This window comes from Chryseobacterium oryctis, assembly GCF_025971925.1.
Classification (GTDB): Bacteria; Bacteroidota; Bacteroidia; order Flavobacteriales; family Weeksellaceae; genus Chryseobacterium; species Chryseobacterium oryctis.
The window spans coordinates 57672-115342 of sequence record NZ_JAPDHV010000001.1 but is presented as its reverse complement, the minus strand read 5'-3'; the positions used below and the strand labels follow the sequence as shown (position 1 = coordinate 115342).

Sequence of the window (57671 nt, the reverse complement as noted above, 5' to 3'; positions counted from 1 at the left end):
AATATGATTATAAAGATGATATTTTAAAAATTACTTTAGATAAAACATATCAAAAAAATCAGGATTATACGGTTTATATCAAATATACTGCTCGTCCGAATGAAGTAAAACAACAGGGAAGTGCAGCGATTAATGATGCCAAAGGTTTGTATTTCATTAATGCTCAAGGAAAAGATCCAGATATGCCAACACAGCTATGGACGCAGGGAGAAACTGAATCTTCTTCGGCTTGGTTTCCTACAATTGATAAACCGAACCAAAAAACAACTCAGGAAATATATATGACGGTTCCTGATAAATATGTGACGCTTTCAAATGGTGTTTTAAAAAATTCACAAAAAGAAGCAAACGGGCTAAGAACAGATCATTGGGTGATGGATAAGAGACATTCTACTTATCTGTTTTTCATGGGAGTTGGTGAATATGCTATTGTTAAAGATAAATGGAAAAATATCCCAGTTGATTATTATATAGAAAAAGAATACGAACCGTATGCAAAGCAGATTTATGGAAATACTCCTGAAATGATTGAGTTTTTCTCAAAAAAACTTGGGTATGACTATCCTTGGGCAAAATATGCGCAGATCTCAGGAAGAGATTATGTGAGTGGAGCAATGGAAAATACTACGGCAACGCTTCACGGAAGTGATATTTTGCAAAAATCAGGACAATTAATCGACGAAAATAAATGGGAAGATACCATCGCACACGAATTGTTCCACCATTGGTTTGGAGATTTGGTAACTGCTGAAAGCTGGAGTAACCTTACTGTTAACGAATCTTTTGCTAACTATTCAGAATACCTTTGGAACGAATACAAATACGGAAAAGATCAGGCAGATTATCATCAAATGGAAGATGTGAATATGTATATTCACAACCCTTCTGATTTTAAGAAAAATTTGGTGAGATTTGGGTATGATTCTCGTGAAGATGTTTTTGATTTGGTAACCTATCAAAAAGGAGGAGGAATTCTTCATATGTTAAGAAATTATTTGGGAGATGATGCCTTTTTCGCGGGAATGAATGATTATTTAAAAACGTACGAGTATCAAAATGCTGAAGCTCATCAATTGAGATTATCATTTGAAAAAGTTTCAGGGAAAGATTTAAACTGGTTTTTTAATCAATGGTTCTTTGGAAGCGGAAATCCTAAAATCAATTATTCATATACTTTTGAGCCGGTAAAAAAACAGGTAAGTGTTACCATCAACCAGACTCAAGAGTTACCATTTGAATTTCCTTTGGCAATTGATGTTTACGAAAACGGAAAACCTAAAAGATATAATGTTTGGGTAAATGCTCAAACTGCGAATACGTTTAATTTTGATGTTTCCAAAAATGCAGATTTGGTAAATATTAATTCAGATGGGGTACTATTAGCTGATATTACAGATTCTAAGACTCCAGAGCAATATTTGATGCAATTTACAGGGTCAAAAGAGTTTAAGAGCAGATATAATGCATTAAAAGGAATAAAAGAACAGGTGGGTAAAAATCCAGCAACAACTAAATTATTGGCTGCTGCACTAAAAGATCCTTTCTTCAGAGTAAGAATGAAAGCTCTAGAACTAATGGATTTATCAAATGCAGAACAGCTTAAAACATTAGGTTCGGAGGTTGAAAAATTGGCTTCCAATGACCCTAAAACATTGGTTCAGGCTGCTGCAATTTCTGCTTTAGCCAAAACTAAGGATAAAAAATACCTTCCTATTTTTGAAAAAGGAGTAAACGCTGTTTCAAATTCTGTAAAAGGAAATTCAGTAGGTGCAATTTTGGCAATTGACCCGTCAAAAGCAAATTCTTTAGGTGATAAAATAGATTTAGAAGGAGCTTCAGAATCTTTGGTAGAGCAAATGTTACCAATTGTTGTAAAAAATAAAGTAACTTCTCAGATGCCTCATATTGCTCAGTTTGCAGCTTTCTATCCATTTATTAAATTCCAAAACCCTGAATTGGGTAAAGTTTCTGAGGAAGGGTATAACTGGATAATGTCTTCAGACAATTTAAAGGCAACGGAAAGTGTTACAAAAATTTTAGGTCATGCAAAAGGACAAATGGGAGACAATCCTCAAGTTAAAATGATGATTTCTCAAATGTTGAAAGACGGTTTAAGCAAAAAAATGAACCTATTGAAACAGAATCCTCAAAATGCAGAAAGCATCAATAAGCAAGTTGACTTAATCAACAAAGCAATTGAAAATTTTAAATAAATCTCAAAAAAGCACTTCAAAAAGAGGTGCTTTTTTGCTTTCATAAATTAAATCCCCAATTTTTTTGAAAATTAAGTAATATTCATATATGATTAAATGGTTACATTTTTTAAATTCGTATAAAAATTAGAATATTATGACTTTTGGAATTGAGGCGGCGAGTTATTATGTACCTTCATTGTATTTGGAAATAAAAGATTTGGCAGAAAAAAGAGGAATTGAACCTGCAAAACTGGAGAAAGGATTAGGACTACATAAAATGGCGTTGGCTGATGTGCATGAAGATGCTGCTACATTTGCTGCAGAGGCTTTATTAAAACTGATTAAAGACTATAATCTCAACCCAAAAGAAATTTCAAGGATATATCTGGGAACCGAAAGTGCTTTGGATGCAGCAAAACCTACAGCTTCGTATGCGATGCAAATGGTTGAAACTGTCTTGGAGGAAGAATTTGGAGAAAGATGTTTCAGAAATTGTGATGTTGTTGACATTACTTTCGCTTGTGTGGGAGCGGTTGATGCTTTGCATAATTCTTTAGATTTTGTAAGAGTAAATCCCGATAAAAAAGCAGTGGTAATTGCAAGTGATTATGCAAAATATGAATTGGCTTCCTCGGGAGAATATACACAAGGCGGAGGTGCAGTTGCTGTTTTAGTTTCTTCAAAACCTGATTTAATTGAGATTGAAAATAACTGGGGTGTTGCTACAGAAAGTGTTTTCGATTTCTTTAAGCCAAGAAGAAATTATAAAAAAGAAGATTTGGCAAATGCTCCTGAAACGTATCCAGAAAAAATTGAAGTTTTCACAGATGAGCCTGTTTTCGATGGGCAGTATTCCAATCAATGTTATCAGAATAGAATCAAAGAAGCGTACATTCATTATAAAGAAATTACGGGACAGAATAAACCTTATGAATGTTGGAAATACCTTATTTTCCATCTTCCTTATGCTTTCCATGGGAAAAGAGTTTTTACGGAGATTTATAGTTTAGAAAACAGCCTTTCGTACGAAACTCCTGAGGAACAAAAAGCGGTTGCAAAATCTGAGGAATATATTCAGTTTATTAATGAAAAAATTGAAAAATCTCAGAGAGCATCTTCTGAAATAGGAAATATGTACACAGCTTCTATTTTTATGGCTTTGCTTTCGGCGTTGCAGACTTCTTTTAATGAAAATGAAGAATTGAAAGGTCAGGAAATCGGATTTTTAGGATATGGAAGTGGTTCAAAATCGAAAGTTTTTGCAGGGAAAGTTTCAGAAAACTGGAAAAATGTAGTTTCAAAATGGAATTTTTTTGAAAGTTTAAAAAATAGAAAAGCCATTGATTTTGATACTTACGAAAAACTTCACAGAAAACAATTGGAAAACTCTGTTAATGAAAATTACAAAGGTTTTGGTTTAAAATCTGTGGAATTAGAAAACCCTGTTTTGAAGGGAGCTAGGTATTATAGTTATTCAGATAAGCAATCATAATATTCCAAAAGTTTAGATAATGTAAAAAATAAATTAAGTGGTAAAGAATTTCTTTACCACTTAATTCTAGGAAGTACTTTTTTTATCTCTCTTTCAATATTTTGTCCTGCATTTTTTAGTTCATTTCCTGTATTACGTAAAATTTTTACAGCTTCATGGTTATATCCAGGACCATGGGTGATGTCATTAACAGCATTATTGAAATTCTTAACGATATCATTATTAGGTCCAAATTGTTTGTTAAGTTCATTGCCTAATGAATTTAATGTTTTTACAATAGTGTTATTTTTTCCAAAGCAGCCACTATCTCCACCGATGCCGTGTGTTAAGCATTTGTTTAATTCTAAAGCGGTTAACTGACCACCTGCACAACCTGCAAAAACGTAAGGCTGTCCGCCTGAAGTTGCAGCACATTGAACGGCTATAGTTGCTTCAGTATTAAGGTTGAATTTACTTGCTCCATAGCACATAGCCGTATTCATAAAATTAACCTGACCTGTTTGAGCTTGTTGTTTTACACATGAAACTAATTTTTGCAATTCTGGATCCGAAACTTCCCCAGCTAAACATAAAGGATATTTACTATAGTCAGCCCCAAATTCTTTATAACATTTCATTAATTTTTGAGAATACTGTTGTTCTTTATTACCTCCCATCACACTAACCATACATAATGTCTGTTCTTCTATAGTTGCAGAATTTTTAACACACTGGTAAACTGCATTCTCTTTTTTTCCTGACATATTTGTAACCATACAATCACCAAATTTATTTTGATCCAATTGTCCATTGAGTTGTAATGATTGATTGTAGCAATTTATAGCAACTTGTTCTGATGTTATCATCATATCACCAAATGGCTTATCTTGATTTACCAAACTTACAGGAATAGGGTTAATATTTCCATTAGCTGTCATTATACCAATGTTAGGATTGGTTTGAGGGATTTGGAAATTATTTATAGGAGCAGGAGGAGGTGCAAAATCATACCTTCCGATTATTCTGGTACCCAGAACATAATCTATCTCAATAAAGTTACCATAATAATCTAAAAAATAAGCATTTCTGTAGGGGTTTATCGCGGGTAATCTCATGAACATCAACCCAGAAGGATCTCTTTGGGCAAAACCTCTGTTCATAGGGTTCCCATCTTGAATAGCTAGACCATTATCAAAAAATGAAAAGCTTTGACCTCTCATCTGGTCATAAATTTTTCCGACAAAATTCTGTGAGAAAAAAGAACTCGTAGTTAATAAGAATATTAGAATTACTAAACTCCATTTTAAATTTTTAATTTTTGTTTTCATAATTAATTATTTAGTTTTAATAAAATTAAAGCTAAATGAGTTACTTAAGAATACCACAAAAGGGTGATTTTTACTGCTCCATTCAGGATGTTTTTTCTAGAGTCATGATATTATTTCAATAATCTGAAAACTTATTATAAAAAACTCCAGAGTAAAAAATTCTGGAGGTCAATGTATAAACAGTCTGGACTTTAAATTATGGCTTGAGAAATAAGATTAATCAAGAAATGCTACTTTATCCTGATACCTTTTTGGGGTAACACCTACAAGTTGTTTAAAAACTCGTGTAAAATAATTAGCATCCGAAAAACCTGTCTGATAAGCGGTTTCTTTAATGCTGTTTTGACTAGCGAGCAATTCTTTTGCTTTGCTAATTCTTTCTTGCAAGATAAATTCATTTGGGGAAGTACCCAATTCATCTTTGAACATTTTAAAGAAGTTCGATTTGCTTACATATGCCAATTTTGCAATATTTTCGATTGAAAGTTTCTGATGAAGATTTTTCTTGATATAATCTACCACAAAACCGATTCTTGATTTGTTTTTTGCGACGTTCTTTTCCACCATGCTTCTTGCCTGAGTCTGCATCAATCGTATTAAAAGTTCCTTTAATGCAAAATCTGCCATAATATCTTTTTGTGAATTGTCATCCATTGCAATTCTCATAATATTGTTGGTGGCAGAAGCAAGAGATTTGTTATTAAAAAGGAAATATTCGTCAAACTGAATGTTCCATTGAGAAGTTTCATCAACTTTAGGAAAACTGTAATTTAGATTATTTAAAGAATTTTCAATGAATTCTGGATTTAGGCTTAAAGAAATACATTGAGAGGGAGTTTCATTGGCTTCGGGGAAATCTATAATCATCGTTTCTCCAGGGGAAACCAAAACACTTTCTCCCGGGAAGTAATCAAAATAATTGGTTTTATTTTCCAGCTTCATGTGTTTTTTTCCACGTAGCATTGCGGTAAAAGCAATAGTGTCAAAATGTAGTTTTACGCCAAAAGCAGCTTTATGAGTCTCATATATACTAAATTCACAATTGTTTAGATTGAATTTTGTTTCATTTTCAATTAGATTAAATAGTTGATTTTCCTCTTTTAATTCAGGAGTTTCTAATAAAAATTTATTATTGTTCATATCTAAACATCTTTATTGTCTGTTTACTCAAATATAGAAAATAATCAACTTACGTCACTGTTAATGAAATTATAAAATTACTAATCTGTACGATTGTGAAGTTTTTTTGTACGATTGTGCTATGCAAATCATATAATCAGCTGTAATTTGGCAATAGAGAACAAATAAAATATAATAAAATGAGTACTACAGCACAGCAACAATCAGGGACATTATTACAATGGCCTGAATTCAAAAGCAGATATGATAATTATATTGACGGCAAGTTTACAGCTCCGGTAAACGGACAATATTTTGATGTGATTTCTCCTGTTGATGGTAAAATTTTTACTCAAGCAGCACATTCATCGAAAGAAGATTTGGAATTGGCTGTAAATGCAGCAGAAAAAGCATTTCAGACTTGGAAAGATACTTCATCTACGGAAAGAAGTAATATTTTAATCAAAATTGCAGACAGGATAGAACAAAATCTGGAATATTTGGCTACTGTTGAAACAATAGACAACGGTAAAGCAGTAAGAGAAACTTTAGCGGCGGATTTACCTTTGGCAATCGACCATTTCAGATATTTTGCTTCGGTAATCAGGGCAGAAGAAGGCTCTCATAATGAATTGGATAAAGATACAGTTTCATTAATCGTTCATGAGCCACTTGGTGTTATCGCTCAAATCATTCCATGGAATTTTCCTTTATTGATGGCAGTTTGGAAATTGGCTCCGGCTTTAGCAGCAGGAAATTGTGTGGTTTTGAAACCGGCAGAAAGTACACCGATTTCCATCATGGTTTTAATGGAAGTTATTGGAGATTTGCTTCCAAATGGAGTAGTGAACATCGTTAACGGTTTTGGTGCTGAATTAGGAAGAGCTTTAGTTACTAATCCGAAAGTTGCCAAAGCAGCATTTACGGGTTCTACAGCTACAGGTCGTTTGGTGATGCAGTATGCTACAGAAAATATCATTCCTGTTACGTTGGAATTGGGAGGAAAGTCTCCTAATGTTTTCTTTAGTTCGGTGATGGATGCAGATGACGAGTTTTTGGATAAAGCTATTGAAGGAGCAGTTCTTTTTGCTTTAAATCAGGGAGAAATTTGTACTTGTCCTTCAAGATTATTAGTTCAGGAAGATATAGCGGATGCTTTTATTGCGAAAGTGGTAGAAAGAGTAAAAGCAATTAAAGTAGGAAATCCATTAGATAAGACGGTGATGATGGGGGCTCAGGCATCTCAGATCCAGAAAGACAAAATTCTTTCTTATATCAAACTAGGAAAAGAAGAAGGAGCGGAAGTTCTTGTGGGTGGAGACATAAATAATGTTGGAGAAGGTTTGGAAGACGGTTATTATATCCAGCCAACAATTTTCAAGGGACACAACAAGATGAGAATCTTCCAAGAAGAAATTTTCGGACCTGTATTGGCGTTTACAACTTTTAAAGATGAAGAAGAGGCTATTAAAATAGCAAATGATACAATTTACGGATTAGGTGCTGGAGTTTGGACGAGAGACGCTCATCAATTATATAACGTACCACGTCAGATTCAGGCGGGTAGAGTATGGGTGAATCAATATCACTCTTATCCTGCTGGTGCGCCGTTTGGAGGCTACAAACAGTCAGGAATTGGTAGAGAAAATCACAAAATGATGCTTGACCATTACCGTCAAACAAAAAATATGTTGATTTCTTACAACAAAAACAAATTAGGTTTCTTTTAATTTTTAATGTTATGGCGTGTCCGTTTGCCTAGGCTTTGGTCTGGGCAAAACGGTCGGGCTATTCAGATCTTCACTTCGTTTCGGTACTCCGCTTTGCTACGTACTGGCTCGTTCCTCGCCACTCTTACTATCCCTCACGCGAAACAAATATCTATTCGTTTCTGAAAATTTTCGATTAATCAGAAGCTTTAGTTAATGCTCAATCAAAAACCAAAATAATTCAAAAAAACTAAATTATGATTCCAAAAACAATGAAAGCCGCAGTCGTTCAGGGCTACGGACAACCTTTAAAAATAGAAGAAGTTCCTGTAAGAGAACCGGGAAGATATGAAGTATTGGTAAAAGTTATCGCCTGTGGTGTTTGCCATACAGACTTACATGCTGTTGATGGTGATTGGCCGGCAAAACCTAAAATGCCGTTAATTCCCGGTCATGAAGGTGTAGGAATTGTTGTCGCCTGCGGACCAGAAGCGCAGGTAAAAGAAGGAGATGCTGTAGGAGTTCCTTGGTTGTATTCGGCTTGTGGTTGCTGCGATTACTGTATCACGGGTTGGGAAACGCTTTGTGAAGCTCAGAAAAATGGAGGATATAGTGTGGATGGAGGCTTTGCAGAATATGTAATTGCAGATTCTAGATATGTAGGACATTTAAAATCTAATGTTAACTTTTTAGAAATTGCCCCGATTCTTTGTGCGGGAGTAACCGTGTATAAAGGGTTGAAAGAAACTGAAACAAAACCAGGAGAATGGGTTGCCATTTCAGGAATTGGTGGATTGGGACACGTTGCTGTACAATATGCAAAAGCAATGGGAATGCATGTTGCTGCAATAGATGTTGCAGATGATAAATTGGAGTTGGCAAAAAAATTAGGTGCAGATTTGGTAGTAAATGCTAAAAATACAGACCCAGGAGAATATTTACATAAAGAAGTTGGTGGAATGCATGGCGCATTAATTACAGCAGTTTCTCCAATTGCTTTTAAACAAGGAATTGATGTTTTGAGAAGAAAAGGAACTATTGCATTAAACGGTCTTCCTCCTGGTTCTTTTGAACTGCCGATTTTTGAAACCGTTTTAAAAAGAATCACAGTAAGAGGTTCTATTGTAGGAACCAGAAAAGATCTTCAGGAAGCACTAGATTTTGCGAATGAAGGACTAGTGAAAGCAACAGTAACACCTGCAAAGCTGGAAGACATTAATGATGTTTTTGATAAAATGAAGAAAGGGCAAATTGATGGCAGAATTGTTCTTGACATTGCGGGTAATACAAACTAAATTATAATGAATTGTTGTAAGTTCGGCGAAATTTATTTCGCCGAACTTTTTTAACTTTATTAAAAAGTAATATAATGGAACCTAAAATATCCAGACTTTCAGCAACAGAAAAAGCTCTTGAAGTTATTTGGGAGCTGGAGAAGAAATATGGTGAACTTATGTTTTATCAGGCAGGAGGATGTTGTGAAGGAACTCAGCCTCAATGTTTTGAAAAAGGAGGTTTCTTTCCCAGAATGAACGATGTGATGATTGGAACCATCAACGGGCATGAATTCTGGATAGATCGTGACTTGTTTGAGTACTGGAAATATTCTCACTTTACGTTAGATGTTGTAGACGGTTTCGGACCTGGCGGTTTTTCCTTGGAAACTCCTTTGGGAAAAACTTTTAAAGTTCATTATAGGCTCTTCACTTCCGAAGAATATGAAAATCTTGAACCTGTAAAACGTAGTGAGTAAACATCTGCTTAATTAGCAAAATCTGCGAGATAAAAATTTAAGATAGATATTTTTAATCAAAATCAGACCTTCACAAACCGATTCACAAACATTGCAGCAACAATATCACCAACCGCATTTAAAACAGTGGCTAAAGGGTCAACCAATGTTCCGATAATAATTACAGCTGGAATGGCCTCTTGTGGAAGTTGATATACTGAAATCATCAACATTTCGCCAATATATCCGCCATTCGGAATTCCTCCTGCTACAATACTTACAAAAATGGTAATCCCTAAAGCTAAAAGAAGATTGGTTGGTTCAAAAAAATCTCTTCCGATAATCAGAAAAGCGACATATATTTTAATAATTGATGACATAGAAGAGCCGTTTTTGTGCAAAGTCGTTCCGATAGGAATCACAAGATTTGAAATCTGACTAGGGATACCGATTTTAGTTGCAGCTTGTAAATTGGCAGGCATGGTCGCAAAACTGCTACAAGTACTTAATGCTGTTAAAGTAGGATATATAGCATTTGTCCAGAAATTTTTAACTCCGTTTTGTCCGTTTGCCATAAATGCATACAATGAGAAAAATACCAGGAAATAGATGATTCCTGCAATATAATATAATCCTAAAGGTTTAGCATAAAATCCGAAAAGTTGAGGACCTAATGTAGCAACCTGATAAGCAAAATAAGCTCCTAAACCGATAGGTGCTATTTTCATGATTAATAAAAGTAATTCTTTCATCACTTCATATCCTGAAGCTATAAATAATCTGAATGCTTGTCCTTTTTCTCCCGCCTTTCTTGCTGAAAAACCGGTCATAAAAGAGAAAATTAAAAGAGCCAACATATTTTGTCTTGAAAAAAGATGAGTAAACTCTCCAACTGTAAAAAATCCTACAATTCTATTACCCCAACTATCATTATCTGCTGTTGCTTCTACAATTTCTTTACTACCCAAAACTCCTGAAACAGGAAATAGATAAACTGCACAAATAGTAAAAATGGCCGCCGTTAAAATGAAAAATAAGAAAGTGAAAACCATTGTTATCATTATTTTTCCAAATTTTGATTGCTGTTCCAATGAAGCAATTGAGTTGGAAACAGCAAAAAATACCAACGGAACTACACTTACAAAAAGAAGATTCAGGAAAATATCTCCTAAAGGTTTTATATAATTAACAACGTTTGGAGCAACAATTCCTATGATGCTTCCAACGGTGATTCCTAAAAGTAAAAGTAAAATTCCTGAATAGTTTTTTAACACTTCTTGCATTCGACGCTTTTTAATCAAAGATAGGCTTATTTTTAAGATTTTGTTGTGTTCTAATAAATATGAAGATGTTTTAGTGTTCAAAAAAATCAAATGTTTTGTGTTTTACTGTAGATATTGTTTTAAATTCAGACTATTTCGCTTAGTTTTGTTGATTATAGAGAATGAATTATTATGAGTGAAGAGAAAATCATTATTTTGAAACCCAAAAGACAAGATTTTGAGGAAATATATTTTAGCGGAAATCAAGGAAGTTTATTTTTCTCTTCCGGTACAAAAGGAAAGACAATTACTACTATTATTGTAGGAGTAATTTTGCTGATTTTATTCTGTTTTAAAAATGATTTATCAAAAGAGAAATTCGGGATTTTATATTTTGTAAGTTTTTTGTTTTTGCTTTGTGCGGTTTTTCTTTCGGTAAGTATCAACAAAGTTTCAAGATGGAAAAAACAGGTGAATAATTATCTGAGTAAACTTGAAAACTGCAAAATCTATGAAATCAGATTTGATAATCAGTTTTTTACTGTAAATATTGATGGTGAAAAAGAAACAAGCGAATGGAAAGATTTTGATTTTTATGACAGCGGTAACCAATTTATAACTCTTGAAGGTAAATACAGCTATATGTTTCCTAAGAAATCAATGAGTGAGAAAGACTATAATTTATTGATGAAAACATTAAAAGAAAATATTAAAATTAATTAGAATAGTTTATGAATGAGATAATCATTCCATTGATATTCAATAGAACTGACTTTGAGGAAATATATTTTAGAGATAATCAAGCGAGTTTGTTCTTTTCTCCCACAACAAAAAATAAAACATTTTTTATCATTATTTTAGGTCTTATTTTCGCGATTATATACTTTAATGATTTAGCTAGTTTAAATAGTTTAGGCTTTTACTATATTATAGGGTTAATATTCCTCTTTAGTGTTTTTAGGCTTTTTGTTTCTGTAATAACGACGGTACGGTGGAAGAATGGGATTGTAAAATATTTAAATTCTCTTGAAAATAATTCATTTTTTGAATTAGAATTAACAGATAATTTTTTAATCGTAAATATTGATTATCAAGAAGAGTATACTCAATGGAAGGATTTTACTAAAATTGAGATAAAGTATGATTATATATTTTTACAATCTGGGAGTTTAAATTATTTATTTCCTAAGAAATCAATGAGTGAGAAAGACTATAATTTGTTGACGAAAACATTAAAAGAAAATATTAAATAATAAAAAATCAGAGTAAAAAACTTACTCTGATTTTATTTTTATGATGAAAGTTGATTAATCTAACCAACCCATTTCTTTCATCCAATCATCATTGTAAATCTTACCAACATATCTTGAACCGTGGTCGTGAAGAAGTACAACAATTACGTCATCTTTCGTGAATTGGTCTTTCATTTGTACCAAAGATGCAATAGCACTTCCTGCAGAATATCCACAGAAAATCCCCTCTTCTTTAGCTAATTTTCTAGCGTAGATTGCTCCGTCTTTATCTGTTACTTTTTCGAAGTGGTCGATAACTGACATGTCATAGTTTTCAGGAATGATATCTTCTCCGATTCCTTCTGTAATGTAAGTATAAGCGTGGTCGTAATGAAGTTCACCCGTTTCATGGAATTCTTTCAAAATAGAACCATACGTATCAACTCCGATTACCTTAATATCAGCATTTTTTTCTTTGAAAAATTTTCCACAACCTGTAATAGTACCCCCTGTTCCTGCACCAACTACAAAATGAGTAAGTTTTCCTTCAGTTTGTTCCCAGATTTCAGGAGCTGTTGACTCATAGTGAGCTTGTCTGTTTGATAAATTATCGTACTGATTTACATACCAGCCATTTTCTGTTTCAGTTGCTAATCTTTTAGAAACCGAATAATAAGAACGAGGATCGGTTGGTTTTACATCTGTAGGACAAACAATTACTTCTGCACCTACAGCACGAAGTATATCACATTTTTCTTTTGATTGTTTAGAATTTGTTACGAAAATACATTTGTAACCTTTGATAATTGCTGCAAGAGCCAATCCCATTCCGGTATTTCCTGAAGTACCTTCAATAATAGTACCTCCTGGCTTTAATCTGCCATCTTTTTCGGCATCTTCAATCATTTTAAGAGCCATTCTGTCTTTTACGGAGTTTCCTGGATTGAAAGTTTCTACTTTTGCTAAAACTAATGCAGGAAAATCTTCTCCTAAAACTTTGTTAAGTTTTACCAATGGAGTATTTCCTATTGTTTCTAGGATGTTTTGTGCGTATTTCATAAACTTAAATAGAGTCTGCAAAGATAAGGAAATCATACAACTTGCAAATGTTTTATAATTATTTCTACATAATTTTTAAATTAAAATTTTATAAAACTAAAACTCCATTTTTTTCTGCAGATATAATTAAACTTTTTATTAAGCTTAAAAAGAATATGAAAAATCATATGATGAACATAGAAGATAAAATTTTACTTAGATAAGAGCAATTATAGAAACGGTTAAGAAAGTTATTACAACAAAAAAAGGTCGCATTTGCGACCATATAAATTAGTAAATTTATCACCTACACTTTATACCACAAGTAGTAGTGATACAAGTTTTACCTTCTGGACAAGAATCGAAAGTACATTGCACTGCCATACATCCACCATTTACAGATTTTAATTCATTTCTTGAAAGTTTTTTCAAATTTTTCATAATATAAATTGTTGATTTATTTTTCCTACTCTTTACGCTTTTCGGATTCCGCAATCTAAAGATAAGTAATCTAAAATAGAAATAATTCTTTTTTATTAATTAATTTATGGTGAACCTATTTAAATTTTATTTTTCTTAGAAACAAAATAGAGAAAGCTAAATAATGTAGATTTATTCAAACTACATTTAGTTTTCCGAACCTTATTAATAAAGTTTTGAAACTATCCAGCTATGCATTTGCTATTTCTATTTTGAATCTTCTTTTTTTCGACTTTAAGTTGCTAATTTTTAGTAAACTCTTTTTCTAAAAAATTTTAAACAAGCTTATTGTGAAATTTATATATTTGAATCTAAAACAATTTAAACAAGAAAAAATTAGTATCAATTTTAGCAATTAGTTTATTCGCTGTAAGTTATGCTCAGGAAGTTGCCTAAAGCAGATGGGTGTTCTGTAGGTAAGAACAATAAAGAATGTTCTTTAAAAGATAAGAAATCTTGTGGTGACAATCATAAAAACTGTAAAACCAAAACATCTGAAACAACTAAAGAAGCAAAGCCATAGAAAGCAACTTAGTTTTGTAAAAATCAAAAAACTGTAGAAAATTATTTTCCTATAGTTTTTTGATGTCAATTATAGCTTACTTAGTTATATTTAATCACCTTAACAGGCGATATTTTACTAATTAAATAACTTGGGATAATCAATGCAAAAGCAGAAATTAATAAAATCCCTACTGAAATTGAAATAATAGCAATAGGATTCAAATCAACAGGAACAGTACTTACGTAATAATTTTCAGGATTTAATTTGATAATTCCGAAAAATTTCTGAAGCAAAATCAATCCAAGACCAATGATGTTTCCATATAAGAGACCTGGAATCATAATAATTAAAGTGTAATTAATAAAAGTAGCTCTAATTTGAGAATTGGTAGCTCCCAAAGTTTTAAGCAAACCTATAGAATTTGTTCTTTCGATGATAAGAATTAAAAGAACCATAATAATGTTGATGACAACAACGATTAACATTATAATGATAATCAGTGCAATATTGGTGTCGAAAATACTTATCCAATCTGTGATTTGCGGGAATTTTTCAGTGGCTTTTTCTGCATAATTTTTATATCCAACAAGCTTTTCAATTTCCGGAAAATCTTTGTCGATGTCATTTACATTTTTCAGAAAAATATCAATTCCACCAATTTCATCAGGTTTCATGTCTTGAATTTTTCTAACATGATTGATTCCTCCGATTACGAATTGTTCATCAATCATTTTGATGTCTGTTTTGTAAATTCCTACCACTTCAAATTTTCTGTAGATAGGCTTCTGATCTGCTTTTGAAAAAACTGTTACAATACTGTCTTTTACCTTTAAATGAAGGTCGTTTGCAATTTTTTGAGAAATTGTGATGCCATTATTAAATCCAACTTCATCTATTTTGGGAGTAGTTCCTGCAACTAGGAATTTTTTAAATCTTGCACTGTCAAAATCCTTCCCGACTCCTTTGAAAATAATTCCTGCAAAGCTATGTTCATTACGCATAATCCCAGTAACGGTTGCATATTTTTGTGTACTTTGTACATCGGGAAGTTCTTTTATTTTAGGAATATTCAAACCTTGGTTATCTAAAACTGAGGTATTGTATGAAGAATTTGATCTTGTTGATTTTACAGTAATATGTCCGTTGAAATCTGCTAATCTTTCTTTAATTGCCTTTTTTGATCCAAACCCTGTGGATACAGTAATAAGGGAAACAATTATCCCTAAAGCAACAGAAAGTCTGCCTATGAAGATGATAACCCTTGAAAGGTTATTTTTGTTATCTTTGGAAAACGCTATTTTTCTAGAGAAATATAAAGGAAATTTCAAGCTTATGAATTTAGATTTCAAAATTAAAAATTTACTTCTTATTTGCCTAATTTTTTTAGGAGTATTCAATCAATATAATTCTCAAACAGGTAATATAGATAGTTTTAAAACGGGAGCAGATCAACCGGAAGTATATTTGCCTTTATTGGAAGGTAAAACAATTGGGGTTGTTACCAATCAGACAGGTTTGATGAGTGATAAAACGCATCTGGTTGATTTTTTAGTGAAAAACGGTATCAAAATAAAATCAATTTTTGCTCCTGAGCATGGTTTCAGAGGAGAAGCTGATGCAGGAGAAAAGGTGAAGAACGGAGTAGATGTGAAAACAGGAATTCCTATTATTTCTCTTTACGGAAATAACAAAAAACCGAAACCTGAACAATTGAAAGGGATTGATTTGATTGTTTTTGATATTCAGGATGTTGGGGTGAGATTTTATACTTATATTTCAACTCTGACTTATTTAATGGAAGCTGGAGCAGAAAATAATGTTGAGGTGATGGTTTTAGATAGACCGAATCCGCATGATGGATATATTGATGGACCTGTTTTAAAGAAAAAATGGACAAGTTTTGTAGGAATGCATCAGGTTCCTGTTGTGTACGGATTGACAATAGGAGAGTATGGAAAAATGGTAAATGGCGAAAAGTGGCTGAAAAATGGAGTTCAGGTAAAATATACGTTAGTTCCAATGAAAGATTATCATAAAAAACAACGTTATGCAATTTTAGACAGGCCTTCTCCCAATTTACCAAATGACAAATCTATTAATCTTTACCCGAGTTTATGTTTTTTTGAAGGGACACAGGTTTCAGTAGGAAGAGGAACGGATTTGCCTTTTCAAATTTATGGCTCACCTTGGACGACAAATTTGCCATATCAATTTACACCTAAACCTAATTTTGGAGCAAAAGACCCATTTTTAAACGGAAAACTTTGTTATGGTGAAAATCTTTCGGAATATCCGAATGATTTAAGAGAGTTAAACTTAGAGTGGCTGATTAAGGCTTATAAAAGTTATAAAAATCCACAATCAGATTTTTTCTTATCCAATTTATTTTTTGATAAACTATCAGGGACAGATGAGTTGAGAAAACAAATTATGGCGGGTAAATCATTTTCAGAGATTAAGGAGTCCTGGCAATCCGATTTAGCCCAATTTGAAAAGATAAGAACTAAATATGTTGTTTATCAAGACTGAAAAACTAAAAGGTCATTTGTAACTTGCAAATGACCTTTTTATTGTATTTTAATCAAATTTTTGAGGCGGATTTTTGTCATCTTTTCCTTTATTTAGAATGAAGAGACCTATTGATAGACCTACAACTCCAGCAAAAGCAGTGAGTAAAGCTCTTTGCAATTTGTCTGGTAAATCATTTCCTATATAGTTCATCAAAAATAGAATAACAAAGGTAATGACTGAAATTATGATATGATTTTTTCCGAATAGTTTCATTTTATTTAAATTTATAAGAAATCATTATACCTCCTCTATAGGGAAGAATTTCCCCGCTTTTATTCCAACCAGTTGATTTTCCATCAGTATCATATCTTTTTCCGGTGGTACGGTCATAGCCTTTGTAAAAACCCTGAGAAGAACCGATAGTTGCATAAATGTCCATGTTCCAATTTTCTGATAATTTAAATTGATAACCAGCTGTAACTCCTACTAAAATCGAAAATCCTTTTTGATAAATGTTGGAATATTCAAATAATTCTTTAGTGGCTTCATTTTCATAATAACCACTTTTCCAATAATTCCACTTTTGAACATTAAACACAGCAAATGAAAGGTTGGCACCTAGATACCAATGTTTAAAAGCTTCATCAAAATAATACCTTCCTTCTACAGAAGCTGAATAATATTGTAGAGGATGTCCGGCAAAAGATTTCCAGGGAGAAATTAAAATATCGCCCTGTAAAGTATATTTTTTACTCAGTTGATGTTCTATACCTACGTTTACAACTCCGATAGGAATTAAGAGTGCATTTCCTTTAATAAACGTGTTTGTTTCCTGTTTTTCTAACTCTTGTTCTTGAGCTGTAAGTGTTCCTAATGAAAGTAAAGTAAGAAAACTTGTTAAAAATTTGTACTTCAAACCTATGATTTTTTATTTAATTTGGCTTAGCAAATCGTTTGCTAGTTTAGCGTCTTTATTTGCCCGTGTTGCCATATTTTTAGACATCTCTGCATATGTTTTTGCCATTTCTTTATTCCCTGTTAGAAAGTAAAGTTTTGCCAAAATATATGTGTTTTCAGAAGTTTCACCTCTCATAACTGATTTTTCTGCCCATTCAGCAGCTTTTTTCAGTGACGTAATGTTTTTTACATTATCAGAAAATACCCAAGCCGCTTTTAATAATTCGTTTGTATCAAATGAGTCTGAATTTTTGTAATATTCAAGAGCTGCTTTTTCGTATTCAGGGTAGTTGCCATATTGTTCATAGAATCCTAATTTGATTTGGTTAAGCTTTGTAAATGCCTCCTGCTTTCCTACCAAAGGTTCAGCATTTTTCATAAAAAACTCTTCGTCGATTCTTTTATTTTTTTCATCAACCGACTGCTGTACAATTTTGGATAATTTTATTTGCGAATCAAACTGATTGTATGTTTCCTCAGGAAGGTATTTTATGATATCTTTTTTTCTCTGAGTAAAGGTTTTATAGTTTGAATCTTCCGTTGATTTTATGAAAAATAAAAGATAACCAACATCATCTTTTGATAGTTCGTCGGTATTTTTTTTGTTTTCAAAATATCTTTCTGATGCTTTTTTAGCAAAATCAAAATCAGAAGAAGAATTTAGTTTTATAATATTAATAAGAAATTCAGGGTCTTTTTCACCTTTGGCAAAACGCTCTTTTAATGATCCTTTTTTATTTTTAGATGAATTTACGTCTTGGGCCATAGCCAAAAACGGACTTTCATCCATATAGCCGAAATTCTGAGAAACCAATTCTCCGTCACCATTAAGAAAAAGATAAGTAGGGTAAGAGCGAACTCCGTATTTTGCAGCTATTTCTCTCCCTTCACCTTTTTCCATATCAAATCTTGCATTTACAAAATTTGAATTGTAATAATCACTGACTGTTTTTTTTGTGAAAATATTTTTCTCCATCATTTTGCAAGGTCCACACCAAGAGGCATAGGCATCTAGAAAAACCAATTTGTTTTCTTTTTTTGCTTTTGCTATCAAATCTTTGAATGGTAGTTCTTGAAACTGAATTTCCTGAGCAAAAATAACAGTTGCACTAAACAAAAACAGAGTAGAAATTATTTTCTTCATTTCTTCTAAATAAAATTAAAAGGCGAATATAATTAATTTCAATATAATTAGGTGTTAAAGACAACTTAAAATGTTTGAAAAGTTGGATGGATTAATAAAAAAAGACCTAAAATCTTAGATTTTAGGTCTTTTTGTGGTTTCTCCAGGAATCGAACCAGGGACACATGGATTTTCAATCCATTGCTCTACCAACTGAGCTAAGAAACCATTCTTTTTACTTCGTTTTTGAAGTGGTGCAAAAGTAGTAATAATAATTAAACCTTGCAATTTTTTTTAACAACAGTTTTGAAGAAAAAACCACCTTTTTACAGGTGGTTTTGTGGTTTCTCCAGGAATCGAACCAGGGACACATGGATTTTCAATCCATTGCTCTACCAACTGAGCTAAGAAACCATTCTTTTTACTTCGTTGTTTTAAAGTGATGCAAAAGTAGTGAGTTTTTACAATATGAAGCAAGTATTAATAATACTTTTTTTAATAAAACATAAAAACTTACTGATTCTCAGTTGTATTATTTTCTTGTTCTTTTCTTATTTGCTCACTCATTTCTTCTAATACTGGCTTTATCGTATTTTCAGGCAGATCGCTTATTCTGATGTACATCAATCCGTCAATCGCGTCATTAAAATTCGGATCAACGTTGAAGGCAATAACTTTTGCATTTTGCTTGATGTATTTTTTTATTAAAACCGGTAATCTTAATTCAGGTTCAAGGTCATCAATGATTTTATCTAATTTATTTAAATCAGATTCAACTTCTTCAAAAAATAAACTTTTATCTCTTTCACTAAGTTTTACCTTGAATTCGTTTCTTGGTGTAATGTATTGAGCTACAGCTGAGTCGTAATAATTTGAACGCATGAATTCAATCATTAATGACTTTGAAAATTCAGAGAATTTATTTGAAATACTTACCCCGCCCATCAAAAATTTATGGTCAGGATTTCTTAAGCAAACATGTACAATTCCTCTCCATAAAAGGAAAAGAGGAAGAGGCTTTTGTTGATATTCTTGACAAATGTAAGCACGTCCCATTTCAATAACTTTTCTGAAAAAAGGATGAATATCTTGTTCAAATTCAAATAAAGAACTTGTATAAAAGCCTTTTATTCCAAATTTTTTCATCACCTCTTTACCTAAAGCCATTCTGTAAGCTCCAACCAGTTTTTCCGCTGCATTATCCCAAAGGAAAAGATGATGGTAATGCTTATCATATTCATCCAAATCAAAAGGAAGGTTACTTCCTTCACCTACAGCACGGAAAGTAAGCTCTCTTTGACGTCCTATTTCCCTCATTACAGATGGGATTTCTTCATAAGATGTAAAATAAACTTCGTAATTTCCGTTGCTGAAGAACATTTTGTCTGTTCCTCGTAATTTACTAATGTCTTTAAGGATATCCTCTTTTGGAGTTTCATCAATAATATTCTGGACAATATTTTCTTCCTTAAGCAAAGGGAATTTTAATGATAAATTTTGAAGATTAATCGTTTGTGCCAATGATTTTCTTTTCTCGTAATAGGATTTCATCATATACACCTTACGTTTAAGGAACTCGCCCAATTCTTCAATGGTTTCCGTTTCATCCATTGCTTTTACAGTGATAGGTCGCCCAATTCTGATTCTGATTGGTTTTTCTCTATCATTCATCATTTCTGCAGGAAGCATCAATGTTTGTAAATTTGGATGAATTTTTGCCACCTGATAAAACATGCGACTGTTTTTTGCATGAAAATACATAGGAACAACGGGTACTTTAGCCATTTTTATAAGCTTTAGTGCCGGTTTTTCCCATTCTTTATCTAAGATTTCACCGTAAGAATTGTTTCTGTTTGAAACTTCTCCTGCAGGAAAAATGCCCACGCAGCCTCCGTTTTGCAAATGTTTTAATGTCTCACGCATTCCAGAGGAACTATTGTAAGCGTCTTTTCTGCTTTCGAAAGGGTTTACGGAAATTACATAAGGTTCCATGGGTTTTATTTTTTCCAAAAGGAAATTACCCATTACTTTAAAATCAGGGCGAACTTCTGATAATATTTTGCACATCAAAATTCCGTCAATAGCACCAAGAGGATGGTTGGATACCAAAATAAAAGGTCCTGTTTTTGGGATTTTTGCCAAATCTTCTTCAAAGGCGATGTAACTCAAGTTTCTTTCTCTCACAAATGAGTCGAAAAAGTCCTTTCCTTCCTTATCTTTCAGCTTGTCATATAATCTGTTAACTTCATTTATCTTAGCAATACTCATTACAGCTGATGCAACGGGATTTTTTAGAAATCCTATTTTGCTTAAGCCGGAAGCTTTTATCAGATCATTTTTCGATATTAAACTCATATGTGTTTAGTCGCAATTAGTTTTATTGTGTTACCATTTGAAGCGTGTTTTTAGAGATTTGCTCCATCAAAACGCTTCTTTCTTGGTAAAATTTATCGATGTTCTCCTTTTTTGCATTTCTTACTGTGAATAAAGATACATTTTTTATCATTTCAGTTTTAAATACTTTTTGAAGTTCATCATTAAGCTCATCTGCATGATTGAATTTATCTTCTAAACATAAAGCTAATGAAATTGCAGAATTCTGCATCAAAGAAACTTTGATTTTATATTTAGAAAGGTAACCAAAAATTAAGCTCATATGATCTTCGGCAATAAAAGAGAAGTCTCTTGTTGATATTTTCAGAAGAGTTTGATTTTCTTTTAAAATATATGATTCTTCACTTTGGTTTTTGTCAGAAATACCCACTTTAGTTCCTTCTTTTGTAGGATCTACAAAAGATTTTACATAAAAAGGAATGTTTTTTTGTTGAAGAGGCTGTAATGTTTTCGGGTGAATTACGCTTGCTCCGTAATATGCCATTTCGATTGCTTCTTCGTAGGAGATATTTGAAAGAAGTGTTACATCTTCAAATTTTCTGGGATCTCCTGTCATCACTCCTGGAACGTCTTTCCAGATGGTCATGGCCTCGGCATTTAAGCAATATGCAAAAATTGCGGCAGAATAGTCAGAACCTTCCCTTCCTAGAGTTACAGTGAAATTATTATCATCAGATCCGATAAAACCTTGGGTTACATAGCATACTTCAGGGTTTAAAGTTTTGATGAATTCTTCGGTTTTTGTCCAATTTACAACACCTTCTCTGTAAGAATTGTCTGTTTTTATATAATCTCTGGAATCCAGCCATTGATTGGTAAACTGAATTTCATTTAAATATTCACTTACAATTTTAGTAGAAATCATTTCTCCACAGCTTACAACCTGATCGTAAACAAAATTGTAGTTTGGAGACTTGTTTCTTCTTAAAAAAGAGTCAATATCATCAAAAAATAAATTGATTTCTGCAAAAACAGGGTGGTTTTCGGGAAATAATCCTTCTGCAATTTCGATGTGTTTTCGTTTTATCTTCTCAATTTCAGTTTGATAGTTATCTTTTTTGAAATAAAGCTCCACAACTTTTTCCAATTCATTAGTTGTCTTGCCCATTGCAGAAATTACCAGTAAACATTTGGTAAATCCTTGGCTTTTTAAAACCATAGACACATTTTTTACACTTTCAGCATCCTTTACTGATGCTCCACCAAACTTGAAAATTTTCATTAAATTGTTAAAAATAAAATTGTTAGATAAATATCATGTGAGTTTTTTATGGGTGTCAAAATTATTAATTTAAAGCGAGATATGAAAGTGTAAGTGATAGAGGTAGGCTTAAGATTTCATTAAAATTTAAAGGATTTATAGATTTGATATTGATAATTTTGCTAAAGGATAATAATTGGGGATGATTTTTTTTGAAAAAATGGAGGATGTTAATTTAAGGATTATATATATCTTATTGATAAACAGTATTTAAAATCTTTTGTTGTTAATGTTTTTTTAATGTAATAAATTTTCCGAAATTTGGGGAAAACGTAAAAAGAAAAAATATGTCAGAACAGCCATTACAAACTTTAGGAGAGTTTCTTATTGATAAACAAGACGATTTTCAATATTCTACAGGTGAATTTTCTCGTCTTTTGAGTGCAATAAGATTGGCTTCAAAAGTGGTAAACAGGGAAGTAAATAAAGCGGGAATTGTTGATATCACAGGTGCTGCAGGAAACCAGAATGTTCAGGGAGAGGAACAGCAGAAACTTGATGTGATTGCTAATGAAATTTTTATTACAGCTTTGTCTCAAAGAGAGGTTGTTTGCGGTATCGCTTCCGAGGAAAATGATGACTTTATCGATATCAAATGTGGAGAAAATGGTCATTTGAGTAAATATGTTGTATTGATAGATCCTCTTGATGGTTCATCAAATATTGACGTAAATGTTTCTGTAGGAACAATTTTCTCTATTTACAGAAGAGTAACAGAGCCCGGAACACCTGTACAGTTAGAAGATTTCTTACAGAAAGGTGTTAATCAAATTGCGGCGGGATATGTTATTTACGGTTCTTCTACAATGATTGTTTATACTACAGGAAACGGTGTTAACGGATTTACATTAGACCCTTCATTAGGAACATATTATCTTTCTCATCCTAATATGAGGTTTCCAAAAACGGGTAAAATTTATTCTATTAATGAGGGAAACTATATTAAATTTCCTCAAGGAGTAAAAAATTACCTGAAATATTGTCAAATGGAAGAAGGTGACAGACCTTATACTTCAAGATATATTGGTTCGTTAGTTGCTGATTTTCATAGAAATATGCTGAAAGGAGGTATTTATATTTATCCATCTTATTCTCAGGCTCCGAACGGAAAATTGAGATTGTTGTATGAGTGTAATCCGATGGCTTTCTTAGCTGAACAGGCGGGAGGAAAAGCGACCGACGGATTCAGAAGGATTTTGGAAGTTGAACCAACGGAATTACATCAAAGAATTCCTTTTTTCTGCGGAAGCGTAGATATGGTGGAAAAAGCGGAAGAATTTATGCGAATTGATAGCGTAAAATAAATGAAAGCAGAATATTTTAGATATTTATTACAATTCAAACGCCCGAGTGGAACATCTCGAGGCGTTTTGCTTACTAAAGAAACTTTTATCCTTGAAATTTATGAAAATGAAAGAAAAGGAATAGGCGAGTGTGCAATTTTCAGAGGGTTGAGTTTTGATGATAGACCAGATTATGAACAAAAGCTGCAATGGCTTTGTGATAATATTCAAAAAGACTCTGAATTTCTAAAAGAAGAACTAAAAGAATTTCCGTCAATTTGGTTTGGGTATGAACAGGCTCTTTTAAATCTAAAAAATGGTGAAAATTTCTATTTTCCTAGTGAATTTACAGCAGGGAATGCTTCAATTGTCATCAATGGATTAATTTGGATGGGAGATATCTCATATATGGAAGAGCAAATTCAGGATAAGCTGGAAAAAGGATTTCATTGTATTAAATTAAAAATTGGTGTTGATTGGAAATCCGAACATGAAATACTTAAAAAATTAAGACAAAAATTTTCAAAAGAGAAACTAGAGCTTCGTGTTGATGCAAATGGAGGCTTTAGCAAAGAAGAAGCTGAAAGTGTTTTACAACAACTAGCGGATTTAAGTATTCATTCCATAGAGCAGCCGATTAAAGCTGGAAAATGGGTTGATATGGCTGAATTATGTGCTGAAACTCCTACTTCTATTGCTTTGGATGAAGAATTGATTGGGGTTGTTGACTTTAATGAAAAGAAAAGGCTTTTAGAAACTATAAAACCACAATATATCATTTTGAAACCAGCTTTGGTTGGTGGTTTTGCAGGTTCCGATGAATGGATTTCTTTAGCTGAAGAACAAAATATAGGTTGGTGGATTACCTCCGCATTAGAAAGTAACATCGGGCTGAATGCAATTGCACAATATACTTTTACAAAAAAAAGCTCCATGCCACAAGGTTTGGGAACCGGAGCTTTGTTTGTCAATAATTTTGAATCAAGTTTGGAGCTCAAAAATGAGTTGTTGTGGTTCAAAATGTAATTAGAAACTGTTTAGCAATATGGAGGAGGAGAATCTCAGCATATACTATACAACACATTGATGTGTTATTCCAATTGTTACATCCAATAGGAGGTTTTCCTTCGATAGTCTTTAATTCTTATTTTGTTTTCTCTAAAAAACAAAATAATTCAAAAACTTAGATTATTGAATTATTTTAATTGAGAATCTTTGAAAGTTAGTAGTTTTTTGTTCGGATAATTTGATATTAGAAGGTTAATATTCAGTTTAAATCACATCTTTTACGAAAATTGCTTTCTTTATATATTCTAATATATAAGTAAGCCTTTTTTTTATATGTTTCATAATAGGAATAATTTAATTTCTCTGTTTATTGAAAAATGGCAATCATTATGCCATTGTTTAATAGATTTTTAATTTTAACACAAGGCGTTATTTGGTCTCTGTTTTTAAGTTACCGTTAAGAAATAATTGTGAAAGTATTTTCGTTGTTTTTTGTTCTATTGGTGATGAGATTCCTGTCAACACCATACAAATTCTGGAATATGTCATTTTGAGCCTGTGAACTGGAAAGGTAACCCCAATGATTTCCAAATTCAAATTTAAAGGAATTCAGAATGTCATTTTCTATAAAAGTACAATCGATGATCGATACGATATCTTTAAATTGATCAATATTACTTGGTCCGTTCTTTCCTAGTCTAGGAGTGAGAATGTTTTTGGTGAATTGTGAGATTCCAAGAATTGCATCTTTTCTGTTTAAATAAATAGAAACACGGTTTGCTAATAAAGGAAGTTTATTAAATGAGTTTTCAGACTCATCAAAAACCTTATAGCTTACATCAGAATTCAACAATAAAACCTGATCAATTACTCTCAGAATATTTTCTTTTTTTAAACTGTAAAGCATACTTTGGAGTACTCGGTTGCCCATAGAATGTGCCATAATGTGGATTCTCTGATTGCATGGAGCAAGGTCTCGATTCGAAAAAATATCCTTTAAAAATTGAGTGTAAAAGTAAAATAATCTCATTAACGAAGCTCCTGAATTAATGCTTGATGCTTTATCATCAAAATAAGTCAATGGCACAATACTGCTCGAAGCAGGCCAGCTTATAAATAAAATATGCTCAATTGGTGATGAAGAATTATCAATAAATATTTTCTTTAGATCAATTATTGCCTTTAATTCGTCATCAAAATCATAGGCATAGCCATGAATAAATATCAAAACATCACTTCTGTCTTTTGTAGAAGACATGTTTTTATACAATTCATAAAACATTTTTTGAGTTCCACCTAGATTGTTGGCTGTTAAAGTAGATTTTTTAATGCCTTTTTCGTTTAATAAAACATTAAAAACATCTTGATAGCCTTGTTTTTCCGGTTCTGAAAATAGTTTGTAGTTTAAAATATTTCGATTGGTGTAATCTTTCTTTTTTTTTGCAGCAGCAGTCGGTTCTTTATAGTTATCAAAATCACATTTTGCTATCCTGAAATTAGGAATTGAATATTCATCATTGGAAAATGAATCTATTTTTTCGCCTTTATGACGAATAATTTTACGATTGCTTAGGATATAAACAGCCATATTAGATTATTTTTGAGTTGTGGTAGTTAGTTTTCTGTAAGTTAATAAAAAATATTGAATTAGAAATGGTTTTGTAGTTTTTAACTATAATTTCGTTGAACACTTAAAATTTCCTAAATTTGCAAATTGTCGTATAATACGATATTTAAAAGCGAATTTTAATGGAAGAAGAAAAAAAATCACTCAATTTTATTGAGCAAATTATCGAAGATGATTTGGCAAACGGTTTGAAAAGAGATCAAATCCGTTTCCGTTTTCCACCTGAACCCAATGGTTATTTGCATGTAGGTCATACAAAAGCAATCTGTATCAACTTTGGTTTGGGTGAAAAATACAATGCTCCCGTAAACCTTCGTTTCGACGATACGAATCCTGAAAAAGAAGAACAGGAATTTGTAGATTCTATCATGAAAGATGTTGAATGGTTAGGTTTTAAATGGGATAAAGTTTTGTATGCATCCGACTACTTCCAGCAGCTTTATGATTGGGCAGTTCAGTTGATTAAAGAAGGAAAAGCTTATGTAGATGAACAACCTTCTGAGATTATTACTGAACAAAGAAAAAACCCGACAGAACCCGGAATTGAATCTCCATACAGAAATCGTCCTATTGAAGAGTCATTAGACTTATTTGAAAGGATGAAAAATGGTGAATTTGAAGAAGGTTCTATGTCTCTTCGTGCAAAAATTGACATGACCTCGCCAAACATGAATATGCGAGATCCTGTTATGTACAGAATTTTGAAAAGACCTCACCATAGAACAGGAACAACATGGAAAATTTATCCAATGTACGATTGGGCTCATGGTGAATCTGATTATATTGAACAAATTTCACATTCACTATGTTCTTTGGAGTTTGAAAACCACAGACCGTTGTACAACTGGTATTTAGATCAAGTGTATGAAGAAGGTAAGGTTAAAAACAAGCAGAGAGAATTTGCAAGAATGAACGTTTCTTATATGATTACTTCCAAAAGAAAACTACAAAGGCTTATCGCTGAAAATGTAGTGAACGGATGGGATGATCCTAGAATGCCTACAATTTCCGGAATGAGAAGAAAAGGTTTCACTCCTGCTTCTATTAGAAATTTTATTGAGAAAGTAGGTGTTGCAAAAAGAGAAAATCTTATTGAACTTCAATTATTAGAATTCTGCGTTCGTGAAGATTTGAATAAAGTTGCTAAACGTGTAATGGCTGTTGTTGATCCTATAAAATTGGTGATTGAAAACTATCCTGAAGGTCAAGAAGAATGGCTAGATACTGAAAATAATCCTGAACAGGAAAATGCAGGAACAAGACAAATTCCGTTCTCAAGAGAATTATATATTGAGCGTGAAGACTTTAAGGAAGAGGCTAATAATAAGTTCTTCAGACTTAAATTAGGTGGTGAAGTTCGTTTAAAATCTGCTTATATCATTAAAGGAGAAAGAGTGGAAAAAGACGAAAACGGTAACATTACCACAATTTATGCAACTTATGATGAAAAGTCTAAGTCGGGAAGTGGTACAGAGGAAAGTTTGAGAAAAGTAAAAGGTACAATTCATTGGGTATCTGCAAAACATGCAATTCCTGTGGAAGTAAGAAATTATGATAAATTATTCACAGTGGAACAGCCTGATGCAGAGAAAGATGTAGACTTCTTGAATTTCATTAATCCTGAATCTGTAACTACAATTCAAGGGTTTGCTGAGCCTAGTTTAAAAGATGTAGCTGTAGGAGAACCTCTTCAGTTTCAGAGAATTGGGTATTTCACGAAGGATCAGGATTCTACGGACACTAATTTGGTGTTCAATCGTACTGTGACTTTAAAAGACTCTTATAAGCCGGAGTAAAACTTATTTATACCAATATAAATTGAACAGGGCTTAATTTTTTAAGTCCTGTTTTTTTGTTTTGTAGTTCTTAATTAAAATTTAGACTGATACAAAATCAAATCAAATACAAATTATTAAATAGAAAAATTGTGAAACTAATAAATCTATATATAAACTCGTTTAGAGGACTTTCTCAGGAAAGTTGGATGTTGGCTATTGTAATGCTTATCAACCGCGCTGGTTCTATGGTACTCCCATTTTTAGGGGTATATATGACAGACCATTTGCGATTTAGTTTAGAAAATACAGGGGTTGTACTAAGCTTTTTCGGAATTGGTTCAGTTTTGGGTTCTTGGATTGGAGGGATGATTACTGACAAAATTGGAGAGTATAAAGTTCAGTATCTCAGTTTATTGTTGAGTGCTCCTTTATTTTGTTTAATTCCTTTTTTTAAAACAGAGGTTGGATTGGCGAGTATCATTTTGGTACAAAGTATTATAAGTGAAATGTTTCGTCCTGCAAATTCGGTTGCGATTACGAAATATGCTAAACCTCAGAATATTACGAGAGCGTTTTCATTAAACAGAATGGCTATGAATTTGGGATTTTCAATAGGTCCTGCTTTAGGAGGGATTTTATCGGCGATTTCTTATGAATTTCTATTTTTCAGTAATGGATTAGGGGCTTTGTTGGCAGGCTTCATGTATATCGGATTTTTCTGGAAAAGAAATAAATTGGCAAAAGCTAAAAAAGTAAAAGAAGTGATAGCGATTAAAAAAGAAAATTCGCCGTATAGAGATGGTAAATTCTTGATTTATTGTGTATTGTGCATGTTGTTTTCAATTTGCTTTTTTCAGTTACTAAGTACATTGACAATCTTTTACAAAGACACAGCTAAATTAAGTCAGCAAAATATTGGTTATATTTTAGGATATAGCGGTATTCTGATTGTATTGCTGGAAATGGGTTTTGTGCAAATTGCCGAGAAATGGTTTGGCTTGGCAAAAACTGTTCTTTTAGGAACTTTCATTTGTGGAGTTTCTTATGCAATGTTGGCGTTTGACTATAGTATGATTACTTTGGTTGTTTCTATGACTTTGCTTTGTGTGGGAGAAATTTGGACATTGCCTTTTATGGCTACGATTACAGCATTACGTTCCGGAGCAAACAATAAAGGTGCATATATGGGATTGAACGGAATTTCTTTCTCCATAGCATTCATTGTTACTCCCTATATTGGAACTAAACTTGCGGAGAATTTTGGTTTTAATGCTTTATGGATTGGAACTGGTATTTTGGCGACAATTATAGCAATTGCATTTTATTTTGTAGTACCCTGGATGCTTAAAGATAGAAAAAATGGTTTAGAGATTGAAGAGGAAAAATATTTAAACTAAAATTGAAAATATAATAAAGCTGTAATTTTTACAGCTTTATTTTTTATTGAGTATGTCTTTTATAATCATTTTTGCATGAATTCTGGAGTTTTCTATAAACCAGAGATGTGTATCTTTTCCTCCGCAAACAACACCCGCTAAATAAAGGTTTTGTACGTTTGTTTCCATTGTTTCGGGATTGTAAAATGGATTTAGATTTTCTCCATGCAATTCAATTCCTGAACTTTTTAGGAAATCGAAGTCGGGGAGGTAACCTGTCATTGCCAAAACGAAATCGTTTTCAATTTCCTGAATTGTACCGTTTTCATCTTTAAAAATAACAGAGTTTTCTTTAATTTCAATCATTTCAGCATTAAAGCTTGCTTTAATGCTTCCCTCTTCAATTCTATTTTCTATATCTGGTTTTACCCAATATTTCACACTTTTAGAAATTTCGGAGTGACGGATAATCATCATTACTTCAGCTCCTTTTCTATAGGTTTCCAAAGCTGCGTCTACCGCGGAATTGCTTGAACCTACTACCACGACTTTTTGTTGAGCAAAAGGATAGGGTTCAGTATAATAATGTTTTACTTTAGGCAGATTTTCTCCGGGAATATTCATTACATTCGGAATATCATAGAAACCAGTGGAAATAATCACATTTTTTGCTAAATATTTCGATTTTGAAGTTTCAATTTCAAAAATCATTTCATTTTTGGAGACTTTTAAAACCTTTTCATAGAGATTGATGTTGATATTCCTTTGCCTTGCAATTCCCTGATAATATTCTAAGGCTTCTTGTCTTCCTGGTTTGGGAGCTGTTGAAATAAACGGAATTTTTCCGATTTCCAGTTTTTCGGCTGTCGAAAAAAATCTCATATACAAAGGATAATTGTAAAGAGAATTAACAATGGTCCCTTTTTCAATTATTAAATAAGATAAATTATTTTTCTGTGCTTCAAGAGCGCAATTCAGACCGATTGGTCCACCTCCGATAATAAGAATATCCAAAATTTCCATATTGCAAATGTACTTAAAACCTTTAAACCCGATTTTGAACCTATAAAAGAACTTATCTATTAAAAATATTTTATGGTATCAGTTTTGATGAATTTTTATCTGATAATATTTAAAATATGAGAAAAATTTTCGTTTCAATACTGATTTTAAGTTTGTTCGCCTGCAATAAGAATCCTGAAAAGGTTATTGATAATAATATAGATTCAATAAAACAGGTGAAAGAAGGAGATACAATTGCAATTCAAAATACTGTTGGAAAAGAGGTGGTTTTAAAGCAAATTAATGAAGAGGTTGTACTGGCATTGAAAGATAGAGATTATAAAAAAATAGCTGAATTTATACACCCTGAAAAAGGAGTCAGATTTTCGATGTATGCTTTTGTAGAGCCGAAAGAGGATAAACTTTTTTCAAAAGCAGATTTTATAAAATATCAGCCAACAAAGACTGTTTTTACTTGGGGAACATTGGATGGCTCGGGAGATTTGTACAAATCTACAATTAATGATTATCTTACAAAATGGGTGTATTCAAAGGATTTTGTGACAGGGCAGGTTTCTTTCAATAAGTTTCTGGGAGGTGGAAACTCGTTGAATAATCTTAAAGAAATATACCCAAATGCAGATTTTTCAGAAAACTATATTAAAGGTTCTGAAGCAAATGCCGAAATGGACTGGAAAACCCTTCGTCTGGTTTTTGAAGAGTTTGAAGGAAAGTATTATTTGGTGGCGGTTATCAATGACCAATGGACGATTTAGTTTAAAAAAAAATTTGACAAGCTCTGCATGATAATCCTAATACTGAATGATTAATTATTAGCGTAGTCAGGCTGAGCCTGTCGAAGCCTTCCTAAATATATTTTAATGTGTTAAAATCTTTTGTAATTAAAACGAATTTAACCTAAAATCTCAGCTAACTTTTTAGTTAAATTTTTTCTTGAAAACTGCTCTATGTTTTGTGTGTTTTTATCAAGGTTTCCGTTTCTCCACAATTCAAATTTTTCTAGAATAAAATCTTTAATTGTCTGATAATCGTCATAACCAAAATGTTTTCCTGCTTTTGTTTCATCTAAAATCTTTGAAACATCAGCTTTGTCTGGCCCAAATGAAATAATTTGTTTTCCTGTTGCTAAATATTCAAATATTTTTCCGGGAATAATTCCTTTTGAAGATTCATTCGGAAAATTGGTTATTAATAAAAGCGAAGATTTTGCCATCTCTTCAATGGCTTTGTCGTGAGATAGATATCCAAGATTTTGGATGTTATTTTTTAAGGATGAATTTTCAATAGAATGTAGAATTTTGTCATCAATTCTTCCTACAAATTTTAAGGTGAAATCTTTTGCAAAATCGGTATTTATTTTTACTAATTCGTCCAGAGCCTTCCATAAATTTTCGGGATTTCGAAGTTGTTCTAAAACCCCAATATAACTTAAAGTGAATTTTGGATTTTGTGAATGTTCAACTGTATTTTTACTTGTGTCAGATTCATCAAAACCATTGGTAATACAGATGGCATTTGCTCCATTTTTACTGAAGTTTTGTGCATCTGTATAGCTTGTTGCCAAAGTAATATCAGCTTTTTTAAAAACAGCACTTTCTAATTCGCGATGTTTTTTGTCTGAACTTTTTGTTAGTTTTAAATGTTTGTAATAAGAAATTTCCGTCCAGGGGTCACGAAAATCTGCAATCCATTTTAGGTGAGAGAATTTCTTTTTTAAGCTGAGACCAATCAAATGTAAAGAATGAGGAGGTCCCGAAGTAACTACAACATCAATCTTATTTTCTTTTAAATATTTTTCTAAGAATTTCACAGAGGGTTTTACCCAAAAAACTCTTGCATCAGGAATGAAAAAGTTTCCTCTTACCCAAATCGATAGTTTTGATTTCCAACTTTGATTTTTACCTACATCAAATTGTCCCGCCTTGAATTTTTTATTGCTTTTGTTTAATTTTTCAGCTAGTTGATAAGGTTCCCAGATTTTGGTTCTTACAATTTCAATATTTTCAGGAATATCTTTTAGCAAACTTTCATCCAATAAAGGATAACTTGGATTTTCGGGTGTGTAAATCACCGGTTTCCATCCAAATTCGGGTAAATATTTTGCAAATTTCAACCATCTCTGAACACCGGGACCTCCTGCAGGAGGCCAATAATAGGTGATGATTAATATTTTTTTTTGTTCCATTTTGTAGTATTGTCATTCTGAACGAAGCAAAGCGCAGTGAAGAATGACACAGCGAATATTATATTGTTTTACGCTTTTTGTTCAGCCAAGATTTTCTCTTTCCTCTTTTTATTCATCCAGAAAATTCCAAATGCACTCAATGCAATGAATAATCCGAAGCTGATAAGAGAAATCCATCTTCCTTTTTCAATAACTTCTGGTTCGAAAACCATTCTGATATTGTGATTTCCTGCAGGAACATGCACTGCACGAAGCAAATAATCAGCTTTAATGTAAGGAACTTCTTTTTCGTCAACGAATACCTTCCATCCGTGAGGATAATAAATTTCAGAGAAAACGGCTAATTGTGGTGTCTTTGACTGAGATTTGAATTCCAGTTCATTAGGTTCATACTTCGTTAAATTAATAACAGCCGCAGAATCTGCCTGAAGTTGCTTTCCATTAAAATAATTTTTATCAGAAGCTGCAACTACAGCCGTTTTTTTATTGTCAATTTCCCCGATTACTTTTATTTCTTCATTCGGACTATCTACAAATTTTACATCACTTACAAACCACGCATTTCCGTTTGCATTCGGGTTGGGCACAACCTGAGGTTGGTCTGGTCCTCCGAAAACCATGTATTTGGCATTTAATAAATTCAGGATTTTTGGAGTTTTTACACTATCAATATTAGAAATGTATTCGTTTAATAGGTCGTCATATCTTCTTAGTTTTACGGCGTGATACCCTCCGATTGATGCTTTAAAGTAAGAAGTATTTGTTTCGCTTGTTACGCCTAATGTCTGATTGTAAATTCTGTAATGCTTCTTATCTTTTTCGGCAATTGTTTCTAACGTTTTGTTGATATTTACTGTTGATAAAATTGATTCTAAATTCGGATTTCCTTGAACTTTTTCAACCAATAATTCTGAGCTTTCTGTTTGGAAAGGGTTTTCAGCAAAGATTTTATCAACGTAATTTTCGTCATTTAGATAACGTTTGTTTACAGTCCATAAATCAAATAAACTTACTACTCCAATCACAATCAAAGCAATGTTTTGATTAAGTTTTTGCTTTAAGCTCAAGAATAAAACAGTTGCTGCAATTCCTACATAGATGAACGCTTTGATGGCATCTATTTTAAACATTTTGAATCTTTCGTCAGACAAATAGTCTAACAAGAAAGGAGGAAAGTATTGTCTTTCTGAAGCAGTTGAAAATTCAAGTGACAAATCATTTTTTAATATTTGAAGGATTAAGATTAAGATGAAAAGTGAAATAATATTCAATGAACTAATTCCCTTTGCCTCCTTTGATAATTGTTTATTTACTTTTCTTTTATATATCAAATATATAAGAAGAAGTACTAGTAATCCAATGATTATATTTACTCCTTCTTTTGGAAATATAATTAAAATAATTATTGAGATAAGAGTGACAGAGGAAACTCCAATCAAAGTATTTTTTTTATAAGTTTCTGATAGTTTTTCGTCTGTGTAAAATCTATATAAACCTACAATCGCAATAAGAGGGAATAATAATTCCACCACAACCAAAATAGAAGAAGGTGCTCTGAATTTATTATAAAACGGAACAAAGTCTATAAAGAAATCGGATAAGGGCATAAAATTGCTTCCCCAAGCCAAAAGAATGGTTAAAATAGAGGCTCCTAAAATCCAATAACGGTATTTTTTCCATGCAAAAAAGAACCCTAAAACAGCTAAAAAGCAAACAATTGCTCCTTGGTAAGCAGGTCCTGAAGTTCCGGGTTGGTCTCCCCAATACGTCACTCCGCTGAAGCCTTTAGAAATTCTATCCATTTCAGCTTGGCTGGAAACGTTTTCCTGAACCAGTTCCTGAACTCTGTTCATCATTTCTTTTCCTTCAGGTTCTTGGCTTCCGCCTCCCATTAATCTTGGAATGAATAAGTTTAAAGTTTCTAATTTTCCGTAGCTCCACATAAGCATACTCTCTTTATCCATTCCGGATTTTCCTGAAGTATGGCTATCATTCGTTAATATTTGTTTTCCACGAACGGTTTCTTTCACATATTCAGAATTTGCCATGATTCTTTGAGAGTTCATTCCAACCCCAATTAGACATGAAGCTGCAATGATTCCGGATGAAATAAGGAAATGTTTAAGCTCTGTTTTTTTCTGAATTACTCTGATTAATTCCGACAAAAATAAAAATCCTAAAGCAATAAACAGATAATAGGTCATTTGAGGATGGTTCGCTGCTACCTGAAGTCCCATAAATAGGGTAGTGACAATGAATCCCCAAATATATTTTTTCCTGATATAAACCAGTAAAATTCCGGCTAAAAGCGGTGCGAAATATTCAATAGTATTTACTTTACCATTATGCCCTGCCGCAATAATGATGTAAAAATAGGTTGAAAGTCCGAAAAATGTGGCTCCCAAAAGTGCATATTTCCAGTTTCTTACGGCAACCATTCCTAAAAGGAAAAATCCTGAAAATAATAAGAAAAGATAATTAACGGGTCTTGGAAGGAAGTTCAGATAGCCATCAATTTTTTTGATGATATCGCCTTCGAATCGACTCCCCATTTGATAAGTTGGCATTCCTCCAAACATGGAATCACTCCAATAGGTTTCTTTTCCGTTGGTTGCTCTATAATCAAGGAGTTCTTTTGCGCCTCCTCTGTACTGAACAATGTCGTGCTGGAAAAGTTGTTTTCCTGAAAAAACAGGAGATGAGTATAAAAATGCTAAAACTATAAATACAATTAAAGAAATTGCAATATAAATTAAGTTTTTATTCTTAGCCATGCTGGTTATTATCTTTTATTTTCGGAAATATTACCTTTTATCATTATTTTCTTTTACCTCTTCATAGTCCACAGTTTCTGCGTCCCATTTCAGATTCTGATTGATATTCTTATTCGAGCTATTATTGTCCTGCTTTTTATTGTTTTGATGATTATTGAATCGGTAGCTGTAGAATGATTTAAAGAAAATTCTCTTTAAAATATTCCAAACAAAAAAAATAATAATAGCCGAGAGTACTAACTCAAGAATGTACTTCATAATTTTTTAATTTAAAATCTTCAACATTATTTTGCAGAAGGATTTACCATTACAGAAGAGTTTGAAACGCTTTTCATAGATTGTGATTGTTTTCCGTCTGAAATGGTTTCAATCTGTGTTGTTTTTACATTGATATTCTGGTTGGTAATCCATCCTGTACTTTGATCGAACTTAATTGTACCGTTTTGTACAAGTTCACTACTTAAGCTATGGGTAATCGGTCCCTGAGTTTTTTTCTCGGTTTTTTTAGGAATTCCTCCTGTTACAGAGATCTCAGCAATTCCGTTTCCTAAACTTTTCAAAACATAGTTTGACGTTACTTTTACAGAACCACTTGGATCTGCGTTTTCAGAACTTGACCATTTTTCGCCTACTTTCACTCCTTTTTTAGGAATAATTGTAAGGTTTTTATTGAATTGGTCTTTTAAAACCTTTTCGTTAAAACTTTCTTTAAGGCTTGCAACAATACTTGCTTTTTGGTTAGCATCTTTTACCATTGTGCCTACAGCAGCTGAAACTTTGGTGTAAACAGCATCGAAACCTGTAATAGAAATTACATTTCCTTTAGTGTCCATTTTCATGGCTAACTTGTTTCCTACAAGAGCTTTGTTGATGTTCCAGATCATTTTTAGATCTTCTTCTTTAGGAAGTGGTTGTTTGGTGTCTACTACAATAGTTTTTCCTTGTGCAGATTGAGAACTTCTTTTAGAAACAAGATTAAGGGTCATATCATATACATTTCCTTTAATGTCGTTTACAGTAAAAGACATTTCGTCTGTAGATTCACTTGTTCCGTTGATGGTTTTTCCTTCAGGATCTGTCATTGTTTTAGTATCTCTTTGATACGTAGTTAAAGGATATGTTTTTCCTTTTTCCAGTTTGAAACTCTGAGTTACGATTCCTAAAGAGTCTTTAATTGCCGGATTTTCTTCCACTTTGATAACAGAATCAGCAGGAACTTCTACGGTTACTGTTTTTCCTGTTTTCGGGTCTACTTTTGTTACGGTTGCTGTTTCTTTTTTACAAGATACAAGAGCTATTGATGATATAAGCGCAAACGCTGCTATGTTTTTCATTTGATTTTTTAAATTTTATATTACTTAAATGGTAAAGCAATTTGCTTTATAAATTATAGATTTGAAGATAGCTTCTGTCTTACAGCTTCATACAAAATAGCTCCACAAGCCACTGAAACGTTTAGAGACTGGGTTTTACCTTCAATTGGTAGTTTTATTTTTTCGTCTGCATGATGCAAAACTTCTTTAGAAATTCCTGTTTCTTCATTACCCATTACTATGGCACAAGGTTCTTTAAAGTCAACGTCATAAATTAATTTCTGAGCCTTTTCACTTGCCGCAAAAACAGAAATTCCGCTTTGTTGAAGAAAATCCACAACATGTGCTAAATTGGGTTCTTTACATATTTTCACATTGTAAAGTGCTCCTGCTGAAGTTTTTATAGCGTCGGAATTTATGGGGGCAGCCCCTTTTTCAGGAATAATTACAGCATCAATTCCTACACATTCTGCTGTTCTGCATATTGCTCCAAAGTTTCTTACATCTGTTAACCTGTCCAAAATCAATAAAAAAGGAATTTTACCTTCTTCAAATAATTGAGGAACAATATCTTCGACTTTATGGAACGGAACATCAGAAATAAAAGCTACAACACCTTGGTGATTTTTTCTTGTAAAACGGTTGAGTTTCTCAACCGGAACATAATTGGGACGAATTTTATTTTTAGCTAAAATTGCCTTCAGTTCAGCATAAATAGGACCTTGTAATGCATTTTGTACAAAGATCTTGTCAATCGTTTTTCCCGCTTCTATAGCTTCTATTACAGGACGAAGTCCGAAAATAAAATCGTCTTTTTTATCTGTCATCTTAATATTTTTCTCCTAAAATTGCTCTTTTTTGTGCCATGATATATCCACAATGCAAACTTTCATGCATATTGTTGAAAATAATGGCGTCCTGAATACTCTTCAAATCCATGCCAAAACTTGTGGTGTAAGGCGTGTAATCTGAAAAGAAATCACTGTCGTAATCTTTCATTAAAATCTTGGAAGTTTCAGTCAATAAAAATTCTAAATCTTCAACTTCTGATTTTTGGACATTCAAATTGGGTAATGTTCCTTTTTTATACGTTTCAATCCAATATTTATCGATTCTGAAAGGGTTTCCGCTTAAATAATAATGTAAAAGCTGCTGTGTTGCAACAGTATGTGCAATATTCCAGTAAATATTATTATTAAAACCGTCCGGAATAAATAAAAGATCTTCGTGAGAAGTATTCTGTAGTATATTCAAAAGGTTTCTTCTTACCTGTCTGTGGGCTTGAAAATGATAATTCATTTTGCAAAAATTTTAATCACCAAAAATAGTTTAATAAACTGGAAATGACAATTTTTGAACAGGGGATTAAGCTAAAATTTATATATTTTTATGAAAAATAATAATAATCATCTTGAGTTTTAAGTTTTCAGTGATTTTAAATCTCGAATTAAAGGTTGATTATTTAACAAATTTTAACTCAAATATGGCATTGATTGTGTTGATTAATGTAAGTATTTATTGGAAATTTACAAATTATTTTAAATTAAGATATGTCAGAGATAAATCAAGCGGAAGATATTCGACAATTGACAGAAAAAGTAAAGGAAAAAAATTACTTATTTTCTCTTCTTAGACAGGAAATCAACAAAGTTATTATTGGTCAGGAGTATATGATAGATCGCCTTTTGGTAGGTCTTTTAGGGAATGGTCATGTACTTTTGGAAGGTGTTCCGGGTTTGGCAAAAACATTAGCCATTAAAACTTTGGCCGAAGCTGTTCATGGTGAATTCTCAAGGATTCAGTTTACACCGGATTTGCTTCCTGCAGATGTTGTAGGAACAATGATTTACAATGTTAAAGACAATGATTTTTCTATAAAAAAAGGTCCTGTGTTTGCCAATTTTGTTCTTGCAGATGAGATCAACCGTGCTCCGGCGAAAGTGCAGTCTGCTCTTTTGGAGGTAATGCAGGAAAAACAGGTGACAATTGGGGATGAAACAATGAAGCTTCCAAAACCGTTCTTGGTATTGGCAACTCAAAACCCGATTGATCAGGAAGGCACATATCTTTTACCTGAGGCGCAAAGTGACCGTTTTATGTTGAAATGTACCATAGATTATCCAAAATTTGAGGATGAAAGAATGGTTATGAGAATGGTCTCTACTTCTCATCAACCTGAAATAAAACCAGTCATTTCTCTTCAGGATATTCTTGACGCTAAAGAATTGATTAATCAGATTTATCTTGATGAAAAGATTGAAAAATACATTCTGGATATGGTTTTTGCAACCCGTTATCCTGAAAATTATGGTCTTTCTGAACTTAAAAATTATATAGGTTTTGGTGCTTCTCCTAGAGCTTCAATCAATTTAGCAATTGCTTCCAGAGCTTATGCTTTCTTGAAAGGCAGAGCGTTTGTGATTCCTGAAGATGTGAAGGAGTTGGCTAAAGATGTATTAAGACATAGAATAGGTCTTACTTTCGAAGCTGAAGCAGAAGAAATTTCAACAGAAGAAATAATCAGTAGAATTTTAACAAAAATTCAGGCTCCGTAATGAGTGAAGTTATAATAAGAAAAGCAGTTCAGGAAGATTGTGCTTCTATGTTGGAGCTTATCAAAGAATTGGCTGATTATGAAAAGGCTTTACATGAAGTTACTTTAACATTAGAGCAGTTTATTGAAGATGGTTTCGGAAAGTCTCCGGTTTGGGGAGCTTTTGTAGCGGAATATGAAGGGGGAATTGTTGGGATTTCATTGTATTATGACAGATATTCAACCTGGAAAGGGAGAAGATTATATCTTGAAGATTTGGTTGTAACCGAAAAGTTGAGAGGAAAACAAATCGGTAAGAAGTTATTTGAAGCAACATTGGAGTATGGAAAATCAAATCAGTATAGCGGAATGGTTTTTCAGGTGTTGAATTGGAATGAACCGGCAATTAATTTCTATAAAAAATACAGTCCGAAGTTTGATGATGAATGGTTTAATGTTTCGATTGAATTTAATTAAATTTTATCTTTAATTTATGCAAATAAAAGATATTGTAAAAAAAGTAAAGCAAATAGAAATCCGTACTCGAAAGAAAACGGAGGCTTCTTTAATGGGACAATATCACAGTGCTTTTAAAGGTCAGGGAATGACTTTTTCGGAAGTCCGTCCGTATCAATTTGGTGATGAAATTCGTAGAATCGACTGGAATAAAACAGCTCGATTCCGTGAACCATTCGTAAAAGTAATGGAGGAGGAGAGAGAGCTCACGATGATGTTGTTGGTAGATATTTCTGCTTCGATGGATTACGGAACGAAAGTTCAGTTGAAAAGAGAATATGTTGCTGAGATTGCTGCAAGTTTGGGATTTTCAGCTGCTGGAAACAACGATAAAGTGGGACTGATTTTATTTGCAGATAAAGTTTACAAAGTTATTCCGCCTCAAAAGGGAAGAAAGCATATTCTTTCTATTATAAGTAATATTCTCACGGCAGATTATGTTCCTGCAGAATCTAAAATTGATAAAGCACTGGAATATATGATGGGTATTTTTAAAAGAAAATCTTTAGTTTTTCTATTCTCTGATTTTGAAGATGAATATGACTCTAAAATGTTGAGAGTAACATCTAAAAAACACCAACTTTTGGGAATGAGGATTTATGATGAGAAAGACAATGAAATTCCGGATGTAGGTTATACTTTATTATATGATGCAGAAACAGGAAGGCAAGTTTGGGCAAATACATCCAGTGCAAGATGGAGATATACTTTTGCAGAAGTGCAAAAGAAGAAAATGAGAGCTTTGGAAGAAGATTTTGCCAATAGTTCTGCAAGTTTCATGAACATTAATACAGGCGAAGATTATTCAAAATTATTGTATAATTATTTTCAAAAGAAATAATTGAAAAGTTGAAAAAATTACTATTTATATTTTGTTTTATAATCTGTACAAATGCTTTTGCACAGATACTTTCTTCTACAATCGAGAAGAAAACCATTGCTTTGGGAGAAGTGAACAGTTTCGTTGTGACGATTAATAATCTTCGTGATGAAAAAGTTTCTGCAGCTCCTCAAAATGAATTGTTGCCTTTTCATTTTGAAGAAATAAAAGACAGTATCGCTCAAAATCCTGATATATATTACAGAAGAATAGAGTTTGCGGTATACGAGGAAGGAAAATTTACGATTCCGGAATTGGAGTTTAAGGTCGGAAGTAAAGTTTTAAAAACAATTCCTTACGAAGTAGATGTTATTAATACGGCTCAAAAAGGAGATACGATTAATGATATCATGAAAAATAAAGAAGTGAAACTTGAAGTAACAGATTATTGGGAGCTTTACAAGTTTTATATCTTAGCTGCAATTGCACTTATTGCTTTGATTATCGCTATTATTATGTTCCTGAAGTGGGGGAGAAAGGCAAAAAACTCACCTGTTGTGGCAACCAATCAAACATTGAAAGAATTAGATTCTCTTAAAAAGAAAAAATATATTGAAGCAGGAAATTATCGTTCGTTTTATGTTGAATTGATTGATATTTCCCGTAGTTTCATTACAAAGCAATATCGTTTACCTGCCGATGTTTTATTAACGGATGATTTGATAGATTTAATGAAAAAGAATAATACAATTTCTCTAGAAAACGAAAAAGTGGTAGAAGATGTATTTTTAAGGGGAGATTTGGTGAAATTTGCCAAAACTTTTCCTGATAAAGATACAATGGAAAAAGATTTGGCAGATATCAAAGATTTTGTAAAAAGATCTTCCAAAGATCTGGAATTTGAAAACTTGAGAAAGGATGTTTAATTTTGAGTTTTATAGTCCTTGGTTTTTAGCTCTTTTTCTATTGTTTATCCCACTTTTTTTTAGGGATATAAATAAGCAGAAAAGAAAAGGAATAAAAGTTCCTACGGTAAAAAATATGAATACCGGTAGCGGAATTTTACCTGTACTTTTTTTATTGAAAATATCGAAGTACATTATACTTTCTGCACTTATCATAGCAATGGCACGACCTCGAACTTTTACCATTTCTCAAGATAGGGATGATACAAAAGGTATTGATATTATGCTTTCTGTGGATGTTTCGCTGAGTATGCTTGCTAAAGATTTGTCACCAGATCGTTTAACGGCTCTTAAAGATATAGCTATAAAATTTGTAGACAAACGTCCGAATGACAGATTAGGACTAGTTACATACTCGGGAGAGGCTTTTACTAAAGTTCCTGTAACTTCTGATCATCAGGTTGTTATTGAGGAACTTAAAAATCTTAATCCGTTGGAACTTCAGCCGGGAACTGCAATTGGAGAAGGACTTTCTGTTGCGGTAAATCACCTTAGAAATAGCAAAGCAAAGAGTAAAATCATTATTTTAATGACTGATGGTGTAAATACAATCGAAAATGCCATGCCTCCTCAAGTTGCCGCAGAATTGGCAAAAAATAACGGAATAAAAGTATATTCTATCGGTATTGGAACGAATGGTTACGCTTTAATGCCAACTCAGACCGATATTTTTGGAGACTTAGTTTTCACAGAGACTGAGGTGACAATAGATGAGCCTATTTTAAGAGAAGTTGCCCAGATGACAGGCGGGAAATACTTTAGAGCGACATCAAATAGTAGTCTTGAGGAAGTATACAATGAAATCAATCAATTGGAAAAATCTGATGTAAAGGTTTCTAAACTATATAATTATCAGGAATATTTTAAAATTTTCCTTTGGATAGCATTAGGAATGTTGATTTTTGATGCTTTATTGAGATGGGTTTTATATAAAATTTTAAGTTAATGGTAACAGATTGGTATTTAGGGAATTATTGGTACTTATTATTGCTGTTGCTTTTGCCGCTGTTGTCTTTTCTTTTGATTCGTTATTTAAAATGGAAAAAAAGAAAAAGGGGTGTTTTTGCGGATTCTAAGTTTCACGAAGAATTATTTGAAAAAAGATCTTGGTTTACAAAATTTTTTCCTTCACTATATTTATTAGGAACTTTATTTTTAATTTTTTCGATTATAGATTTATTGAATGGTTCGGAAGAAATTAAGACCAATCAGAAACTAAATAATGTAATTTTCGTATTGGATGTTTCAAATTCAATGAATGCTGAAGATATTGAACCAAGTCGATTGGTAGAAGCAAAAAATTTGATGATAAATACCATGCAGAAATTGAAGAATGATAAAGTGGGAATTATCATTTTTGCAGGAGGAGCTACATCAATCATGCCTTTGACGACAGATTATAGTTCTGCAGAAACCTACATTGGAGCAATTGAAACCAACTCGATGCAGATACAAGGGACAGATTTTTTGAAGGCAATGCAAGCAGCAGCCGATAAATTCAAAAATGTAAATAAAGATTCCAAAAAAATAGTATTGTTAAGTGACGGGGAAGATAATGAAAGTAATGATAATGCTGCTATAAAATTAGCTAAGAAAGAAGGGATAATGGTAACTTCGGTTGGAATAGGTTCTGATGAAGGGGCTCCTGTTCCGGAATATGTTTTTGGACAACTGATGGGCTATAAAACAGATATGAGTGGACAAACTGTTATATCTAAAAGACAAACTGAAGCTTTGAAGAAAATGGCAGATGCAACAGGAGGAAGTTATATAGATGGAAATAATGTTAATGAGGCTCCAAATAAAATAATTGATGCGTTAAATAAGAAACAATCTTCATCTGAAACTTTGGTGAAATCTCAAAATGCCAATCATTATTATCAATACTTTTTGGCTGTGTCGATTTTCTTTTTCTTTTTAATTTTTCTTATTAATCCAAAAAGAGACTTTAATGTTTAATATTAATGCTTGTTTATTTCGGTTTTAATGAAGTATTTTAACCGAATTTTAACAAATAAAAAATATTTCTTAACAAATAAAGAAATAATTTTGCAGTGTATGAATAATAAAATCATATTTTTATCGTTAATGTTCATTTTTTCTTTCTCAAATGTTTTATTTGGGCAGGAGAACTATCGTACATTAGTATTTGAGGGAAACCAAAAATTTGAAGGTAAAGATTATGATGGGGCATCTGCTAAATATTATGAAGCTATAAAATCTAATAGAAAAGAATTTACGGCTCATTATAATTTGGGTAATGCATTATACAAAAGCAAAAAATATGAAGAGGCTAAAACAGAATTTGAGAGAGCTCAAAAATTAGCTCAAACACTCCCTGATAAAGCAGCTGCTCTTCATAATATGGGTAATGCATATATGCAGTTGAATCAACCTGAAGAAGCTGCAAATTATTATAAGCAATCCCTTAAACAAGATCCTCGCAACGAAGCAACAAGAAAAAATTACGAAATTGCTAAATTGAAGGAAAAAGAAAATAAACAAAAGAAAGACCAACAAAATAACTCAGGAAAAGGAGGCGGTGGCAAAGACCAAAAACAGAATGATGATAAAAAAGGTGATCCTAAAGATAAAAACCAAGATCAGGGTAATGGAAAGCAAAACCAAGGTGAAAGTCAACAAGGAAATGAGCCTAATCAAAATCAGAATAATGAGGGCAAAATGCCTAAAGATCTTGAAAACGCAATTTTAAATAAAGTAAGCGATAAAGAAAGAGAAACCGCCAGAAGAATTTTAAATAAAAATTCTTATTCGATGCCTGAGAGCAACGAGAAAGATTGGTGATGCAGCACAAATTGATTTACATATTATTACTTCTGTCTTCTGTAATTTCTTACGGACAGGTAAGCCTTTCCCTAGAAGCAGATAAAAATGACTATAAAGGCAAAGAAATTGTAAATCTTACCATTGTGTTGGAGATGAACGGTGGGGATTTGGTTCAGCAAACAGGATTTCAGCTTCCAGATTTGTCAAAGTTTAATATGATTGGTAGCGGTTCTGTTACCAATACTTTCGTAGATCCAGAAACTAATACAGTCGTTAGCCAAAAAGTATCAAGAATTGCTCTAGAACCAAAGCATAAAGGTAAAATCAAAATAGGTTCGGTTTTGGTTACTGTTAATAATAAAATTTATAAAACAGAACCATTTGATATTAATGTAAGGGATATAGAGAAAAAATCTGTTGCAAATAATATTATTAATGATCTTTATCTTGGAATGGAAATTGAAGATAGAGATATTTATCAGGATCAGCCTACTATTGCTGTATTGAGAGCTTATTCTAAAAATATGGATAATTTCAGAAAAGTGAAAAATATCCATCTTCCTAAACAGGATAATATCAATGTACACCCCGTAAGTTTTGCAAAATCTGAAATTAACCCTTCTGGAAATATGTCTTCTCAGATTTTAGCAGTATTTATGATTTTTCCTAACGAAGCTGGGTATGTTGAAGTTCCTGCAGTTTCAGCTTCTGTAAGTTCTTATGCTAATAAAAGTAAAATTCTCTCTAATAAAGTAAAACTTAATGTAAGAAAATTACCGGAAGGTTCTCCTGAATATTTTAAAAATGCTGTAGGTGATTTTAATGTAAGTATTTATAATGCTTCAAAAGAGAAAGTTGAGGTTAAAAAACCTATTAATGTAGTGGTAAAAGTAACAGGAGAAGGTAATTTGTCGGATATGCATTTACCTGGGCTTGAGTCTTCTCCGGATTATGACTTCTATGCTCCAAAAATTACCTCTAGAGTGAAACCGGGAACTACCGGAATTAAAGGTGAAATTCTAGCTAACTATATTGTAATTCCTAAAAAAGCCGGTGAAATTGCTATTAAGACAGAACAGTTTGCTTTCTTCAATCCTACAAATAAAGAATATGTTGATTTAGGACATGAAATTTTAGACTTAAATGCTTTTTCTCATGATCAAATTTTAGAATCACGCACTGCAGTTGAAAAAGTAAATGAGTATACAAATAACTTTTTAGAAACTGTAAATACTCCGGTTTTAAAGACAACATCGTTTAAAGTAAAAGAAAAAAATAAATTTAACTGGAATGTCTTAATAGTAAATATTGGTATTCTTTCAGGTTTATTTATTGCGTATCTTTTATTTAAAAATTGGCAAAAAAAACGTATTATAGTTAAGGAAAATACATCTTTGAGACCATCCTTAGGTTCAGTTGCTGAAACTGAAAATGAGATTAGAGAAAGGTTAAAAACTGACATTTCAGATTATTTTAGTTATCTTGAAAGTTTAAAGAGTAAAGAAGATTACGATAAATTCTTTGTAACTGTAGAAGAACTTGATTCTGAAGTAAGAAGCCAGTATTTCCAGAGCTCAGATAAAGATTTTAAAGTTTTTCTTGAAAATTACAAAGGAGCAACCGTCGCTGACGAATACAGAAATCTATTACAAAAAATTCAAATTGAAAAGTTTGCTCCTGTAAAGTCTTCTGAAGGCCTAAGTGAGCTTTTAAACGATATTGTTAATTTATATTCTAAAATTAGCAAATAATTATTTTATTTTCATATTTTTGCGAAATTCTTAATTTATAGAGGTATGGAAGTTTTCAACGATTTTTCAATAAAAGAAATTGTTACCTGTTTTATGGTTCTATTTGCGGTAATTGACATTATTGGGTCTGTTCCTATTGTAGTTAGTTTACAGCAAAAATTTGGGCAAATTGAAGCTGGAAGAGCTTCTATTACCGCAGGAGCAATCATGATTGTTTTCTTATTTGTAGGAAATAAAATTCTTAAATTAATAGGAGTTGATGTAAATTCTTTTGCGATTGCGGGGGCATTCGTTATTTTTATTATTGCTATCGAAATGATTTTGGGAATTGAAATCAATAAAACTTCTGAGGCGAGGTCTGCCTCTATTGTTCCGATTGCTTTTCCATTGGTAGCAGGTGCTGGTACTTTGACTACAACGTTGTCTCTGAGAGCTGAATTTCATGATATTAATATCATTTTTGGAATCGTTCTCAATACAATTTTCGTATATTTGGTGCTGAAATCTGCTAAATGGTTGGAAAAGAAAATGGGAGAAGCAACATTGTCTATCTTGCAAAAAGTTTTCGGGATTATTCTTTTAGCAATTTCAATTAAATTATTTACCGCTAATTTTGCTCAATTGGTGCAGAATTACATTAATTTTTAAGTGTTATGCAGAAGTTTTATAAAGTATTTTTAGTACTGTTCATCGTTTTTATAGCAATTAATCTTTATGCTTTAGATTGGCAATCTGATATTCTTTCAGAAGATAACTTGAAATTCGTTTTCTCGATCGCTTCTGCGGTTATTGGTCTTATTTTACTTTTTGTTATGGATACATGGAGTAAAATTGGAGTAAAAAAGAAATAACATTAATTAGATTTAATACATATAAAACCTCTTTCATTTGAAAGAGGTCTTTTTGTTTTATAAGTAAGTTTTTTAGTTTATTTCCTTTAAATAAATTGAAAGGCTATTTCCTGTTCTCTTCTTGAATGCTGTCGAAAAAGCTTGTTCGTTGTTGTATCCAAGCTCTTCTGCGATAACAGTCAGCTTGTATGAACGAAATTTTTTATCTTCAGAAAATCTATGAATAGCATAATCTACACGCAAATCATTTAGATAGGAAGTGAAATTTTTCCCTTTATAAATATTAATAACCTCTGATAAGTAAGCCGTGTTTGTATTGATTTTTCTTGCAAGATTTCCAAGTGTAATACCTTTTGTAAGATATTCACCGTTGTTTTCAAAAATATCAAGTTCATTAAGTATTTTTTCCACAACTTCTTTAGAAATAGTACTGACAGTTTTTTCTTGTGTTATTTTAGTCTGTTGACCTTTTTGTAAAATGAAACTATTAATATAAATTCTCTGGTGTGCTATATTGTTAGTGTTTTTGTAAGGGGACTGAAAAAGTTTTGGGAAATTTCCCGCATACTGTTTTTCAAAATTAATATATAATATGTAGATGAGCAGTAACAGTAAAAGTATTAATAATAGAACAGTATACATGATTGAAATTTTTTCTTGATAGATACTGAAATATCAAATACTGTGCTAAAAAATACAAGTCTACTAATATTTTGTTGTTTATGTTGTGTTTTTATTTGTGAAATAATGTTTTCTTTAAATCTAAAATGCTAATTTAACTTAAAATAGAAAATAGAAAGAATTAGAAAATGATTATTTGATAATTTTGAGGTTCTTTAAAACAGCCTCAGATTTCAATTCAGTTTCAGTCCATTCTTTCTCAGGATTGCTTTGAGCTGTAATTCCTCCTCCTACAAACAAATGAACGGATTTTTTATATAACTTGGCACAACGTAGATTTACGAAATATTGGATGCTTTCTTCTGTTTCAATTTTAATATATCCGGCATATAATTCTCGTGAGAATTTCTCCAGCTTTTCAATATTTTCTTTGCAGAACTCTTTCGGAATTCCGCAAACAGCGGGTGTAGGATGCAAATCGAGAATTATTTTATCCACATCTTTTACATTTATCTTTGTTTTAAAATCTGTTCTTAAGTGTTTAATATTTCCCGAAATATGGTCGCGAGTTTCAGATTCATAAATGTTTTCTGAATAATTATTTAAAATATTTCGAATATAAGAGGAGACTGGTTTTTGTTCTTCAATTTCTTTTTCAGACCAATTTTCTGAAACAGGAAGTGTTCCTGCGAGGCTCATTGTTTCAAACTCATGAGTTATTTTATTGAATTTTCCTAAAACTTCAGAAAAAGCTCCCATCCAGGAATTTTCACCGTCAATAAAGATATATCTGAAAGCATTTGGATACGATTTACATAAATTAGAAAAGCTTTCTTTTAAATCAATTTCATTAAAATCTGAGAAAATTTTTCTTCTGGAATATACCATTTTTGGGAGATTATTTTGTTTAATAATCTCAATTACTTTTTCAATCTTATTCAGGTATTCTTCTTTTGTTTCAGGGATAAATCCATTTTTATCTTCAGGTAAAGAGTTGAAATCAGTTTTTTGAAAATCTTCGGAATTTATTTCAACAATATTTCCATCAAAACTAACTTGTTTTATACCGTCAAAAGAATAAAAGTTAATTGCTTTTTGATTGTTTTTTTTGTCTACAGAATATAGCTTTTCGTCGAATGGAAATTTGAAATAAATCATTACTTATAGTTGTTTTAGAAAACCTCTATTTGGATATAATATAAGATATTCCAAAATTGATTTTTCGTTCCGCAAAGTTATTATTAGTCTTAAAAATGTCAAAATCAAAATTGCTGTTTTTTAACGAAATATTCTTCATTTTATACTGTTGATATTCAATAGAAACAATAAAGCGTTTTAAAAAAATGTATTGAACTCCTAGTGAGAATCCTATATTAATCTCTTTGTTTTTAAAATCATCAAGTTTATCCAAAACGTTATCTTCGGGAACTAAAAACTGCATTTTGTATGCACTATGATTTGCTAAAACCCCTGTAAATGGTCGTATGTTTTTCCATTCGTATAATAATTTTAATTGTAGAGCATATTCGAAATGTTTATTATTAAACCTTTGAAATAATAAAGGCTGATTATCTTCTGTAAAGTAAAATCCGTTTAAGAAAGTATCTTCTTTTGTTCCGTCAAGGTCGAAAGTTGAGCTCCAGCGATAAACATCTGCAGAAAATTGTAAAGATAGATTGGGTGTAAAGGAAAGACTTTTAGAAATCCAAGCACCAATGTGTTCGCCAAATTGTTGTTTCTTTCGAAATAGTTCTCCTCCCCAATTGGTATTTTTGAAGCCAAATCCGGCTTCAATGCCATATTGAAATCTATTATTTATTTTTTTTCGGACTAATTCTTCAATTTCTTTTTTTTCAATATTTTCCTTATAGATGTCTTTGATTTCCTTCGCAATTATTTTTGATGGAGAAAAAATATAATTATTTGATTTTAATTTTAAAGGTTTTTCTAAATAAATAGTGTCATAGATAGTAACTTTTTCATATACATAAACAGTATCTAATTTTTTTCTTTTTTGTGCAAAAGAGAAATTTAGTAAGATAACGGAGAAAAAGAAAATTATTCTTCTTAATAGCATGGTTCTGATTAGTTTTATTGTTCTATAAATATAGTATCTCTCTGAATGATCTTCTTAACTACAATTATTTTTTGTGGAACTTCTTTTATGGAGTCCTTGAGAATTATTTTTTTTGAATTTTTCTTAGTGTTTAGAACGTCCTTTTCTGGTAAAGTTTCTATTTCTGGAAAATTTTTATTAGTATCAGTTGTTTGATTTGGATTAATAAAACTGTCTTTTGAATTTATAATAGATTTTTTTTCTTGTTCCTCAAGCTTATTTTCGGTTTTATTATTTGCATTTTCTTTTACTGAGTCCTGTGAAAATGTTGAATTATTTCTTTTGAAAAAAGAATTTTTTGGACTTAATAAAAAGATGGAGATAATGATAATTGCTAAAAAAGTAGCTCCGATAATAATTTTATTTTTCAATATTTGATTTGAAAAAGATACATTACTCGTTTTAATATCCAAAGGGATTTCTAAGGTTTTGGAAGGCGAAATTGTAAAGTTTGAAAATTTGCTTTGAAATGTTTGTGCCCAAAGTAATCCGCCAAATCCGAAAAAGACAAGAAGTTGTGATGTTTTTTTCTTGGGAGTATTTGGCTTAACTACATTCTTTAGTAAATAATTTTGAATAAATTTTTTGGCTCTCATTAAATGAGATTTTGAAGTATTGACAGATATTCCTAATGCCGTTGAAATTTCCGCGTGAGAATAATTTTCAATGAAATATAGATTGAAAACAGATTTATGATGAGTAGGAAGGTTATCGATAGATAAGAGAAGTTCTTCCCTCGTAAAATCATATATGAGAATGTGTTTTTTGCTGTCTAAAGAAGTTGGTTCCATCTCTGAAAATGTATCTGGAAGTTCTGAAGGTTCTGTTGTTATGAAAATATCTTTATTATTTTTACGTAAATACTGTAAAGCATTATTCACTACAATTTTTTTTAGCCAACTAAAGAGTGCTTTTTCATCTTCAAGTTGATTGCTTTTTTGGATTGCAGTGATAAAACTTTCTTGTATAATATCTTCAGCGGTGTAAATATCCTGTATGTATCTGCGACAAATCCCCAAAAGTTTTGGGGAGTAATCACTGTATATCTTTTGCCAGTTGAGTTTTGACATTTAATTAGTTTTGTTTGGCGAAGACTGAAGTAAATAATCCATTTACGGAGCTAATATGCAGAACCTCGGTATTGTTGATGTAAACTTTATAAGAATCTTTCTTATCATTAATAGATTTAGATCTAATTTGATAAACATTTTGATTAAGTGCTGTTAAGTCTTCAATATGATTAAATCCTGAGACATAGATGAGGGGAGTATTGATGTCATTTTTAAAGAAATGTTCCCCGTTGCTGAAGTCATAAATATCATTTCCGTCAAGATTAAATTTCCCTTTTATCGTTTGAGAAAAATAATTATTGGTATTAGTTATAAGATTTCTATAGTATGTATTACCTGTATTGTTATCATACATTGATAAATATACACCGTTTGAGCCTTTTGAAATGTGTCTAAAACTTTTTTGGTCAGAATAAGACGAAACCATATGATAAGTACTGTTTACAAAATAACCTACCTCGTATGGAGGATCTACGATTTTATTAAGTCCTTTATTGATGGGAATATATACATCTCCATTATGAATTGTAAAATTTCTTGTAGTAATAAAAGGTGAAGAAAAAGAAGGATCTTCAGTGAATAATACTGTTTTTATTCCGTTTTTCCAATAACAAAGCTCACGCGTATACGATTGAGTTCCGCTTGGTGGTACTGAGATAATAGGACTTCGTACATATCCCAAAAGATAAATATTCCCTTGATTTATTAGAAAATCATCAATGTTGTGAAAATCATCTGCTGGATTTGTTGTATTTAAATTCGTTCCTATATACTGGTTAATGTTTATTTTTACATTATTTTTCCAAAGATAAAAATTAGATGGAGTTACATCACTTGTACCAAAAACGTAAACATCATTATTCTCAACAATAATTTTTCTTGCGGTTATTCCTGTTCCATTAGTTAAGTTTGTTTTAATATTATTTTTCCAATAGCAAGCAGTATTATTTTCTTTTCCTGCAATATATACATCTACTGAATTCAATTTTTGTTCAAGTATTTCATCAATATTATTTTCCCTGCAAGAAAACATAAATGTGAGTAATAAGATAAATGGTAAAATAAGATTTTTCATAATTATTATTTTCTTATAAGATTCAAATAAATAAAAAGGTTGCAGATTTTTGAGGTTTAATTATTTTTTACAAAAAGATCTGTTAATACTTGTTTGACTCCTAATTGTGCAGCAGGAAGATGCATGACTTGAACGTTGTTTATATAAACTTTTCCACCTGTGTAATTAGAATCAAATATTCTGATTGTATAGAAGTTTTGATTGAGAATAATCATCTTTGAACATAATTGGTAATCAGGATCGATGGTGATGGGAGTATAAGTGCCATTGTTTTTATAATATCCCTGGTATTGTACTGTGTAAACATCATTCCCGTTAAGAATTATAGTAGGAAAAGAAAATAATTGTGAAGTTTGACTAGGCTGAGTTTCAATACCAGTTAAGAGATTTTTATAAAAAGCTAACCCATTTTTTTGACCTGAAACATAAAGATTGTTATCGTTTGTTGCTAAATTACAAATTCTATCCAGTGAAGAGTTTAAGACAGGTATAATTTCGTGGAAAATAATTCCTTCATAATATCCGTCATACAAAACATTGTTTATTGTTTTTCTTCCAATTGTATATACTTTAGAATTGTATATGCAAATAGAACCTACTCTGAAATCTTCGTCATTTTTGTTCGCTGATTTGTTTAAAACTGTTTTTACCCCATTTTTCCAATAAGAATGCTCGTATTTATCATTTGATGTTGCTGGAGATGGATTTTCCACAACACCAGTAAAGTAGATATCATTGTTTTTTACAGTAAAATTGCTGATTTTTAAATATAAATTAGAAGAAATATTTAAATATTGTCTTATATCATATTTTACATTGTTTTTCCAAAAAAACTTTAAATCATCTGTAAACTGATTATATCCTGTAAGATAAATATTATTGTTTTCAAAAGTGATATTTGCCGAAATTATATCATCACCTCCTGAAAGATAGTTTTGTTGATTGTTTTTCCAGTAGCATGCTTTATTATTCTCAGCTCCTGCAACATATAAATCTATTGCATTGGTGTTTTTTTCTAAATTTTCTTCATTGTTTTGTCTACAGGAAATTAAGATTATAAATATAAATAAAAAAGGTAATTTTTTTTTCATAGAAGATTAATTATAATAGTAAGATGCAAGTAAATAAAAAGGTTGCAGATTTTTGATGTTTTTTAGTTTTCTACTACATAAATTGAATTGAATGTTCCAGTATAATATGGGTTTCCATTCTGAAATGTACCACTTATGTCTTGAGAGGCTACACCATTGATAAGTACTTTTGCATTATATCCTAACTCAAATTTGTATTTTATCATGTAAATATTATTACCTAAGACAAACAAGTCCTTAATATAAGGCAATTGATAAGAGTTTGGAGTGACTAATGTTGTATTTTTATAATATTCTCCACCATCGTTATATATCATATATAGATCATTAGTTAATTTATCACTTATCAATTTTCCACTTATTACAGGAAGAATATAACCTCCAAGTATTGTTTCTGTATTTGAATTTATATTAAAAGAGTAGTATGCGTTGTTTTTAAAAATAAGCAAATGTATTCCATTGTTATTTTTAATAAAATTAAATACAAGATGTGTTGTTGAGATTGAATTGAAGACTGTATTCTTATAATAGCCTTTCTCAGCATTCTGATTGTTGTCGACTTTTGTTACGGAAACATATACATCCGAACCATCTACAAGGATACTTTTTACTGTAGAAATATATTGACTCTTATAAAGTATAGTTTTTACACCATTTTTCCAATAACAAAGTTCAAATCTATCCAAAGTATTTGTTGCAGCAGGATTTTCAACATAACCGGCAAAATATACATCTCCATTATTAATTGTGAAAGAATTGATATCATACTGAACATTATTTGGAATACTAAGGTATTGTTTGACATCAGTTCTTATATTGTTTTTCCAAAAATATTGTATTCCATTATCTGTTGTATTTGTTATTAAAACTCCGGTAACGTATACATCATTATTCTCTACTTTAATGTCCATTGTGTTTATATTGTCACCATTAGTAAGCTCAGTTTTAATAGTGTTTTTCCAATAGCAAGCTTTGTTATTTTCTGTTCCTGCTATATACACATCATACGATGGGTTTTTCTTCTCAAGTACATCATCGTTACTATTTTCTCTACAAGAAAATACAAATGTTAGTAACAAGATAAAAGGTAAAATTAAATTTCTCATGGTTCTTTTTCTTATAAGATTTGGAAATGTAAAAAGGTTGCAGTGGATTTTAATTAAATAGTACAGGTTTTAAGAGTTTAGGAATTTTTACTATATGATAGGGTTGTGTGACAACTGTTGTTACGTTACCCTGAAGCAGTTTTTCTACATCAACTTCAATGTTTTGAGAATTTTCATCAACCGTCATGATATCAATAGAATGTCCTCCGTTTGGATAAACCTCATCAATTACTACAACTACCATGAACAGATTGAAATTAATATTCGTTTCTGTAAAACTGTCAGAAATATTATTCGAACTGTCTAATTGGTTCAGGAGATTGGTCCATTGTGCTGAGTTTGTAATGACTGTATTTTGCTGTGCTAGATAATTTCCCATTAAATTACCTTTTCCTATTAACTGAAAATTAATTTGATTTTTTTCCTCAAGGCTTTCATCATTATCACGACAGGAAAGTGTAATGAATAAGATAGACCATAGTAAAAGAAGTAAATATTTTTTCATAATATATAAATTTAAGAGTTTCTTTATATAAGATGAAAAAAAATAAAAAGGTTGCAGTAGAATGTAAAAAAAGACTCAAAAACTTGAGTCTTTTATATTTTATGAAATTTACTTTAAAAGTATATTGTTTGTCATTGTGGTGTGATTGATTAATTGACTTTTTTCATCACGGATTTCAATTTCAGAAACATGCATTGTTTTGCCTTTCCTGATGAATCTTGCAACAGCAGTTACAATTCCGTCTTTTTTACTTCTTAAATGGTTTGAATTGATATTCGTTCCAACTCCATAATATTTTTCGCCATCAATGAAAATATTAGACAGGCTAGAGCCCATAGTTTCTGCCAAAACACAACTTGCACCACCGTGTAAAATTCCGAATGGTTGATGTACTTTTGGCTGAACAGGCATTGTTGCAGTCAAAGTTTCGTTATCTAAATCTATATCAACGAATTTTATTTCTAAATTTTTTGCTAAAGTGATTTCACCACCCCAACTGTTTAAAAAAACTAGAATTTCTTCTTTTGTTTTACCTTGTATATACATTTTTAAATGGTAATGTGTGATTTTTAATTTCTAATTTCTGAATCAGTTCCAAGAATATCAGGATTCCAGTTTTCAGGAATTTTAGGCTGAATATCATTTTTGATATAATAATCCTGAATCTCTTTCATAATTTCAGCAAAAGGGACAGTGGCAATTCTTTCGTAGGGAATTTTATATCCTAAATAAATTATTTTTCTTTTAAAATCTCCGGCTGCTAAAACAATAGGAACTTTTGCTGCTAAAGCCATGTGATAAAACCCTTTTCTCCATTTCGGAACCCAGCTTCTTGTTCCTTCAGGTGTGATAACCAAGCTGAAATCTTCTTTGGTAAACTGATTGGCAACAAAATTTACTAAATCATTTTTTTGGCTTCTGTCTATACCTATTCCGCCTAAACCTTTTACCACACTTCCGTACCAGGCTTTTGTGTGCGCATCTTTAATAATGATTTTAAGAGGTTTTTCTAAAGCCCAATAAGAGAAATTTCCTAAAATATATTCGAGATTGTGTGTGTGTGGTGCAACAACAAGAATGCATCTGTTCAGATTGTCTGCATCGCCGTGAAGAACGATTTTCCAACCTAATAACTTTAACATTAGTTTGCCGATAAGTTTTTTCATAAATTTCGTATTAAAACAAAAAAAGTATAGCCAATTTGGTTATACTTTACAAATATATTGAAATATTATCGCTCTTAAAACAAACCGCTGATTAAATCTACGATTTTCATTACAAATTCTAGTGCTAGTTGTACCATGACTTAATTATTATTTTTGAGATTTTGGTTATTAAATTTCTATACAAAAGTATAATATTATTTTTACATATAAACTAAAAAAATAATTATTTTTCACTTTATTTTGAGAGAAGAAGGGTGTGAATTTCAAACGGTTGGCTCTCCATTCACACCTTCTGCCACTCTCTGCAGTTTATTATTTAGTTTTTATGGAAATTTCGTTTTTTCCTTCATTAACTTTGATGTCAATATTGCTTCCTTTCATTTTCTTTATGCTTGATTTCATAGAGTCAATTACTTGGTCTGCCTGATTAGTTGGAACTTTTTTACCATTAATGATAATACTGTCTTTATCATCAGAGTTGTATTCTATTGAAGAACCGTTTACAGTAATTTTATCTTTTTCGATTTTGATGTTTCCCTGCTCATCTCTGTCCTGCTCATCATCATCGATTCCGTCTCCGTTTAAATCTCCATCGAAATCAATTCCGTCTTTTTTTGCAGGGATTATTACTGTATTTTGAGGTACTACCAATTCATAGTCTATATTATAGTTTCTGAATCTGTGCTCGTAAGGATACTTTATGTAGTTTGGAAGAATAATTTTGTTGTCAACAATTTCTACCGGAACATTTACGTTTAATGGCAAGTTATATCCTTTAGCTTCTTTTTTAATGATTAAGTATGGAGTTTTGATATCTGCTTTTCTCGTAACATCTACATGAATCCAATCTCTTTCATAAACTGAAACTTTATCAGAATAAAGGTCATCATCATATCCTTTAAAGTTTTGAGGAATAGAAACTTGTTTGAAATCAACATAAATACTGTCTGATTTGGTATTGATGGCAATTTCTTCAGTATCTTCTTTATGACCTTTAAGGAACATTTCTTTTTTAGCCATACTGATTCCGAAATAAGTACCTAACCCGATTAATAAAAGGAATAAACCACCAATTACCCATCCGATATTTCTCAATTTTGTTTTAGGAGAAAAGACCTTAATGCTTAATAAGCTGAAAATAATTGCCGGAATAAGAGCTCCAACCACCATCATAGCTATTAATACTTTATCTAAACCATTTTCATCCATATAAAATCTCATTTCAGAAGCTCCGGGAAAGTTTTCACCCGTGCCGAAAATACCGATGATAGCAAAAATACCCGTAATACTTCCTACTGCCATCATTACGAAGATTGCACCAATAATGTATTTGAAAACATTCCAAACTCCGCTGCTTGCGTTATTGATGTATGGTTTACTTTCGTTATACATTTCTCCGACCCTCTGAGTAGATTCATTGGCGAACTGTACCAATTTGTTAGACTCATTCTTAAGATTGTCGAAGTTCATAGGCTTTCCCTTCATTTTCAGGAAATCTGCTGCAGTTTCTGCTTTTGGTAATACAGCCCAAAGGATGATGTAAAGCAGGAAAACTAACGTTGATGAAACAGCTGCTGTGAAAATTCCTAAGATGAAAATTCCTAACCAGATAGCTCTCATTGCGGTAATATCCATCCCGATATAATGAGCTAAACCAGCACAAACACCTGCGATTTTTTGTCTTTCAGGGTCACGGAACAGTTGTTTTTTATCTGTATAGGCTGTTCCTGAGTTATTACTTCTTGCATTATTTTTTTCAGAATAGTAAGCTTCTTCCTGCTCCTCAATTTTTTCAGGAGTTCCGATTTGGGCAATTACTTTTTCTACATCCGAATCATTGATTACCTCACGTTTTCCTAAAGAATCTTTGAAAATTTCAACCATTCTGATTTCTATGTCATGCATTACCTCATCTGCTTCAGAAGCGTCTAGAGAGCTTCTCAAGGCATTCAGGTAATCGCTTAGCTTTATGTATGCGTGTTCTTCTATTGTAAAAGAAAAACCTGCGAGTCCT

General features: G+C 31.8%; 54 protein-coding genes, 2 tRNA genes and 1 pseudogene (2 of these 57 cut by a window edge). 25 read left to right on the top strand and 32 right to left on the bottom strand.

The annotated features are described in order from the left end of the window. Positions 1 to 2213 carry the 3' portion of a M1 family metallopeptidase gene (locus OH806_RS00560; protein WP_264741742.1) on the top strand. Its footprint begins 301 nt before the window's first position, so only the last 2213 of its 2514 coding nucleotides appear in the window; its start codon lies off the left edge, out of view; the stop codon is at positions 2211 to 2213. Positions 2214 to 2349: 136 nt separating this feature from the next. After that, entirely contained in the window at positions 2350 to 3687 is a 1338-nt protein-coding gene (locus OH806_RS00555) for a hydroxymethylglutaryl-CoA synthase family protein (RefSeq protein WP_264741741.1), read from the top strand. Positions 3688 to 3740: 53 nt separating this feature from the next. Here the strand turns inward: OH806_RS00555 and OH806_RS00550 are convergent, their stop codons facing one another. Together OH806_RS00550 and OH806_RS00545 are read right to left on the bottom strand one after the other, a co-directional pair. Further along, the gene (locus OH806_RS00550; protein ID WP_264741740.1) at positions 3741 to 4994 is read right to left on the bottom strand and encodes a hypothetical protein; all 1254 of its coding nucleotides are present in this window, start codon (positions 4992 to 4994) and stop codon (positions 3741 to 3743) included. Positions 4995 to 5210: 216 nt separating this feature from the next. Then, a complete protein-coding gene (locus OH806_RS00545) occupies positions 5211 to 6134 on the bottom strand; it encodes an AraC family transcriptional regulator (protein ID WP_264741739.1) in 924 nt (307 codons plus the stop codon). Positions 6135 to 6313: 179 nt separating this feature from the next. Between OH806_RS00545 and OH806_RS00540 the strand changes: the two genes are divergently transcribed. The 3 genes from OH806_RS00540 to OH806_RS00530 all read left to right on the top strand — a co-directional run bounded on the left by OH806_RS00540 (position 6314) and on the right by OH806_RS00530 (position 9575). After that, entirely contained in the window at positions 6314 to 7843 is a 1530-nt protein-coding gene (locus tag OH806_RS00540) for an aldehyde dehydrogenase family protein (RefSeq protein ID WP_264741738.1), read from the top strand. A gap of 236 nt (positions 7844 to 8079) precedes the next feature. Then, positions 8080 to 9117, top strand: coding sequence for an alcohol dehydrogenase AdhP (adhP, locus tag OH806_RS00535; protein ID WP_264741737.1), 1038 nt, complete (start codon positions 8080 to 8082; stop codon positions 9115 to 9117). A 74-nt stretch (positions 9118 to 9191) separates the two neighbouring features. Then, on the top strand, positions 9192 to 9575 hold the full coding sequence (locus tag OH806_RS00530; RefSeq protein ID WP_264741736.1) for a DUF779 domain-containing protein: 384 nt from the start codon (positions 9192 to 9194) through the stop codon (positions 9573 to 9575). 62 nt (positions 9576 to 9637) lie between these two features. Here the strand turns inward: OH806_RS00530 and OH806_RS00525 are convergent, their stop codons facing one another. Next, positions 9638 to 10837, bottom strand: a complete 1200-nt coding sequence (locus tag OH806_RS00525; RefSeq protein ID WP_264741735.1) for a dicarboxylate/amino acid:cation symporter — start codon at positions 10835 to 10837, stop codon at positions 9638 to 9640. Between the two features lie 171 nt (positions 10838 to 11008). Here OH806_RS00525 and OH806_RS00520 point away from each other — a divergent pair, with 171 nt between their 5' ends. Then, positions 11009 to 11539, top strand: coding sequence for a hypothetical protein (locus OH806_RS00520; RefSeq protein ID WP_264741734.1), 531 nt, complete (start codon positions 11009 to 11011; stop codon positions 11537 to 11539). Positions 11540 to 11547: 8 nt separating this feature from the next. Continuing rightward, positions 11548 to 12069, top strand: coding sequence for a YcxB family protein (locus OH806_RS00515; protein WP_264741733.1), 522 nt, complete (start codon positions 11548 to 11550; stop codon positions 12067 to 12069). A gap of 54 nt (positions 12070 to 12123) precedes the next feature. On the opposite strand, the gene OH806_RS00510 is transcribed toward OH806_RS00515, so the two are convergent. Further along, complete coding sequence (locus OH806_RS00510) at positions 12124 to 13107, bottom strand: PLP-dependent cysteine synthase family protein (protein ID WP_264741732.1); 984 nt, start codon at positions 13105 to 13107, stop codon at positions 12124 to 12126. A gap of 116 nt (positions 13108 to 13223) precedes the next feature. Between OH806_RS00510 and OH806_RS16630 the strand changes: the two are divergent. Beyond that, a pseudogene (locus OH806_RS16630) lies at positions 13224 to 13330 on the top strand (transposase); the annotation flags it as partial. Between the two features lie 59 nt (positions 13331 to 13389). On the opposite strand, the gene OH806_RS16585 reads toward OH806_RS16630, so the two are convergent. Next, complete coding sequence (locus OH806_RS16585) at positions 13390 to 13527, bottom strand: bacteriocin-like protein (RefSeq protein WP_406567570.1); 138 nt, start codon at positions 13525 to 13527, stop codon at positions 13390 to 13392. A 415-nt stretch (positions 13528 to 13942) separates the two neighbouring features. Between OH806_RS16585 and OH806_RS00505 the strand changes: the two genes are divergently transcribed. Further along, positions 13943 to 14089 (top strand): hypothetical protein, encoded by a 147-nt coding sequence (locus tag OH806_RS00505; protein ID WP_264741731.1) that lies wholly within the window; start codon positions 13943 to 13945, stop codon positions 14087 to 14089. Positions 14090 to 14169: 80 nt separating this feature from the next. Here the strand turns inward: OH806_RS00505 and OH806_RS00500 are convergent, their stop codons facing one another. Then, positions 14170 to 15399 (bottom strand): ABC transporter permease, encoded by a 1230-nt coding sequence (locus OH806_RS00500; RefSeq protein WP_264741730.1) that lies wholly within the window; start codon positions 15397 to 15399, stop codon positions 14170 to 14172. Between the two features lie 4 nt (positions 15400 to 15403). Here OH806_RS00500 and OH806_RS00495 point away from each other — a divergent pair, with 4 nt between their 5' ends. Next, positions 15404 to 16600 carry an exo-beta-N-acetylmuramidase NamZ family protein gene (locus tag OH806_RS00495; protein ID WP_264741729.1) on the top strand — a complete coding sequence of 399 codons (1197 nt, stop codon included), beginning with the start codon at positions 15404 to 15406 and terminating at the stop codon, positions 16598 to 16600. Positions 16601 to 16648: 48 nt separating this feature from the next. On the opposite strand, the gene OH806_RS00490 is transcribed toward OH806_RS00495, so the two are convergent. The 7 genes from OH806_RS00490 to OH806_RS00460 form a co-directional block, all read right to left on the bottom strand. Next, complete coding sequence (locus OH806_RS00490; RefSeq protein ID WP_264741728.1) at positions 16649 to 16855, bottom strand: hypothetical protein; 207 nt, start codon at positions 16853 to 16855, stop codon at positions 16649 to 16651. A gap of 1 nt (position 16856) precedes the next feature. Further along, positions 16857 to 17498, bottom strand: coding sequence for a DUF3575 domain-containing protein (locus tag OH806_RS00485; protein WP_264741727.1), 642 nt, complete (start codon positions 17496 to 17498; stop codon positions 16857 to 16859). A gap of 12 nt (positions 17499 to 17510) precedes the next feature. Next, complete coding sequence (locus OH806_RS00480; protein ID WP_264741726.1) at positions 17511 to 18683, bottom strand: thioredoxin family protein; 1173 nt, start codon at positions 18681 to 18683, stop codon at positions 17511 to 17513. Positions 18684 to 18817: 134 nt separating this feature from the next. After that, positions 18818 to 18890 (bottom strand) — tRNA-Phe (locus tag OH806_RS00475). A gap of 113 nt (positions 18891 to 19003) precedes the next feature. Beyond that, a tRNA-Phe gene (locus OH806_RS00470) sits at positions 19004 to 19076 on the bottom strand. A 99-nt stretch (positions 19077 to 19175) separates the two neighbouring features. After that, the gene (locus tag OH806_RS00465) at positions 19176 to 21017 is read right to left on the bottom strand and encodes a lysophospholipid acyltransferase family protein (RefSeq protein WP_264741725.1); all 1842 of its coding nucleotides are present in this window, start codon (positions 21015 to 21017) and stop codon (positions 19176 to 19178) included. A 22-nt stretch (positions 21018 to 21039) separates the two neighbouring features. Beyond that, a complete protein-coding gene (locus OH806_RS00460; RefSeq protein WP_264741724.1) occupies positions 21040 to 22278 on the bottom strand; it encodes an aspartate kinase in 1239 nt (412 codons plus the stop codon). 326 nt (positions 22279 to 22604) lie between these two features. On the opposite strand from OH806_RS00460, the gene fbp reads away from it, so the two are divergent. Both fbp and menC read left to right on the top strand, forming a co-directional pair. Further along, positions 22605 to 23621, top strand: a complete 1017-nt coding sequence (gene fbp / locus OH806_RS00455) for a class 1 fructose-bisphosphatase (protein ID WP_264741723.1) — start codon at positions 22605 to 22607, stop codon at positions 23619 to 23621. Next, complete coding sequence (menC, locus tag OH806_RS00450; protein ID WP_264741722.1) at positions 23622 to 24626, top strand: o-succinylbenzoate synthase; 1005 nt, start codon at positions 23622 to 23624, stop codon at positions 24624 to 24626. 439 nt (positions 24627 to 25065) lie between these two features. Here menC and OH806_RS00445 read toward each other — a convergent pair whose 3' ends face one another. Further along, positions 25066 to 26196: an alpha/beta hydrolase gene (locus OH806_RS00445; RefSeq protein WP_264741721.1), complete on the bottom strand. Its 1131-nt coding sequence runs from the start codon at positions 26194 to 26196 to the stop codon at positions 25066 to 25068. 161 nt (positions 26197 to 26357) lie between these two features. Between OH806_RS00445 and OH806_RS00440 the strand changes: the two genes are divergently transcribed. Beyond that, positions 26358 to 28031 (top strand): glutamine--tRNA ligase/YqeY domain fusion protein, encoded by a 1674-nt coding sequence (locus OH806_RS00440; RefSeq protein WP_264741720.1) that lies wholly within the window; start codon positions 26358 to 26360, stop codon positions 28029 to 28031. Positions 28032 to 28219: 188 nt separating this feature from the next. Continuing rightward, complete coding sequence (locus OH806_RS00435; protein WP_406567586.1) at positions 28220 to 29410, top strand: MFS transporter; 1191 nt, start codon at positions 28220 to 28222, stop codon at positions 29408 to 29410. A gap of 36 nt (positions 29411 to 29446) precedes the next feature. Here OH806_RS00435 and OH806_RS00430 read toward each other — a convergent pair whose 3' ends face one another. After that, the gene (locus OH806_RS00430; RefSeq protein WP_264741718.1) at positions 29447 to 30412 is read right to left on the bottom strand and encodes a YpdA family putative bacillithiol disulfide reductase; all 966 of its coding nucleotides are present in this window, start codon (positions 30410 to 30412) and stop codon (positions 29447 to 29449) included. A 116-nt stretch (positions 30413 to 30528) separates the two neighbouring features. Between OH806_RS00430 and OH806_RS00425 the strand changes: the two genes are divergently transcribed. Then, on the top strand, positions 30529 to 31167 hold the full coding sequence (locus OH806_RS00425) for a hypothetical protein (protein WP_264741717.1): 639 nt from the start codon (positions 30529 to 30531) through the stop codon (positions 31165 to 31167). Positions 31168 to 31304: 137 nt separating this feature from the next. On the opposite strand, the gene OH806_RS00420 is transcribed toward OH806_RS00425, so the two are convergent. The 6 genes from OH806_RS00420 to OH806_RS00395 form a co-directional block, all read right to left on the bottom strand. Next, complete coding sequence (locus OH806_RS00420) at positions 31305 to 32597, bottom strand: glycosyltransferase family protein (RefSeq protein WP_264741716.1); 1293 nt, start codon at positions 32595 to 32597, stop codon at positions 31305 to 31307. Between the two features lie 68 nt (positions 32598 to 32665). Next, the gene (locus OH806_RS00415; RefSeq protein ID WP_264741715.1) at positions 32666 to 35371 is read right to left on the bottom strand and encodes a YfhO family protein; all 2706 of its coding nucleotides are present in this window, start codon (positions 35369 to 35371) and stop codon (positions 32666 to 32668) included. Between the two features lie 30 nt (positions 35372 to 35401). Next, the gene (locus OH806_RS00410; protein WP_264741714.1) at positions 35402 to 35629 is read right to left on the bottom strand and encodes a hypothetical protein; all 228 of its coding nucleotides are present in this window, start codon (positions 35627 to 35629) and stop codon (positions 35402 to 35404) included. A 26-nt stretch (positions 35630 to 35655) separates the two neighbouring features. After that, on the bottom strand, positions 35656 to 36705 hold the full coding sequence (locus tag OH806_RS00405; RefSeq protein WP_264741713.1) for a DUF6263 family protein: 1050 nt from the start codon (positions 36703 to 36705) through the stop codon (positions 35656 to 35658). Positions 36706 to 36758: 53 nt separating this feature from the next. Continuing rightward, a complete protein-coding gene (gene rlmB, locus OH806_RS00400) occupies positions 36759 to 37511 on the bottom strand; it encodes a 23S rRNA (guanosine(2251)-2'-O)-methyltransferase RlmB (protein WP_264741712.1) in 753 nt (250 codons plus the stop codon). A gap of 1 nt (position 37512) precedes the next feature. Next, positions 37513 to 37983, bottom strand: coding sequence for a DinB family protein (locus tag OH806_RS00395; protein WP_264741711.1), 471 nt, complete (start codon positions 37981 to 37983; stop codon positions 37513 to 37515). 251 nt (positions 37984 to 38234) lie between these two features. Between OH806_RS00395 and OH806_RS00390 the strand changes: the two genes are divergently transcribed. The 10 genes from OH806_RS00390 (at position 38235) to OH806_RS00345 (ending at position 46907) form a co-directional block, all read left to right on the top strand. Beyond that, positions 38235 to 39239, top strand: coding sequence for an AAA family ATPase (locus OH806_RS00390; RefSeq protein ID WP_264741710.1), 1005 nt, complete (start codon positions 38235 to 38237; stop codon positions 39237 to 39239). Then, the gene (locus OH806_RS00385; RefSeq protein WP_264741709.1) at positions 39239 to 39694 is read left to right on the top strand and encodes a GNAT family N-acetyltransferase; all 456 of its coding nucleotides are present in this window, start codon (positions 39239 to 39241) and stop codon (positions 39692 to 39694) included. Before OH806_RS00390 ends, OH806_RS00385 begins: the two co-directional genes overlap by 1 nt. A 16-nt stretch (positions 39695 to 39710) precedes the next feature. Next, on the top strand, positions 39711 to 40574 hold the full coding sequence (locus OH806_RS00380) for a DUF58 domain-containing protein (RefSeq protein WP_264741708.1): 864 nt from the start codon (positions 39711 to 39713) through the stop codon (positions 40572 to 40574). 8 nt (positions 40575 to 40582) lie between these two features. Next, a complete protein-coding gene (locus OH806_RS00375) occupies positions 40583 to 41479 on the top strand; it encodes a BatD family protein (RefSeq protein ID WP_264741707.1) in 897 nt (298 codons plus the stop codon). After that, a complete protein-coding gene (locus tag OH806_RS00370) occupies positions 41472 to 42464 on the top strand; it encodes a VWA domain-containing protein (RefSeq protein ID WP_264741706.1) in 993 nt (330 codons plus the stop codon). The genes OH806_RS00375 and OH806_RS00370 overlap by 8 nt, the downstream gene beginning before the upstream one ends. Next, on the top strand, positions 42464 to 43477 hold the full coding sequence (locus OH806_RS00365; protein WP_264741705.1) for a vWA domain-containing protein: 1014 nt from the start codon (positions 42464 to 42466) through the stop codon (positions 43475 to 43477). Before OH806_RS00370 ends, OH806_RS00365 begins: the two co-directional genes overlap by 1 nt. 99 nt (positions 43478 to 43576) lie before the next feature. Continuing rightward, positions 43577 to 44323: a tetratricopeptide repeat protein gene (locus OH806_RS00360; protein ID WP_264741704.1), complete on the top strand. Its 747-nt coding sequence runs from the start codon at positions 43577 to 43579 to the stop codon at positions 44321 to 44323. A gap of 11 nt (positions 44324 to 44334) precedes the next feature. After that, the gene (locus OH806_RS00355) at positions 44335 to 46056 is read left to right on the top strand and encodes a BatD family protein (RefSeq protein WP_264741703.1); all 1722 of its coding nucleotides are present in this window, start codon (positions 44335 to 44337) and stop codon (positions 46054 to 46056) included. 45 nt (positions 46057 to 46101) lie between these two features. Next, on the top strand, positions 46102 to 46704 hold the full coding sequence (locus OH806_RS00350; RefSeq protein WP_264741702.1) for a MarC family protein: 603 nt from the start codon (positions 46102 to 46104) through the stop codon (positions 46702 to 46704). Between the two features lie 5 nt (positions 46705 to 46709). Continuing rightward, on the top strand, positions 46710 to 46907 hold the full coding sequence (locus OH806_RS00345) for a hypothetical protein (RefSeq protein ID WP_264741701.1): 198 nt from the start codon (positions 46710 to 46712) through the stop codon (positions 46905 to 46907). Between the two features lie 72 nt (positions 46908 to 46979). Here the strand turns inward: OH806_RS00345 and OH806_RS00340 are convergent, their stop codons facing one another. The 11 genes from OH806_RS00340 to OH806_RS00290 form a co-directional block, all read right to left on the bottom strand. After that, positions 46980 to 47549 carry a helix-turn-helix domain-containing protein gene (locus tag OH806_RS00340; protein ID WP_264741700.1) on the bottom strand — a complete coding sequence of 190 codons (570 nt, stop codon included), beginning with the start codon at positions 47547 to 47549 and terminating at the stop codon, positions 46980 to 46982. Positions 47550 to 47720: 171 nt separating this feature from the next. After that, the gene (locus tag OH806_RS00335) at positions 47721 to 48686 is read right to left on the bottom strand and encodes a chorismate-binding protein (protein ID WP_264741699.1); all 966 of its coding nucleotides are present in this window, start codon (positions 48684 to 48686) and stop codon (positions 47721 to 47723) included. Positions 48687 to 48711: 25 nt separating this feature from the next. Beyond that, entirely contained in the window at positions 48712 to 49605 is an 894-nt protein-coding gene (locus OH806_RS00330) for a hypothetical protein (RefSeq protein ID WP_264741698.1), read from the bottom strand. Between the two features lie 14 nt (positions 49606 to 49619). Further along, positions 49620 to 50714, bottom strand: a complete 1095-nt coding sequence (locus OH806_RS00325) for an RNA polymerase sigma factor (RefSeq protein WP_264741697.1) — start codon at positions 50712 to 50714, stop codon at positions 49620 to 49622. Between the two features lie 4 nt (positions 50715 to 50718). Next, positions 50719 to 51789 (bottom strand): hypothetical protein, encoded by a 1071-nt coding sequence (locus tag OH806_RS00320; RefSeq protein ID WP_264741696.1) that lies wholly within the window; start codon positions 51787 to 51789, stop codon positions 50719 to 50721. A gap of 56 nt (positions 51790 to 51845) precedes the next feature. Beyond that, positions 51846 to 52880 (bottom strand): hypothetical protein, encoded by a 1035-nt coding sequence (locus OH806_RS00315; RefSeq protein WP_264741695.1) that lies wholly within the window; start codon positions 52878 to 52880, stop codon positions 51846 to 51848. A 62-nt stretch (positions 52881 to 52942) separates the two neighbouring features. After that, entirely contained in the window at positions 52943 to 53986 is a 1044-nt protein-coding gene (locus OH806_RS00310; protein WP_264741694.1) for a hypothetical protein, read from the bottom strand. Between the two features lie 49 nt (positions 53987 to 54035). Next, the gene (locus OH806_RS00305; RefSeq protein ID WP_264741693.1) at positions 54036 to 54491 is read right to left on the bottom strand and encodes a protease complex subunit PrcB family protein; all 456 of its coding nucleotides are present in this window, start codon (positions 54489 to 54491) and stop codon (positions 54036 to 54038) included. A gap of 108 nt (positions 54492 to 54599) precedes the next feature. Continuing rightward, positions 54600 to 55031: a PaaI family thioesterase gene (locus OH806_RS00300; RefSeq protein ID WP_264742316.1), complete on the bottom strand. Its 432-nt coding sequence runs from the start codon at positions 55029 to 55031 to the stop codon at positions 54600 to 54602. A gap of 29 nt (positions 55032 to 55060) precedes the next feature. After that, on the bottom strand, positions 55061 to 55657 hold the full coding sequence (locus OH806_RS00295; RefSeq protein WP_264741692.1) for a 1-acyl-sn-glycerol-3-phosphate acyltransferase: 597 nt from the start codon (positions 55655 to 55657) through the stop codon (positions 55061 to 55063). A gap of 312 nt (positions 55658 to 55969) precedes the next feature. Then, positions 55970 to 57671, bottom strand: the 3' portion of a protein-coding gene (locus OH806_RS00290; RefSeq protein WP_264741691.1) for a PspC domain-containing protein. Its footprint extends 20 nt past the window's final position; only the last 1702 of its 1722 coding nucleotides appear in the window; the start codon falls outside the window, past its right edge; it ends in the stop codon at positions 55970 to 55972.

Bases quoted from the DNA above. Each gene is read 5' to 3' on its own strand.
- OH806_RS00505 (WP_264741731.1), top strand. From the start codon at position 13,943: ATGCTCAGGAAGTTGCCTAAAGCAGATGGGTGTTCTGTAGGTAAGAAC.
- OH806_RS00405 (WP_264741713.1), bottom strand. From the start codon at position 36,705: ATGAAAAACATAGCAGCGTTTGCGCTTATATCATCAATAGCTCTTGTA.
- OH806_RS00335 (WP_264741699.1), bottom strand. From the start codon at position 48,686: ATGATTTATTTCAAATTTCCATTCGACGAAAAGCTATATTCTGTAGAC.
- OH806_RS00545 (WP_264741739.1), bottom strand. From the start codon at position 6,134: ATGAACAATAATAAATTTTTATTAGAAACTCCTGAATTAAAAGAGGAA.
- OH806_RS00390 (WP_264741710.1), top strand. From the start codon at position 38,235: ATGTCAGAGATAAATCAAGCGGAAGATATTCGACAATTGACAGAAAAA.
- OH806_RS00320 (WP_264741696.1), bottom strand. From the start codon at position 51,789: ATGAAAAATCTTATTTTACCATTTATCTTATTACTCACATTTATGTTT.
- OH806_RS00495 (WP_264741729.1), top strand. From the start codon at position 15,404: ATGAATTTAGATTTCAAAATTAAAAATTTACTTCTTATTTGCCTAATT.
- OH806_RS00515 (WP_264741733.1), top strand. From the start codon at position 11,548: ATGAATGAGATAATCATTCCATTGATATTCAATAGAACTGACTTTGAG.
- OH806_RS00540 (WP_264741738.1), top strand. From the start codon at position 6,314: ATGAGTACTACAGCACAGCAACAATCAGGGACATTATTACAATGGCCT.
- menC (WP_264741722.1), top strand. From the start codon at position 23,622: ATGAAAGCAGAATATTTTAGATATTTATTACAATTCAAACGCCCGAGT.
- OH806_RS00465 (WP_264741725.1), bottom strand. From the start codon at position 21,017: ATGAGTTTAATATCGAAAAATGATCTGATAAAAGCTTCCGGCTTAAGC.
- OH806_RS00370 (WP_264741706.1), top strand. From the start codon at position 41,472: ATGTTTAATTTTGAGTTTTATAGTCCTTGGTTTTTAGCTCTTTTTCTA.
- OH806_RS00345 (WP_264741701.1), top strand. From the start codon at position 46,710: ATGCAGAAGTTTTATAAAGTATTTTTAGTACTGTTCATCGTTTTTATA.
- OH806_RS00415 (WP_264741715.1), bottom strand. From the start codon at position 35,371: ATGGCTAAGAATAAAAACTTAATTTATATTGCAATTTCTTTAATTGTA.
- OH806_RS00480 (WP_264741726.1), bottom strand. From the start codon at position 18,683: ATGAAGAAAATAATTTCTACTCTGTTTTTGTTTAGTGCAACTGTTATT.
- OH806_RS16585 (WP_406567570.1), bottom strand. From the start codon at position 13,527: ATGAAAAATTTGAAAAAACTTTCAAGAAATGAATTAAAATCTGTAAAT.
- OH806_RS00490 (WP_264741728.1), bottom strand. From the start codon at position 16,855: ATGAAACTATTCGGAAAAAATCATATCATAATTTCAGTCATTACCTTT.
- OH806_RS00510 (WP_264741732.1), bottom strand. From the start codon at position 13,107: ATGAAATACGCACAAAACATCCTAGAAACAATAGGAAATACTCCATTG.
- OH806_RS00445 (WP_264741721.1), bottom strand. From the start codon at position 26,196: ATGGCTGTTTATATCCTAAGCAATCGTAAAATTATTCGTCATAAAGGC.
- OH806_RS00380 (WP_264741708.1), top strand. From the start codon at position 39,711: ATGCAAATAAAAGATATTGTAAAAAAAGTAAAGCAAATAGAAATCCGT.
- rlmB (WP_264741712.1), bottom strand. From the start codon at position 37,511: ATGACAGATAAAAAAGACGATTTTATTTTCGGACTTCGTCCTGTAATA.
- OH806_RS00435 (WP_406567586.1), top strand. From the start codon at position 28,220: ATGTTGGCTATTGTAATGCTTATCAACCGCGCTGGTTCTATGGTACTC.
- OH806_RS00530 (WP_264741736.1), top strand. From the start codon at position 9,192: ATGGAACCTAAAATATCCAGACTTTCAGCAACAGAAAAAGCTCTTGAA.
- OH806_RS00420 (WP_264741716.1), bottom strand. From the start codon at position 32,597: ATGGAACAAAAAAAAATATTAATCATCACCTATTATTGGCCTCCTGCA.
- fbp (WP_264741723.1), top strand. From the start codon at position 22,605: ATGTCAGAACAGCCATTACAAACTTTAGGAGAGTTTCTTATTGATAAA.
- OH806_RS00295 (WP_264741692.1), bottom strand. From the start codon at position 55,657: ATGAAAAAACTTATCGGCAAACTAATGTTAAAGTTATTAGGTTGGAAA.
- OH806_RS00525 (WP_264741735.1), bottom strand. From the start codon at position 10,837: ATGCAAGAAGTGTTAAAAAACTATTCAGGAATTTTACTTTTACTTTTA.
- OH806_RS00305 (WP_264741693.1), bottom strand. From the start codon at position 54,491: ATGAAAAAATATTTACTTCTTTTACTATGGTCTATCTTATTCATTACA.
- OH806_RS00350 (WP_264741702.1), top strand. From the start codon at position 46,102: ATGGAAGTTTTCAACGATTTTTCAATAAAAGAAATTGTTACCTGTTTT.
- OH806_RS00395 (WP_264741711.1), bottom strand. From the start codon at position 37,983: ATGAATTATCATTTTCAAGCCCACAGACAGGTAAGAAGAAACCTTTTG.
- OH806_RS00550 (WP_264741740.1), bottom strand. From the start codon at position 4,994: ATGAAAACAAAAATTAAAAATTTAAAATGGAGTTTAGTAATTCTAATA.
- OH806_RS00360 (WP_264741704.1), top strand. From the start codon at position 43,577: ATGAATAATAAAATCATATTTTTATCGTTAATGTTCATTTTTTCTTTC.
- OH806_RS00340 (WP_264741700.1), bottom strand. From the start codon at position 47,549: ATGTATACTGTTCTATTATTAATACTTTTACTGTTACTGCTCATCTAC.
- OH806_RS00460 (WP_264741724.1), bottom strand. From the start codon at position 22,278: ATGAAAATTTTCAAGTTTGGTGGAGCATCAGTAAAGGATGCTGAAAGT.
- OH806_RS00385 (WP_264741709.1), top strand. From the start codon at position 39,239: ATGAGTGAAGTTATAATAAGAAAAGCAGTTCAGGAAGATTGTGCTTCT.
- OH806_RS00315 (WP_264741695.1), bottom strand. From the start codon at position 52,880: ATGAAAAAAAAATTACCTTTTTTATTTATATTTATAATCTTAATTTCC.
- OH806_RS00310 (WP_264741694.1), bottom strand. From the start codon at position 53,986: ATGAGAAATTTAATTTTACCTTTTATCTTGTTACTAACATTTGTATTT.
- adhP (WP_264741737.1), top strand. From the start codon at position 8,080: ATGATTCCAAAAACAATGAAAGCCGCAGTCGTTCAGGGCTACGGACAA.
- OH806_RS00555 (WP_264741741.1), top strand. From the start codon at position 2,350: ATGACTTTTGGAATTGAGGCGGCGAGTTATTATGTACCTTCATTGTAT.
- OH806_RS00440 (WP_264741720.1), top strand. From the start codon at position 26,358: ATGGAAGAAGAAAAAAAATCACTCAATTTTATTGAGCAAATTATCGAA.
- OH806_RS00410 (WP_264741714.1), bottom strand. From the start codon at position 35,629: ATGAAGTACATTCTTGAGTTAGTACTCTCGGCTATTATTATTTTTTTT.
- OH806_RS00330 (WP_264741698.1), bottom strand. From the start codon at position 49,605: ATGCTATTAAGAAGAATAATTTTCTTTTTCTCCGTTATCTTACTAAAT.
- OH806_RS00520 (WP_264741734.1), top strand. From the start codon at position 11,009: ATGAGTGAAGAGAAAATCATTATTTTGAAACCCAAAAGACAAGATTTT.
- OH806_RS00425 (WP_264741717.1), top strand. From the start codon at position 30,529: ATGAGAAAAATTTTCGTTTCAATACTGATTTTAAGTTTGTTCGCCTGC.
- OH806_RS00325 (WP_264741697.1), bottom strand. From the start codon at position 50,714: ATGTCAAAACTCAACTGGCAAAAGATATACAGTGATTACTCCCCAAAA.
- OH806_RS00430 (WP_264741718.1), bottom strand. From the start codon at position 30,412: ATGGAAATTTTGGATATTCTTATTATCGGAGGTGGACCAATCGGTCTG.
- OH806_RS00365 (WP_264741705.1), top strand. From the start codon at position 42,464: ATGGTAACAGATTGGTATTTAGGGAATTATTGGTACTTATTATTGCTG.